This window comes from Sphaerisporangium perillae (assembly GCF_023276435.1).
Classification (GTDB): domain Bacteria; phylum Actinomycetota; class Actinomycetes; order Streptosporangiales; family Streptosporangiaceae; genus Sphaerisporangium; species Sphaerisporangium perillae.
In genome coordinates this window covers 1-55,348 of the sequence record NZ_JALLPO010000023.1, presented here as the reverse complement: position 1 = coordinate 55,348, position 55,348 = coordinate 1, and the positions used below count along the sequence as shown (strand labels likewise).

General features: G+C 70.1%; 52 protein-coding genes and 4 pseudogenes (1 of these 56 cut by a window edge). 23 read left to right on the top strand and 33 right to left on the bottom strand.

The features are described 5' to 3' along the window. The 6 genes from MYF83_RS22930 to MYF83_RS22905 form a co-directional block, all read left to right on the top strand. On the top strand, positions 1-553 hold the final stretch of the coding sequence (locus MYF83_RS22930) for an ADP-ribosylglycohydrolase family protein (protein WP_248962678.1). It extends 578 nt beyond the left edge of the window; only the last 553 of its 1,131 coding nucleotides appear in the window; its start codon lies beyond the left edge, outside the window; it ends in the stop codon at positions 551-553. Continuing rightward, positions 550-1,722: an ADP-ribosylglycohydrolase family protein gene (locus tag MYF83_RS22925; protein ID WP_248962677.1), complete on the top strand. Its 1,173-nt coding sequence runs from the start codon at positions 550-552 to the stop codon at positions 1,720-1,722. Before MYF83_RS22930 ends, MYF83_RS22925 begins: the two co-directional genes overlap by 4 nt. Beyond that, complete coding sequence (locus MYF83_RS22920; RefSeq protein ID WP_248962676.1) at positions 1,719-3,101, top strand: ADP-ribosylglycohydrolase family protein; 1,383 nt, start codon at positions 1,719-1,721, stop codon at positions 3,099-3,101. The genes MYF83_RS22925 and MYF83_RS22920 overlap by 4 nt, the downstream gene beginning before the upstream one ends. Positions 3,102-3,222: 121 nt before the next feature. Continuing rightward, the gene (rbsK, locus tag MYF83_RS22915; RefSeq protein ID WP_248962675.1) at positions 3,223-4,098 is read left to right on the top strand and encodes a ribokinase; all 876 of its coding nucleotides are present in this window, start codon (positions 3,223-3,225) and stop codon (positions 4,096-4,098) included. 252 nt (positions 4,099-4,350) lie between these two features. Beyond that, complete coding sequence (locus MYF83_RS22910; protein ID WP_248962674.1) at positions 4,351-5,523, top strand: CaiB/BaiF CoA transferase family protein; 1,173 nt, start codon at positions 4,351-4,353, stop codon at positions 5,521-5,523. Between the two features lie 67 nt (positions 5,524-5,590). Beyond that, complete coding sequence (locus tag MYF83_RS22905; protein ID WP_248962673.1) at positions 5,591-6,415, top strand: HpcH/HpaI aldolase/citrate lyase family protein; 825 nt, start codon at positions 5,591-5,593, stop codon at positions 6,413-6,415. A gap of 522 nt (positions 6,416-6,937) precedes the next feature. Here the strand turns inward: MYF83_RS22905 and MYF83_RS22900 are convergent. After that, on the bottom strand, positions 6,938-7,684 hold the full coding sequence (locus MYF83_RS22900) for an SDR family NAD(P)-dependent oxidoreductase (protein ID WP_248962672.1): 747 nt from the start codon (positions 7,682-7,684) through the stop codon (positions 6,938-6,940). A 251-nt stretch (positions 7,685-7,935) separates the two neighbouring features. Between MYF83_RS22900 and MYF83_RS22895 the strand changes: the two genes are divergently transcribed. Continuing rightward, positions 7,936-8,934: a phosphotransferase enzyme family protein gene (locus tag MYF83_RS22895; RefSeq protein ID WP_248962671.1), complete on the top strand. Its 999-nt coding sequence runs from the start codon at positions 7,936-7,938 to the stop codon at positions 8,932-8,934. 230 nt (positions 8,935-9,164) lie between these two features. Here MYF83_RS22895 and MYF83_RS22890 read toward each other — a convergent pair whose 3' ends face one another. Then, positions 9,165-9,434 (bottom strand): transposase family protein, encoded by a 270-nt coding sequence (locus MYF83_RS22890; protein ID WP_279339931.1) that lies wholly within the window; start codon positions 9,432-9,434, stop codon positions 9,165-9,167. Between the two features lie 34 nt (positions 9,435-9,468). Between MYF83_RS22890 and MYF83_RS22885 the strand changes: the two genes are divergently transcribed. Together MYF83_RS22885 and MYF83_RS22880 are read left to right on the top strand one after the other, a co-directional pair. Continuing rightward, positions 9,469-9,888 (top strand): hypothetical protein, encoded by a 420-nt coding sequence (locus MYF83_RS22885; protein ID WP_248962670.1) that lies wholly within the window; start codon positions 9,469-9,471, stop codon positions 9,886-9,888. A 199-nt stretch (positions 9,889-10,087) separates the two neighbouring features. After that, positions 10,088-10,783, top strand: a complete 696-nt coding sequence (locus MYF83_RS22880) for a class I SAM-dependent methyltransferase (protein ID WP_248962669.1) — start codon at positions 10,088-10,090, stop codon at positions 10,781-10,783. Positions 10,784-10,913: 130 nt separating this feature from the next. On the opposite strand, the gene MYF83_RS22875 is transcribed toward MYF83_RS22880, so the two are convergent. Beyond that, positions 10,914-11,153, bottom strand: a complete 240-nt coding sequence (locus MYF83_RS22875; protein WP_248962668.1) for a transposase — start codon at positions 11,151-11,153, stop codon at positions 10,914-10,916. A 302-nt stretch (positions 11,154-11,455) separates the two neighbouring features. Further along, positions 11,456-11,629: a hypothetical protein gene (locus MYF83_RS22870; protein ID WP_248962667.1), complete on the bottom strand. Its 174-nt coding sequence runs from the start codon at positions 11,627-11,629 to the stop codon at positions 11,456-11,458. 390 nt (positions 11,630-12,019) lie between these two features. On the opposite strand from MYF83_RS22870, the pseudogene MYF83_RS22865 reads away from it, so the two are divergent. Beyond that, positions 12,020-12,443: pseudogene (locus MYF83_RS22865) on the top strand (transposase); the annotation flags it as partial. A gap of 112 nt (positions 12,444-12,555) precedes the next feature. Here MYF83_RS22865 and MYF83_RS22860 read toward each other — a convergent pair. After that, positions 12,556-13,389: a class I SAM-dependent methyltransferase gene (locus MYF83_RS22860; RefSeq protein WP_248962666.1), complete on the bottom strand. Its 834-nt coding sequence runs from the start codon at positions 13,387-13,389 to the stop codon at positions 12,556-12,558. A gap of 95 nt (positions 13,390-13,484) precedes the next feature. On the opposite strand from MYF83_RS22860, the gene MYF83_RS22855 reads away from it, so the two are divergent. The 4 genes from MYF83_RS22855 (at position 13,485) to MYF83_RS22840 (ending at position 18,074) form a co-directional block, all read left to right on the top strand. Next, the gene (locus MYF83_RS22855) at positions 13,485-14,720 is read left to right on the top strand and encodes a PQQ-dependent sugar dehydrogenase (protein WP_248962665.1); all 1,236 of its coding nucleotides are present in this window, start codon (positions 13,485-13,487) and stop codon (positions 14,718-14,720) included. Between the two features lie 176 nt (positions 14,721-14,896). Beyond that, positions 14,897-15,664 carry a bestrophin-like domain gene (locus MYF83_RS22850; protein ID WP_248962664.1) on the top strand — a complete coding sequence of 256 codons (768 nt, stop codon included), beginning with the start codon at positions 14,897-14,899 and terminating at the stop codon, positions 15,662-15,664. Then, positions 15,664-16,227 (top strand): hypothetical protein, encoded by a 564-nt coding sequence (locus MYF83_RS22845; protein ID WP_248962663.1) that lies wholly within the window; start codon positions 15,664-15,666, stop codon positions 16,225-16,227. The genes MYF83_RS22850 and MYF83_RS22845 overlap by 1 nt, the downstream gene beginning before the upstream one ends. A gap of 533 nt (positions 16,228-16,760) precedes the next feature. Continuing rightward, a complete protein-coding gene (locus tag MYF83_RS22840) occupies positions 16,761-18,074 on the top strand; it encodes an extracellular catalytic domain type 1 short-chain-length polyhydroxyalkanoate depolymerase (RefSeq protein WP_248962662.1) in 1,314 nt (437 codons plus the stop codon). A 286-nt stretch (positions 18,075-18,360) separates the two neighbouring features. Here the strand turns inward: MYF83_RS22840 and MYF83_RS22835 are convergent, their stop codons facing one another. From MYF83_RS22835 to MYF83_RS22820, 4 genes are all read right to left on the bottom strand, one after another. Next, positions 18,361-19,551 (bottom strand): TIGR03118 family protein, encoded by a 1,191-nt coding sequence (locus MYF83_RS22835; RefSeq protein WP_248962661.1) that lies wholly within the window; start codon positions 19,549-19,551, stop codon positions 18,361-18,363. Positions 19,552-19,746: 195 nt separating this feature from the next. Further along, positions 19,747-20,607 carry a carbohydrate ABC transporter permease gene (locus MYF83_RS22830; protein WP_248962660.1) on the bottom strand — a complete coding sequence of 287 codons (861 nt, stop codon included), beginning with the start codon at positions 20,605-20,607 and terminating at the stop codon, positions 19,747-19,749. Continuing rightward, positions 20,604-21,542: a carbohydrate ABC transporter permease gene (locus MYF83_RS22825; protein ID WP_248962659.1), complete on the bottom strand. Its 939-nt coding sequence runs from the start codon at positions 21,540-21,542 to the stop codon at positions 20,604-20,606. Before MYF83_RS22825 ends, MYF83_RS22830 begins: the two co-directional genes overlap by 4 nt. A gap of 8 nt (positions 21,543-21,550) precedes the next feature. Further along, positions 21,551-22,846 (bottom strand): extracellular solute-binding protein, encoded by a 1,296-nt coding sequence (locus tag MYF83_RS22820; RefSeq protein ID WP_248962658.1) that lies wholly within the window; start codon positions 22,844-22,846, stop codon positions 21,551-21,553. 448 nt (positions 22,847-23,294) lie between these two features. Between MYF83_RS22820 and arfA the strand changes: the two genes are divergently transcribed. After that, positions 23,295-24,797: an arabinosylfuranosidase ArfA gene (arfA, locus tag MYF83_RS22815; protein WP_248962657.1), complete on the top strand. Its 1,503-nt coding sequence runs from the start codon at positions 23,295-23,297 to the stop codon at positions 24,795-24,797. On the opposite strand, the gene MYF83_RS22810 is transcribed toward arfA, so the two are convergent. Beyond that, a complete protein-coding gene (locus tag MYF83_RS22810) occupies positions 24,778-24,921 on the bottom strand; it encodes a hypothetical protein (RefSeq protein WP_248962656.1) in 144 nt (47 codons plus the stop codon). The two genes, arfA and MYF83_RS22810, sit on opposite strands and share 20 nt — an antisense overlap. A gap of 468 nt (positions 24,922-25,389) precedes the next feature. On the opposite strand from MYF83_RS22810, the gene MYF83_RS22805 reads away from it, so the two are divergent. After that, positions 25,390-26,295: a dihydrodipicolinate synthase family protein gene (locus MYF83_RS22805; RefSeq protein WP_248962655.1), complete on the top strand. Its 906-nt coding sequence runs from the start codon at positions 25,390-25,392 to the stop codon at positions 26,293-26,295. After that, on the top strand, positions 26,292-27,056 hold the full coding sequence (locus tag MYF83_RS22800) for a ribonuclease activity regulator RraA (RefSeq protein ID WP_248962654.1): 765 nt from the start codon (positions 26,292-26,294) through the stop codon (positions 27,054-27,056). Before MYF83_RS22805 ends, MYF83_RS22800 begins: the two co-directional genes overlap by 4 nt. A gap of 27 nt (positions 27,057-27,083) precedes the next feature. Here the strand turns inward: MYF83_RS22800 and MYF83_RS22795 are convergent, their stop codons facing one another. From MYF83_RS22795 to MYF83_RS22730, 14 genes are all read right to left on the bottom strand, one after another. Then, positions 27,084-27,767, bottom strand: a complete 684-nt coding sequence (locus MYF83_RS22795; RefSeq protein ID WP_248962653.1) for a GntR family transcriptional regulator — start codon at positions 27,765-27,767, stop codon at positions 27,084-27,086. An 88-nt stretch (positions 27,768-27,855) separates the two neighbouring features. Continuing rightward, positions 27,856-28,872, bottom strand: a complete 1,017-nt coding sequence (locus MYF83_RS22790) for an NAD-dependent epimerase/dehydratase family protein (protein ID WP_248962652.1) — start codon at positions 28,870-28,872, stop codon at positions 27,856-27,858. Between the two features lie 66 nt (positions 28,873-28,938). Next, positions 28,939-30,168: a hypothetical protein gene (locus MYF83_RS22785; RefSeq protein ID WP_248962651.1), complete on the bottom strand. Its 1,230-nt coding sequence runs from the start codon at positions 30,166-30,168 to the stop codon at positions 28,939-28,941. Continuing rightward, complete coding sequence (locus MYF83_RS22780) at positions 30,165-31,457, bottom strand: phenylacetate--CoA ligase family protein (RefSeq protein WP_248962650.1); 1,293 nt, start codon at positions 31,455-31,457, stop codon at positions 30,165-30,167. The genes MYF83_RS22785 and MYF83_RS22780 overlap by 4 nt, the downstream gene beginning before the upstream one ends. A 2-nt stretch (positions 31,458-31,459) precedes the next feature. Then, entirely contained in the window at positions 31,460-32,191 is a 732-nt protein-coding gene (locus MYF83_RS22775) for a hypothetical protein (RefSeq protein WP_248962649.1), read from the bottom strand. Beyond that, a complete protein-coding gene (locus tag MYF83_RS22770; RefSeq protein WP_248962648.1) occupies positions 32,188-33,396 on the bottom strand; it encodes an ATP-grasp domain-containing protein in 1,209 nt (402 codons plus the stop codon). The genes MYF83_RS22775 and MYF83_RS22770 overlap by 4 nt, the downstream gene beginning before the upstream one ends. Further along, complete coding sequence (locus MYF83_RS22765; protein WP_248962647.1) at positions 33,393-34,373, bottom strand: glycosyltransferase family 2 protein; 981 nt, start codon at positions 34,371-34,373, stop codon at positions 33,393-33,395. The genes MYF83_RS22770 and MYF83_RS22765 overlap by 4 nt, the downstream gene beginning before the upstream one ends. A gap of 53 nt (positions 34,374-34,426) precedes the next feature. Continuing rightward, positions 34,427-35,179, bottom strand: coding sequence for a HalD/BesD family halogenase (locus MYF83_RS22760; protein ID WP_248962646.1), 753 nt, complete (start codon positions 35,177-35,179; stop codon positions 34,427-34,429). After that, complete coding sequence (locus MYF83_RS22755; RefSeq protein ID WP_248962645.1) at positions 35,172-36,515, bottom strand: phenylacetate--CoA ligase family protein; 1,344 nt, start codon at positions 36,513-36,515, stop codon at positions 35,172-35,174. Before MYF83_RS22755 ends, MYF83_RS22760 begins: the two co-directional genes overlap by 8 nt. Beyond that, on the bottom strand, positions 36,512-37,330 hold the full coding sequence (locus tag MYF83_RS22750) for a hypothetical protein (protein ID WP_248962644.1): 819 nt from the start codon (positions 37,328-37,330) through the stop codon (positions 36,512-36,514). The genes MYF83_RS22755 and MYF83_RS22750 overlap by 4 nt, the downstream gene beginning before the upstream one ends. 1 nt (position 37,331) lies before the next feature. Continuing rightward, on the bottom strand, positions 37,332-37,694 hold the full coding sequence (locus MYF83_RS22745) for a YybH family protein (RefSeq protein WP_248962643.1): 363 nt from the start codon (positions 37,692-37,694) through the stop codon (positions 37,332-37,334). Between the two features lie 26 nt (positions 37,695-37,720). Next, positions 37,721-38,710, bottom strand: coding sequence for a GNAT family N-acetyltransferase (locus tag MYF83_RS22740; protein ID WP_248962642.1), 990 nt, complete (start codon positions 38,708-38,710; stop codon positions 37,721-37,723). Then, positions 38,700-40,253 (bottom strand): nucleotidyl transferase family protein, encoded by a 1,554-nt coding sequence (locus MYF83_RS22735; RefSeq protein WP_248962641.1) that lies wholly within the window; start codon positions 40,251-40,253, stop codon positions 38,700-38,702. The genes MYF83_RS22740 and MYF83_RS22735 overlap by 11 nt, the downstream gene beginning before the upstream one ends. An 8-nt stretch (positions 40,254-40,261) precedes the next feature. Next, positions 40,262-41,248, bottom strand: coding sequence for a UDP-glucuronic acid decarboxylase family protein (locus tag MYF83_RS22730; RefSeq protein WP_248962640.1), 987 nt, complete (start codon positions 41,246-41,248; stop codon positions 40,262-40,264). A 455-nt stretch (positions 41,249-41,703) separates the two neighbouring features. On the opposite strand from MYF83_RS22730, the gene MYF83_RS22725 reads away from it, so the two are divergent. Continuing rightward, complete coding sequence (locus MYF83_RS22725) at positions 41,704-41,934, top strand: hypothetical protein (protein WP_248962639.1); 231 nt, start codon at positions 41,704-41,706, stop codon at positions 41,932-41,934. Positions 41,935-42,026: 92 nt separating this feature from the next. Here MYF83_RS22725 and araD read toward each other — a convergent pair whose 3' ends face one another. The 5 genes from araD to MYF83_RS22700 all read right to left on the bottom strand — a co-directional run bounded on the left by araD (position 42,027) and on the right by MYF83_RS22700 (position 47,505). Continuing rightward, positions 42,027-43,751, bottom strand: coding sequence for an L-arabinonate dehydratase (gene araD, locus MYF83_RS22720; protein WP_248962638.1), 1,725 nt, complete (start codon positions 43,749-43,751; stop codon positions 42,027-42,029). A 76-nt stretch (positions 43,752-43,827) separates the two neighbouring features. Then, positions 43,828-44,580 carry a Clp protease N-terminal domain-containing protein gene (locus MYF83_RS22715; RefSeq protein ID WP_248962637.1) on the bottom strand — a complete coding sequence of 251 codons (753 nt, stop codon included), beginning with the start codon at positions 44,578-44,580 and terminating at the stop codon, positions 43,828-43,830. 176 nt (positions 44,581-44,756) lie between these two features. After that, complete coding sequence (locus tag MYF83_RS22710; protein ID WP_248962757.1) at positions 44,757-45,983, bottom strand: RNA polymerase sigma factor; 1,227 nt, start codon at positions 45,981-45,983, stop codon at positions 44,757-44,759. A gap of 2 nt (positions 45,984-45,985) precedes the next feature. Next, on the bottom strand, positions 45,986-46,309 hold the full coding sequence (locus MYF83_RS22705) for a YciI family protein (RefSeq protein ID WP_248962636.1): 324 nt from the start codon (positions 46,307-46,309) through the stop codon (positions 45,986-45,988). Positions 46,310-46,593: 284 nt separating this feature from the next. Next, a complete protein-coding gene (locus MYF83_RS22700) occupies positions 46,594-47,505 on the bottom strand; it encodes a helix-turn-helix transcriptional regulator (protein ID WP_248962635.1) in 912 nt (303 codons plus the stop codon). Positions 47,506-47,613: 108 nt separating this feature from the next. On the opposite strand from MYF83_RS22700, the pseudogene MYF83_RS44395 reads away from it, so the two are divergent. The 3 genes and pseudogenes from MYF83_RS44395 to MYF83_RS44390 all read left to right on the top strand — a co-directional run. Beyond that, a pseudogene (locus MYF83_RS44395) lies at positions 47,614-48,691 on the top strand (aldo/keto reductase). A gap of 219 nt (positions 48,692-48,910) precedes the next feature. Continuing rightward, positions 48,911-49,762, top strand: a complete 852-nt coding sequence (locus MYF83_RS22685; protein WP_248962632.1) for an aldo/keto reductase — start codon at positions 48,911-48,913, stop codon at positions 49,760-49,762. A 408-nt stretch (positions 49,763-50,170) separates the two neighbouring features. Continuing rightward, positions 50,171-50,659 (top strand): annotated as a pseudogene (locus tag MYF83_RS44390) (transposase); the annotation flags it as partial. Positions 50,660-50,679: 20 nt separating this feature from the next. Here MYF83_RS44390 and MYF83_RS22680 read toward each other — a convergent pair. Beyond that, the gene (locus MYF83_RS22680) at positions 50,680-51,789 is read right to left on the bottom strand and encodes a threonine aldolase family protein (RefSeq protein ID WP_248962631.1); all 1,110 of its coding nucleotides are present in this window, start codon (positions 51,787-51,789) and stop codon (positions 50,680-50,682) included. A gap of 274 nt (positions 51,790-52,063) precedes the next feature. After that, the gene (locus MYF83_RS22675) at positions 52,064-52,711 is read right to left on the bottom strand and encodes a TetR/AcrR family transcriptional regulator (RefSeq protein WP_248962630.1); all 648 of its coding nucleotides are present in this window, start codon (positions 52,709-52,711) and stop codon (positions 52,064-52,066) included. Between the two features lie 147 nt (positions 52,712-52,858). On the opposite strand from MYF83_RS22675, the gene MYF83_RS22670 reads away from it, so the two are divergent. Then, positions 52,859-53,887 carry an SDR family NAD(P)-dependent oxidoreductase gene (locus MYF83_RS22670; RefSeq protein ID WP_248962629.1) on the top strand — a complete coding sequence of 343 codons (1,029 nt, stop codon included), beginning with the start codon at positions 52,859-52,861 and terminating at the stop codon, positions 53,885-53,887. A 141-nt stretch (positions 53,888-54,028) separates the two neighbouring features. Then, positions 54,029-54,397, top strand: coding sequence for a DUF427 domain-containing protein (locus MYF83_RS22665; RefSeq protein WP_248962628.1), 369 nt, complete (start codon positions 54,029-54,031; stop codon positions 54,395-54,397). Positions 54,398-54,503: 106 nt separating this feature from the next. Here MYF83_RS22665 and MYF83_RS43860 read toward each other — a convergent pair whose 3' ends face one another. Then, positions 54,504-54,806 (bottom strand): DUF1905 domain-containing protein, encoded by a 303-nt coding sequence (locus tag MYF83_RS43860; RefSeq protein ID WP_248962627.1) that lies wholly within the window; start codon positions 54,804-54,806, stop codon positions 54,504-54,506. A 324-nt stretch (positions 54,807-55,130) separates the two neighbouring features. Next, positions 55,131-55,348, bottom strand: a pseudogene (locus MYF83_RS22655) (RNA polymerase subunit sigma-24); the annotation flags it as partial.

Sequence of the window (55,348 nt, the reverse complement as noted above, 5' to 3'; positions counted from 1 at the left end):
GGCCACTGCGGAAGCCGGCCTGCGGGCCGTCGTGCGGGCCGACGCGTCGGTCACCAACGCGGGGGACGGCGTCCATGCCGCCCTCGCGATGGCCGTCGCGATCGCCGTCCTCGTCGCGGGCGGGACGATGGCCGCGGCCGTCGAGGCGGCCCTCGCCGAACTGCCCGAGGACACCGCGATCGGCCACGCGAGCAGGACGGCCCTCGTGGTGGCCCGGCGGGCCGGCGACCCCTTCGCGGCGGTCCCCGCCCTGGACGCCGCCCTGCTCGACCACGTCTACAGCTACGGCGTCGCGGCGGCCCATACGGTCCCCGTCGCGCTCGCGCTCGCGGAGGTGTCCGGCGGCTCGCTGAGCGCCGCCGTCCCCGCCGCCGCGTGCCTGCCGTCGCTCGCCGACTCCGCCCCCGCTCTGACCGGCGCGCTCACCGGGGCCTTCACCGGCTACCGGGCGCTGCCGGAGGGCTGGCGCGCCGCGGCACGTACGCTCACCGGCTGCGGCCTGCCCGAGCTGGCCGGAACCGATCTCATCGACATCGCTGGAGGACTGGCATGACGCCGCTCGAGGACCTGCTGACCGACAAGGCCGTCGGATGCGTGACGGGCGCGGCGGTCGGCGACGCCATCGGCGGCGCCACCGAGGGCTGGACGCCCGAGCAGATCCAGGAACGTTACAACGGGTACGTGACGGGCATCGTCCCGCCGTACTTCGAGGACTGGCGCAACGCCCGCCCCATCGCGCCGTACCACAAGGGCGACGGCCACGTCACCGACGACACCCTCATGACGCACGCGCTCATCCGGGTGTACGAGAAGGTCGGCGGGCACCTGGACGCCTACGCGGCGGCCGACCACCTGGTGCCCGAGATGATGGGCGAGAAGCGCTGGATCCCCGAGCTGGAGGCCGAGGCGCTTCCCCTGCAACGGGTCTTCCTCGCCGAGAAGTGGCTGGTCCTGCGCCTGCACTACGGCCACGTCGACCCGCGCGAAGCCGGCGTGGGCAACATCGTCAACTGCGGCGCCGCGATGTACATGGCGCCGGTCGGCATCGTCAACGCGGCCAACCCCGACGGCGCCTACGCCGAGGCCGTGGACCTCGCGGGCGCCCACCAGTCCAGCTACGGCCGGGAGGCCGCCGGCGTGCTCGCCGCGGCCGTCGCCGAGGCGATGCGGCCCGGCGCGACCGCCGACACCGTGGTCGGCACCTGCCTGCGGCTCGCGCGGGACGGCACGCGCGCCGCCATCGAGGCCGTCTGCGAGCGGGCGCTCGGCCTCGACCACTGGGAGGGATCCTTCGCCGCCCTGCGCCAGGCCGTCGCGCCGTACGACACGGTCGCCGACACCTACCGCGACCAGGGCCTCGGGGCCCGCAGGCCGAGCCGCCTGCACAGCATCGAGGAGCTGCCGCTGGCGCTCGCCTTCCTGCTCATCGCCAAGGGCGACTACCGCGACACCATCCTCGGAGGCGTCAACTACGGGCGCGACGCCGACTCGATCGCCAGCATGGGCGGCGCGATCGCCGGGGCCCTCGCCGGCGCCAAGGCGGTGCCCTCCGAGTGGCTCGAACCGATCACGGAGGCCAGCAGGATCGACCTGGTCGCCCCGGGCCTGTCCATCGCGGAGGTGGCCCGCCGCGTCCACACCGCCGACCTCGCCACCCGCCGCGCCCACGAGACCGCCTTCACCGCCCTCACCTGGGACAACTCCGCAGGAGACCCGGCATGACCTCCCGGTTGATCCGGCTGACCTGGGTGCAGCCCGAGGATCTGGTGGGTCACGAGTTGCGGCAGGCCGCCGAGGACGGGCGATCCGCCGAGGCGGCCCCCATCGCGGCACGGTGGCATGCCGCCGGCGGGCACGACGCGCCGCCGCGCGCCGGGGCCTCGCCCGAGCCGCCTGCCCCGGAGCTGCGCGCGCTGGCGGCCCAGCTGCTCGACGAGCTGGCGGCGATCCCGTCCCCGCTTCCCGAGCCGTCCGGTCTCACCGAGATCCAGGCGAGCGCCCCCGGAGGCATGAGGAGCGCCACTGACGTCGACCTCGACGGGCTGCGCGAGCGGCTGCTCGGGGCCTGGCTCGGGCGGGCGGCCGGGTGCGTGCTCGGCAAACCGGTCGAGAAGATCCCCCGCGAGGGCATCCGGGAGATCGCCGAGGCGACCGGCAACTGGCCCATCCGCGGCTGGTTCACCGCCGCCGGCCTGCCGCAGGACGTGGCGGCCCGCTGGCCGTGGAACAGGCGCAGCGCGGTCAACTCGCTGGCCGAGAACATCGACGGCGTGCCGGAGGACGACGACCTGAACTTCCCGCTCCTCGCGCTGTCCCTGCTGGAGCGCTTCGGCCGCGGCTTCACCACCGGCGACGTGGCGGCGATGTGGCTCGACGAGCTACCCGCCGGCCGCGTCTTCACCGCCGAGCGGGTCGCCTACCGCAACCTGCTCGGCGGCGCCGAACCACCGGCCACCGCCACCTTTCGCAACCCGTTCAGGGAGTGGATAGGCGCGCTCATCAGGGCCGACGTGTACGGCTGGGCCAACCCCGGAGACCCGCGCACGGCGGCCGAATTCGCCTGGCGGGACGCCCGGCTGAGCCACACGGCCAACGGCGTCTACGGCGCGATGATGGTCGCCGCCATGTGCGCCCGGTCCCTGGTGGTCCCCGCAGGCGACCCGGCCTCGGCGGTCGACGAGGTCGTCGCCGCGGGCCTGTCCGTCGTGCCCGCCGGATCCCGGCTGGCGCGAGCCGTACGGGAAGCGGTCGCGGACGCGCGCGCCGAGCCGGACTTCGAGCGGGTCGTGGACCGGCTGTACGAGCGGCACGGCGACCTGCACTGGGTGCACACCATCAACAACGCGGCGCTGGTCGCGGCGGCCCTGACGCACGCGCGCGGCGACTTCACCGCCTCCATAGCGGGCGCCGTCGCCGCAGGCTGGGACACCGACTCGGCCGGGGCCACGGTGGGATCGATCGCCGGCGGCCTGCTCGGCGCCTCCGGCATCCCGGCCCGCTGGGCGCTGAAGAACCGGCTCTCCAGCAGCATGAGAGGCTTCGACGGCATCGGGTTCGACGAGCTCACCCGCCGCACCCTCGCGGTGGGGATCCCTCGATGAGGTCCCGAACCCCTGGATGCGAGCCGGTGCGGGCCGCCCCCGCGCCGGAGGCCGGTCGTGCCGAGGTGAGGAGCGACCGGCCGGGAACGCCAAGGCCGTCAGGCAGGGAAGAGGACAGAAGATGATCTCGGTTTTCGGCAGCGCCAACATGGACCTGGTGGCCTATACCTCGGTCGTCCCCGGGCGCGGCGAGACCGTGACCGGCCGGGCGTTCAGCACGGTCCCCGGTGGCAAGGGCGCCAACCAGGCCATCGCCGCGGCCCGTGCCGGCGCCGCCGTCGCCTTCGTCGGCGCCGTGGGAGACGACGCCTTCGGGCCGGTCATGCGCGACACCCTGGCCTCGGCCGGCGTCGACGTGAGCCGCCTGCGCGTCGTGCCGGGATCCTCGGGCATCGCCCACATCGTCGTCGACGACGAAGGCGGCAACTCGATCATCGTCATCCCCGGTGCGAACGGCACCCTCACCGGCCCCTCCGAGGAGGACCTCGCCGTCATCGGCCGATCGGACGCCCTGCTCCTGCAGCTGGAGCTGCCCATGGAGGCCGTGGTGGCGGCGGCCCGCCAGGCGAGCGTCCCCGTCGTCCTCACCCCGGCCCCAGCCAGGGACCTGCCGTACGAGCTGCTCGAGGCCGTCGACCTGATCGTGCCCAACGAGCACGAGGCCGCGGCGATCACCGGCCTCACCGACCCCGGCGCGGCGCTCAAGGCGCTGCTCGACCTGGTGCCCGAAGCGGTCATCACCCTCGGGTCCAAGGGCGCGCTGTACGGCTCGCGGTCCGGCGAGCGGCTGCGCGTGCCCGCCGTACCGGTGAAGGCGGTCGACACCACGGCCGCGGGCGACACCTTCGTCGGCGCGCTCGCCGTCGCCAGAGCCGAGGGCCGGCCCCAGGAGGAGGCCCTGCGTTTCGCGGCGACGGCGGCGGCCCTCTCGGTCCAGCGCAAGGGCGCCACCACCTCCATGCCCACCCGCCCCCAAATAGACGCCGCCCTACAATGACCTCCCTTGCCCTTCGCCCCGTGATGCCCGCTTTCACCCCACGGTCCGTGATGCCCTTCACCCCACGGTCCGTGATGCCCGCTTTCACCCCACGGTCCGTGATGCCCTTCACCCCACGGTCCGTGATGCCCTTCGCCCCGATGCCGTCTCTTCCTCGTCGGGAGTGTGCTCGGAGCGACGGCGCCGGGTCGGTGGGTCGTGGTACGGCGAAGCCGGCGCCGCCTGACCCGCAGTCACCCTGGAGGAACAGCGATGAAAGCCCTGGAAGGCGTCCGCGTCCTCGACCTAGCGACGCTGTTCGCGGGGCCGATGGCGGCCATGCTGCTCGGCGACTTCGGCGCCGAGGTGGTCAAGGTCGAGCATCCGGCCAAGCCCGACCCGTCGCGCGGGCACGGGCCCGGTGGCCTGTGGTGGAAGATGCTAGGCCGCAACAAGCGCACCATGACCCTGAACCTCTCGACGGCAGAAGGCCAAGACCTGCTCGTCGCGCTCGCGCGTGACGCCGACGTCGTCATCGAGAACTTCAGGCCGGGAACACTGGAGCGCTGGAACCTCTCCTACGACCGGCTCCGCGAGGCCAACCCGCGCCTGGTGCTCGCCCGCGTCACCGGATTCGGCCAGTTCGGCCCGTACGCGAAGCGTCCCGGGTTCGGCACCCTCGCCGAGGCGATGAGCGGCTTCGCCGCGATGACCGGCGAGCCCGACGGACCGCCGACCCTGCCCCCGTTCGGGCTCGCGGACGGCATCTGCGCCCTCGCGACCGCCTACGCCGTCATGGCCGCGCTCCGTGCGCGTGAAACGACCGGAGAGGGGCAGGTGGTCGACATGTCGATCATCGAGCCCCTCCTGACCGTGCTCGGCGCACAGCCGACGATCTACGACCGGCTCGGCGTCGTGCCCCCGCGCACCGGCAACCGCTCGGTCAACAACGCGCCGCGCAACACCTACCGGTGCGCGGACGGCTCCTGGGTCGCCGTCTCCACCTCCGCGCAGAACATCGCCGAGCGGGTCATGCGCCTGGTCGGCCGGCCGGAGTTCATCGACGAGCCCTGGTTCGCCACCGGTGCGGGACGGGTCGAGCACGCCGACGAACTGGACGAGGCCGTCGCCGCGTGGGTCGCCGCGCGCACCCGGGAGCAGGTGCTCGCCGCGTTCGAAGAGGCGCAGGCCGCGGTGGCACCGATCTACGACGTGCGCGACGTGCTGGCCGACCCCCAACTCACCGCCCTGGACGCCGTGACCACCGTCGAGGACCCCGAACTCGGCGCCTTGCGCATGCAGAACGTCATGTTCCGTCTCTCGGAGACGCCCGGCGAGATCCGCTGGACCGGGCGGTCCCACGGTGCCGACACGGCCGCCGTCCTCACCGAACTCGGCCTGTCCGCCACGGACGTCGAGGCGCTGCGCGACAAGGGAGTGATCTGATGCCGGCCGGTCATGGCGACGAAGTCACGCCGCGCTTCCCCTCCATGTCCGCCAAGGGAGTGATCTGATGCTCACCTGGCTGTACGCGCCCGCCGACCGGCCCGCGCTCGTGGCCAAGGCGCTCGCCGGTCCCGCCGACGTCGTGATCGTCGACCTGGAGGACGCCGTCGCGCCCGAGCACAAGGGTCAGGCCAGGGCCGAGGTCGTCGCGCTGCTCGCCACCCCGCAGCCTCGCGTGCAGATCCGGATCAACGACGTGCGCACCCCGTACGGCCAGGCCGACCTGCACGCCATCGGCGCCCTGTGCGTGAGCACGGCCGGGATCCGGGTGCCGAAGGCCGAGTCCGCCGACGAGATACGCGACATCGCGCGGGCCGTCCCCGGCGTCGCCCTGCACCCCCTCATCGAGTCCGCCCTCGGCCTGGAACGGGCGTACGAGATCGCCTCGGCCGACCCGGCCGTGGCGAGCGTCGGCCTTGGGGAGGCCGACCTGCGGGCCGACCTTGGCGTGAGCGACGAGGCCGGCCTTGCCTGGGCGCGGTCCCGCGTCGTGGTCGCCGCCCGCGCCGCAGGGCTGCCCGCCCCCGCCCAGTCCGTCTACACCGACTTCCGTGACCTGGAGGGGCTGGCCGAGTCCTGCCGCGCCGGTCGAGCCATGGGCTTTCGCGGCCGGGCGGCGATCCACCCGGCCCAGCTCGCGGTCATCGAAGCCGCGTACCGTCCCACCGAGGAGGAGGTCGCGGCGGCCAACGAGGTCGTGGCCGCCGCCGGAGTCGGCGCGGTCGCCCTCCCTGACGGCCGCTTCGTCGACGAGGCCGTCGTCCGCCAAGCCAGAAGCGTCCTCACCGACGCCGTCCGCGCCCCTGGCGTCGCTTCCACGCCGGCCGTTTAGCGGACGGTGCCCACGCAGAATCAAGAGGACGGGTAGGAATCGACGACCGAGCCGCAGGCACCATTAACGCGGTACCCCCTGCTTCACCGCTGGGCTTCTCGTCCCGCCCGTGGTGATGGACGTATATCCGGCGCCGAGGCGGCGAGAAGAGGTACGGCGAAGCCGGCGCCGGGGTATGGCGGGAAACCGGTGCACGTTCTTGGGCGGCGCGATTCTCAAGCTCTGCCCTGATGTAGAGAACGGTAGGCCGTCGAGGAACGGCTCAATGGCCCACCCGGCATGCACCTGGGTGGGCGAGCAAGGCGACCCACCCAGGTTGTGACCATCCACAGAACGTCGAGCAATCGATACCCGCCGAACAGCAAGCGATCGATACCCGGCGAACAGGCATGGCCGCCCGCACGCATGTCGAACCATGGAAGCGACGAGCCCGCCCCGGCAGCGCGGTGGCCGCCCACGGTCGTCAGCTCTGCAGGCAGAAGCGCTGTTCGGGTCGACGTTGGTGCCGCTCGCCCACGGTCGTCAGCTGCGCAGGTAGGAGGCGCCGTTAAGGTCGATGATGGTGCCGCTGGCCCATTCGGCTCCCGGTGAGGCGAGGTAGAGGACGGCGGTGGCGATCTCCTCGGGCCGGGCGACCCTGCCGAAGGGGCTCTGGGCGCGGATCGCGTCGCCGCGTGGTGGCTTGAGGTGCTCGTTGGTCATGTCGGTCTCGACGAAGCCCGGCGCCACGGTGCCCACGGCGATGCCATGCGGGGCCAGGGCGATGGCGAGCGACTGGCCGAGGGCGTTCAGGCCCGCCTTGCTCGCCCCGTACGCGGGGCCTTCCGGTTCGCCGCGGAACGCGCCTCGCGAGGACACGTTGACGATCCGGCCGCCGGGCGACATGTGCCGTACGGCGCACCAGGTGACGTTGGCCGCGCCGACCAGGTTCAGATCGAGTGTCCGCTTCCAGGCCGCCTGCCACTCCTCGTATGTGATCTCCGTGATGGGGTGGTGGAAGAAGACCCCGGCGTTGTTGACCAGCACGTCGATGCCGCCCAGCGCCTCAGCCGCCTCGTCGACCATGCGCCGCACCTGCTCGGGGTCGGCGATGTCGGCCTGGACGACGACGTGGCCGTCTCCGGGCAGTTCGGCGCGCACCTGCTCGGCTAGTTCGGCGGAGCCCCGATGGTGGATCGCGACCCGGTCTCCCTCGGCCGCGAACGCGGCGGCCACCGCCCGCCCGATCCCCCGCGACGCCCCGGTGATAAGTACCTTTCGTCCGTTCATTTCGCAGAGGCTAACAAGCCCGCCGGGCAGCCTTGGCAGGAGGGAGGCCGCTATGTGGAGGGCTTCTTGCCGGCGGTCCGGCCACCCCTCTCGGGTCGGCGCCGCCACGGGCGCCGGCCCGAGGCGGCTTCCGCGCCGGTGGCCGTCGCGGCGCAGGGCTCTTGGCGCATCCCGCTCGGGGACGTCCTTAGGATCGGATCCGCCGCCCGCCCTACCCCGGCGGCCGGAGGCCGCGACCGCAAGGAGAACGCATGGAGGTCCACGACCTGTCGGGCGGGGACGAGGTGCTCGCGCGCGTCGAGCGGGCCGCCCGGCGGGCCCTGCGGCACTACGACCTGCCGCCCGAGGCCGGCCTGAAGCTCATCAACGTGTCGGAGAACGCCACCTTCCTCGTCACCGATGACGACAGGCGCACGATCCTGCGCGTACACCGGCTCGGTTACCACTCGCGCGAGGCCATCGTCTCCGAGCTGGACTGGCTGGCGGCGCTGCGTGAGGAGGCCGGCGTGCCGACCCCGGCGGTGATCCCCGCGCGGGACGGCTCGAGGGTGCTCACCGTCGCCGATCCCGGCTCGGCGCCGCGCGACTGCGTGATGTTCGCCTACGTCCCCGGAACCGAGCCGGCCGAGGACCGCCTGGACGAGCACTTCGAGCGGCTCGGCGCGATCACCGCCCGCATGCACCGGCACGCCCGGAACTGGACGCGGCCGGCCGCCTTCACCCGGTTCCACTGGGACGAGGACGCCGCGTTCGGCCCGGCGCCCCGCTGGGGCAGGTGGCGGGACGGCGCCGGCGTCGACCGCGAGGCGCGCGCCGTGCTGTCCAGGCTGGAGCGCGCGCTGCGCGACCGGCTGGCCGCGTTCGGCAAGGGGCCCGGGCGGTACGGGCTGATCCACGCCGACCTGCGCCTCGCCAACCTGCTCGTCGACGGCGCGGGCGGCACCACGGTGATCGACTTCGACGACTGCGGCCTCGGCTGGTACCTCTACGACCTCGCCGCCGCCGTCAGCTTCATCGAGCATCATCCCCGGGTCCCTGAGCTGATCGACTCCTGGCTGCGCGGCTACCGCACCGTGCTCGGCCTGCCGGGGGACGACGAGAAGGAGATCTGGACCTTCATCATGATGCGCCGGCTCCTGCTCGTCGCCTGGGTCGGCTCCCACCCCGCCGTCGACATCGCCAGAGAGCTGGGCGCCGGCTACACCGAGGGAAGCTGCGAGCTGGCCGAGCGCTATCTCGGCTCGATGTAGGAGGAACACCCCCGAGCCCGCCGGGACGCGCCGAGCCCGCCGGGACGCCTCGCGCCCGCCGGGACGCGCCCGCACAGACCGGGGGGACCCGCGTCCGCCCAGCGTCCATCGATGTTGATTTGCATGCTTTAGTTCCGGCGGTTGGGCGTGTCGAGCCGCTGCCCATTACTTCGTGCTCTCGGCGGGGACCCACTGAGCCTTTCCGCGTAACGATCTGTGGCGTTGGGTGATCAGGTGGTGCGGTCGTGCTCGAAGTGCAAAAGCACGAGAGCGGCTGCGGCGATCTTGCCGATCTTCCATGGGCAGAGGCTGACGTTGCGTAGGGCCTTGAAGGTGGTCTTGAGCAGGGAGTTGCCGCGTTCGCCGATGGCGCGGACGCCGTTGTGGGCCTTGTTGAAGGTCTTCTGGACGTCGGTGAGTTCGCCACCCTTGGGCTTTTTGAACGCCACCGTGATGGTGTCGGCCTCACCCTCGTAGCCCAGATCACCCAGCACCCGCAGGTGATCTTCAGTCCCTGAACTGTACGAGCGCGTTTTGCGCGCACACCCGGCCCATCCGGCGGCGCGCGCCGGCCTCGCCGCGCTGTGGGGCGAGTTCGATCCGACGCTGGCGGACGGATTCAGCTTCTACCTGATCGAGGCAGAGCATTGGGGCGGCTCTGCTGGCACACTTGAGCAGTTGATCGTGACCGATCCCGGCGAACTACGGTGGGCCTGCGAGGGCTCCTACCGGATGTTCGGTCATCTCAGTGGCTACCTGCTGACCACCTGCGCCTCGGGCGAGCGTTTGGGCGCCGCCGACCTGGCTCCTGTGGTCGAGGGTGGTGACGGTCTGCTGAACTGGGACAGCGTGCCGATCCCGCCATTGCCGAACGCGGCTCTCCCGGTCGGTCATCCCGCGCAGGTCGACGGCAACGTCGTCCACTATGGATGGGGCGGCGTCGAGATCGGATGATCAGGCTGTCCGCTCGAGCCGTCGTACCCGAGCTGATCATCACCCGCGCCGGAGAACAACTTCATCGCGCCTAACTGGCAGCTAATCTAATGAGAGCTAGCGGGTCGCCGTCCGGCAGACTTGAGGCACATAACTGATGTTCACCGGCTTTCGTGGAGTCGCTGAGGAATAGTCAAGACCTGTGGATCGGCGTGCCACGATGAGGTGGCAAGATCGGTTGAAGGAAGGGGACGAGTTGTCGGAGCGACCAGGAACCCTCGCTGACGATCCGTTCAGTGGTCGGCACCCAACCAGTCACGAACGGCTGACGGGACTGCCCTGGGACGCGTCGTACCACGACGGCCCTGCGCCTTGGGATATTGGCCGGCCGCAGCCAGCGATAGTGCGTTTGGCATCCGAAGGCGGATTCGCCGGAGCGGTGCTCGATGCGGGCTGCGGGACCGGCGAGAACGCTCTTCACGTCGCCTCGCTGGGATTGTCGGTTCTGGGCGTTGACGTGGCTGAGACGGCACTGGTGATCGCCCGAGCGAAGGCCGGCGACCGTGGGATCGAGGTTGAGTTCGCTGCGGCTGACGCGTTCCAGCTGGAGCGTTTGGGGCGCAGGTTTGAGACAGTGCTGGACTGTGGACTGTTCCACACCTTCGACGGCGACGAGCGACCAGGATACGTGGCGAGTCTAGCGTCGGTGACCGAGCACGATGGAACCCTGTATGTGTTGTGCTTCAGTGACGATGGTCCCGATACTGGCCCGCACCCCATCAGTCAGGAAGAGCTGAGAGCGGCGTTCAACCCCAGCAATGGATGGAATGTCGCCGCCATCGAACCAGACCGGGTTCAGACGAGATACCACGACGACGGGGCACCGGCCTGGTTCGCGACAATCAAACGGATCTAGACTGCGGGACTGGTCGGCCCGGTGAGCGATTCCGTGCCGTCACTCATGACTCATTGGCGAGAAATAGTCAACACGTGTGGATCAGCGTGTCACGCGACTATGCCGCCGACCCACAGGTACACATAGTGGCTCATGGCAATCGAGGGTGTAGGTGGGGCCTGAATCCGCCTGCCGCCAGCAGCGACCGGCCCACCGTCAGCGCATGTTTGCCGGCGTCGAGGAACTCGTTTCGCCACTTCGAGATCGAGACCTCCGCGACGCCCTCGTTGCGGGCCGCCTCCGCGATTGTCACCTCCCCGGCGAGCACGGACAGCACGATCCTGATCTTCTTCTCCGGCGCGATCTGCGGCGGTCTCGGCACGATGGCCACCTCCCTGGCTCAGCCGATCACGCCTCTCCTAACCGGCATGCCAGAAACCGTGACACGGGACAGAGGGCGCCACCCCCCAGGTTCAGGCGGCAGTGCTCAGGACCGCAGAGGAACAGTCGCGGTCCTACCCGGCGCTCGGCCTTGAAGTCCTGTAGGTCGAGAGCACCGGGAGGACCTCAGACGAGGTGGCCGCTGACGTGGCCAGAACGGCTCGAGTGAAGCCTGTCGAGGCACACCGAGCTCGAGACGCTCACTGGTCCAGTCCAACCGGAGAGCCCACGTGGCTGACGGTCGGCGCTCACTCAGCCTTCCTCGTCGCCGCGCTGACGGAGCGCTCGCTTGGCAATCCCGCTGGAGAGCTTGCCCGTCACCGATCTGGCCCGGTCGAGGGTCTCGTTACCGAGGTGCCTGGCGGCATCGACGCCCTCTGCTCCTGTCTCGAGCACCTTGTCCCTCATCTCCGCGGCCGCGTCCACCCATCGTCTCGCCTCCAATGACTGTCGACCGCGCTCGATCCCGAGCCGTCCGTGGAAGTCAACGACGGCGATCGCGACATGGTTGCTCGAATGCACCAAAGCCCGGGACGTGGTCGGGTGCAGCTATCCATCGTCGGCTCCTGAAGTGTGGGGCAGGGAAAGCGGCTCTTCGCAGTTGAGGGTGGAGTCGGGGTGCGCGCGGCGATCGCGGGGTGGGTGTCGAGGTCTTCCAGGTTCCTACGCTCATCGTCCGACGGAGGACCTCGACGTCCCCCACGCTACCTTCGACGCCCCTGACCTGACCGCGTTCTGCCGCCTCGAGGAGCTCGGATTGGAGGCCGTCGGGCAGCGGCTGGAGCCGGGCCGGGCGGTGATCGAGTGCCGCGTCGCGGAGAGAGCCTGCTCACCGACAAGCAGCGCGCCCGGCTGGAGGCGCTGTTCGCCGACGAGGACCATGTCGAGGTCGAGGCGACCTGGGGCGTCTACCAGCGCGCCATCGCCGCCTACCGCGAACCCGGCAAGAAGAGGGGCAAGCAGATGATGCGGGCCGTGATCGACTCCGTCGCCAGCGGCGTCCCGGCCGCTCTGAAGGAGATCCGCAAGCTCGGCCCGGACGCTGAAGCTGCGCGCCGCCGACGTGCTCGCGTTCTTCGACCACCCCGGCATCGGCAACGGCCCGACCGAGGCGATAAACGGCCGGCTCGAGCACCTCCGCGGCTCCGCCCTCGGGTTCCGCAACCTGACGAACTACGTCGCCAGATCGCTGCTCGAAGCCGGAGGCTTCAGACCCCAACTACACCCCCAAATGCGATGAGCCCACATAGTCGACGTCCTTCAGCCTCTCGGGCGGCGTCCGAAATCCGGTGTAAATCGATAGGCGCGGTTCATGGTCAGGTTATGCGATGGTGCTGACAGTTTTCGGTTGATCAACTGACTGGGCGCGGTTGTGTTCCCTCTCGGTGGCGATGAGCGGTGATGATCCAGGCGCGGGAGTTGAACCAGACACCGTCGTCGCTCAGGTGCGCGGCGAGCGCCACGCGCAGACGCTCGACGGCGCGCGTCGCGGCGGCGGGATCCAGCCGCTTCAGGACTTCGCTGGTGCACGTGAAGCCGCGGATCCAGTCGAGGGCGGCGGCCACGTCCGGACCGTAGTAGACCGGTTCGTGGACGTCGCTGAAGGCGACGCCGGCGAACCCTGCGGCCTGCAGGATCTCCTTCACGGTCGGCGGGTCGGCGAGCGAGAACGGATCCGGTCCGTCGCAAGCGGCGGCTACTGGCCCTTCGGCTGCTTCGAGGGATTGGTGGATGGCGACGTCCCACTCGTTGCGCTCGTGGGCCTGCCAAACCATCATCACCAGGCGCCCGGCCGGGCGCAGCGCCCGCCCGATGTTGGCGAACGCGGCGACGGGGTCGTCGAAGAACATCGTGCCGAACCTGCTGATCGCCAGGTCGAAGCGCTCCTGCGGAAAGCGGTGGACCTGCGCGTCGGCATGCTCGAAGGTGACGTTGCGGAGTCCTTCCGGCCGGGCCAGCTCGCGGGCGCGCTCGATCGCGGGCGCCGAGACGTCGACCCCGAGCGCACTGCCCGCCCGGGCCGTACGCGCGGCCTGTCGGGTCGTCTGCCCGGTCCCACAGCCGATGTCGAGGACGCGGTCGTGGAACTGGACGCCAACAGCCCGGCGCAGTACCTCGTTGTGCCGCCGTAGTTCGGCGTCGTAGCCGCTGGTGCCGGGCGTGTGTTCGCCTGTGGCGTGTCGCATCGCGGTCCCTTCACGGCGGCCCGGGGCCGCCTGGGCGCTGTTGGTCACCGGCATCTATTCTGACAGCGATCCTTACTTTGCGTAGGGAGCACGTTATGTCTGTCATGCGTAAGCGCTTCGCCTCCGCCCTGGTCGTCGCCCTCTCCGCGGTCGCCGTGGCGGCGGCGCTCGTCGTGACCAGACCGCCCGCCGCCGGAGCCCAGGCGACCGGCGGCTTCGACTTCACCCGGGCGGAGGTCGCCGCCACCGGGCTGCAGGTGCCCTGGGGGCTGGCGTTCCTGCCCGACGGCAGCGCGCTGGTCTCCGAACGCGACACCGCCCGGATCATGCAGGTGCGCCCGGGCGCCTCGCCGGTGCAGGTGGCGACCGTGCCGGGCGTCTCGCCGTCCGGCGAGGCCGGGCTGCTCGGCATCGCCGTCTCGCCCACCTACGCTCAGGACCAGTGGGTCTACGCCTACTTCACCGGCGGCTCGGACAACCGCGTGGTCCGGTTCCGCCTCGGCTCGCCGGGCACGCAGCAGGTCATCGTGTCCGGCATCCCCAAGGCGAGCTTCCACAACGGCGGGCGCATCGCCTTCGGCCCCGACGGCATGCTGTACGTCACCACGGGTGACGGCGGGACCTCCTCCAATGCCCAGAGCCTGAGCAGCCTGGGCGGCAAGGTACTGCGCATGACGCCCACCGGCGGCGTGCCGTCGGGCAACCCGTTCTCCAACTCGCTGGTCTACAGCTACGGCCACCGCAACGTCCAGGGGCTCGCCTGGGACGAGCAGGGGCGGCTGTACGCCACCGAGTTCGGCCAGAACACCTACGACGAGATCAACCTCATCGTCGCCGGCGCCAACTACGGCTGGCCGACGTGCGAGGGCAGGTGCGGCAACTCCTCCTTCCGCGATCCGCTCGTGGTCTGGACGACGGCCGAGGCGTCGCCGAGCGGCCTGGCGTACGCCAACGGCACGCTGTTCGCCGCCGCGCTGCGCGGGACGCGGCTGTGGACGGTGGCGGTGAGCGGCGGGGCGCCCGCGTCCGCCCCGGTCGCCGAGTTCCAGGGGACGTACGGGCGGCTGCGCGCCGTCGCGGCCGGGCCGGACGGCTGGCTCTGGGTCACGACGAGCAACCGTGACGGCAGGGGCACCCCCGCCGCCACCGACGACCGCATCATCCGCGTCCCCCGGACGGGGACCACCACCTCCCCGACGCCCACCGTCAGCGTGACCCCCACGGTCAGTGTCACGCCCACCGTCGGCCCGTCGCCCTCGGGCGGCCCTCGAAGCTGCGCCGCCGCCTACCGGGTCGCCCCTGTGCCCGGCGAACCTGCGGACATCTCCTGATTGACCTCCTCCCCACGGCTGAAGCCCGGGGACTCCACACTCAAGGAGATTCGATGACCGTCCGTGGGTTCCCTGAATGACCGCCCATGGTCGTTACTTCATGTGATAGCTATGTGACGGCATGCGATCGGTAACGGGCGGTGCGCGGCTGCCCACATACAGCTATGGAGATGGTAATGCTCGTCTGCGTACTCGCGGTTGCCGCGGCGGTCGGTGTGGTGGCCACGGCCGCCTTTCTGTTCCGCAGGCTCGATCACGGCACCGACGACGTGGTCCCGGACGGCCCCACCGCCGGCCATGCCGGATCCATGCTGTCGTCGCTGTTCCTGCTGGTGTTCGCCATCGCGATCATCGTGCCCTGGACCACGGCCGACTCCGCCCGCCAGAACACCTACGCCGAGAGCCGCGCGGCCGTGGAGACCTACTGGTCCGCGGCGCGGCTGCCCGCCCCCGCGGGCGCCCAGGTGCAGCAGCAGGTCCGCGACTACGTCCAGTACGTCCTGCAGAAGGAGTGGCCGCTCATGGCGGACGGCCGGCTCAGCCTGGAGGGGGCCTCTCGCCTGGACGCGCTGCGCACTCAGGTGGCAGGCCTGATCGTGACCGGCGACGAGGCCAAGAGCGCCAAGAGCGAGACCCTGGAGGACATGAAGGACCTATCGGCGGCCCGGCGCCAGAGGGCGGCGGACGCGCAGGCCGCGCCGCCCGCGGGAGTGCTCCCTCTGACGATCCTGACCGGTGCGATCGTCATCCTCTTCCCGTTCCTGGCGGGTGCCCGGCCCCGCGGCAGGACGCTGGTGCCGCTGTTCGTGATGGCCGCGATGCTCGGGTTCGGCGTCTTTCTCACCTGGCAGATCTCCCACGTGTTCGCCAGCGGCCTGTCCGTTGGGCCGGAGGCGTTCCGCGCGGCGCTGACGGAGTTCCAGCGCATCCCGTGGAGCGGATGATGCCGGCCGCTCCACGCGCCACGGCGTTCCTGGCCGTGCCCTTCGCGTCCCTGTCGCTGGCCGGTGCGATGATCCAGCCGGCCGATCCCGAGCCTCAGCGGTTGTCCGTCGCGCCCGGTGTCGCCCTCTGTCTCGACGTGGACGTGGTGGTGAGCCTGCGGGTCGGCATCACGATCGGGGGGCCGCCGATCTGCCGGCACCCGGCGTATCCGCCGAAGCCCGTGCCGGTTCCCACGCCGTCCCCGCCGCCCACGCCGACGGCTCCTCCGTCCCCGTCGCCCACCGTGTCGCGGCCCGCCTCCCCGGCCCCGCCTGTGGCGCAAGGCCCGGCCCGTCCTCAGGCCGCACCCCGTACGGCGCCGCCTCCGGCGCGGCCGACGCCGCCTCCGGTGGAGCACCGGCCGACGCCGCCGGCGGTGACGCCGTCCGCCGGCGTCCACGCGCTCCGGGCGGACGTCCCGCCTCCCCGCCGCCGCAATCCCCTGGCGACGGTGATGGTCCTGGTGGTCCTGTCGCTGGTCGTGGCCCTGGTCGCGGGCCTGGCGTTCGGCACCATCCGCTGACGCGCCGCCCGCCTCGCCTGACGCGCCGCCCGCCTCGCCACCTGGCCGCCGTCCCCCCGCCGGCCGGTGGCGGGACGTGGCCGCCGGGCGGCGAGATCGCGAAGCCGGCGGGCGTGTCCGCGCCGACCGTGTCCAGGGTGATGACACTGGTCGTCCGCGAGAGCACCGCGCCGCCGTCCCGCGCCTGAACCGGGCGCCCTTCCGACCGGCCCACCGAGCCGCCATCGGCCTCGCTCCCCGGGGCCGCCTTTCCGGGCGCCTTCCGCCTGGCCCCCCGGGCCGCCTTCCGCCATGCCTTTCCGACTGGACTCACGCCACGCGTTTGCGGTGGTCGCGGGCGGGCCGGCGTGGAAAGTTTCAGGGGCCCGCCGGGCCGATGCCCGGGACTCACCTGGTCGACGCACTGGCCCGCGACCGGCGGACCGGCCGCCTTGTTTGCCGAAATATATCGGCCGATACTCCGGAATGTTTCAGAAGCGCCCGCGATCTGCGCTACGGGCCGGAGGACAGGACAACACATGAGGATAAGGACAATGTTCGGCGCCGTGGCGGCCGCCGCGGCGCTCATCGTCGCGGGGCTCGTCACGGCGTCCCCGGCGTCGCCGGCCTCGCTCACCGAGGTCACCAACTTCGGGAACAATCCCAGCAACCTGCGGATGCACCTGTACGTGCCGAACTCGGTGTCCTCGCGCCCGCCGATCCTGGTCGCCGTGCACTACTGCACGGGCTCGGGTCCGGCGTTCTACTCAGGGACGCAGTTCGCCTCCCTCGCCGACCGGTACGGGTACATCGTGATCTACCCGTCCGCGACGCGGAGCGGCAGCTGCTTCGACGTCTCCTCGCCGCAGGCGCTGAAGCACGACGGGGGCAGCGACCCGGTCGGCATCATCTCCATGGTCAAGTACGTGCAGCAGCACAACAACGGCGATCCCGACCGGGTCTATGTCACCGGCGCGTCCTCGGGCGGCATGATGACCAACGTCCTGCTCGGCGACTATCCGGACGTCTTCAAGGCGGGCGCGGCGTTCATGGGCGTGCCGTTCGGGTGCTTCGCCACCACCGACGGGTCCAGCTGGAACAGCGCCTGCGCCAACGGCCAGGTCACCAAGACCCCGCAGCAGTGGGGCGACCTGGTGCGCGCGGCGTACCCGGGCTACAGCGGCGCCCGCCCCCGCATGCAGGTGTGGCACGGCACCGAGGACGGCACGCTGCGCTACCCGAACTTCCAGGAAGAGATCAAGCAGTGGACCAACGTCCTCGGGGTCTCGCAGACCGCCGTGCTCACCGACCGCCCGCAGTCGAACTGGACGCGCACCCGTTACGGCAACACCGGCACCCAGCCGCCGGTGGAGGCGATCAGCGTGCAGGGCGTCGGGCATGACCTCCCGCAGAGCGGCATGGCCGAAGCGGCAATCCAGTTCTTCGGCCTCGCGGGCGGGACGCCCACCCCGCCGGTGACGCCGACGCCGCCGGTCACGCCCACCCCGCCGGTCACCCCGACTCCGCCGACCTCGCCGAGCCCGCCGGCCGGCGGCTGCCGGGTCACCTACACGATGCAGTCGTGGAACACCGGCTTCACCGCCTCGGTGACGATCGCCAACACCGGCACCACCACGATCGGCAACTGGTCGCTGGCGTTCGGCCTGCCGAGCGGGCAGACGATCACCTCTGCGTGGAACGCGACCATCTCGCCCTCCAGCGGCCAGGTGACCGCCAAGAACGTGAGCTACAACGGAACGATCGCTCCGGGGAGCTCGCAGAACTTCGGCTTCCAGGCCACCCACACCGGCGGAACCGGCAAGCCGGCCTCGTTCAGCCTCAACGGGACGGCCTGCTCCGTCGCCTGACGGGCGGACGCTCTCCTCACCTGGGGGTCCCGGCACCCGCTGACGGGCGGCGTGACCGGGGCTTCCCGGTGGCGGAGCGGACCTCCCCGCCTCCTGGCGCACGCCGTGGGGGGAAGGGGCGGGGATGTCCGAACAACCGAAAGCCGGCTGCGGGGCGCGCCACCCCGCAGCCGACTTCCGCTCATTCGGGCGGGTCGTGCTGGTCTTCAGGAAAGATGGTGAATCCTCGGTTGGCAGGAGCCCGTTACCATCGCCGGGCTCGGTGGTCGTCCACCTCCCTACTGTTCTAGTAGCCGGAGTTGTTGTTGGAATTGGAGGAGGAAGTCGGTGAGGCGGTCGGGCTCGCCGACGCGCTCGGCTGGGCCGTGGTGCTGGCCGCGTCGGCCGGCATGATCAGGCCGACCAGGCCGTGCTGGGCCTTCTGGATGCCGGCGGAGAACCACAGGGCGTTCTCGCCGCCGCTCGCGGCGGTTCCCTGCTCCAGGTCCCACAGACCCTCGATGGCGATCGCCTTGCCGTCCGCCTTGCGCAGCGGGCCGAGGTAGCGGCCGTTCCGCGGGTTGTAGGCGTTGATCCAGCCGTCGCCGAAGTTGCCGACGAGGAGCGCTCCGGCGTAGGCGCCGAAGCCCTGCGGAGCGGCGATCATCGCCCACGGCGCGTTGAGGGCGCCTCGGGCCGCGACCCGCCCGGCGAACCGGCCGGAGGCGGTGAACCGGCTGATGAAGCCGAAGCCCTTGCCGGCGATCGACTTGCCGGTCTCGGAGTCGCGCTTGGCGTAGGCGACGTAGACGGCGTTGCCGACGATCTCGACGTTGTAGGCGGAGTAGTCACGGGGCAGCCCGCCGTCCTGGTAGGCCCCCTTCGCCAGGCGCACCCGGCGGAAGTCGTCGTCGAAGACGTCGATCCGGTTGTGGGCGAAGTCGGCCGCGAGGAGGAACGACCCGCGGTTGGTCCGCATCATCGCGAGGCCCTTGTAGTCCGCGCGCCGGGTGAACGCCGCGATGATCGCGTTGCCGGGGCTGACCTCCGCGTTCCAGCCGCTGATGGCGCCGCTGGGGCTGGCGAAGATGAACGTCGCCGGCCCCGTCACGCCCTTGCTGGAGACCTCGAACCCTTCCTCACCGTTGAAGACCTGGCCGGTCGGCGTGCCGCCGGGGATGGCGACCTCGGTCTTCTCCTTGGTGAGCAGTCCCGCGCCGCCCGAGTAGACGGTCGCCGATCCGGTGCCGGCGTTGGAGACCCACAGCGTCTTGCCCATGGCGAGACCCCAGGGGTTGACCAGCTTGGGGTCGGTGACGTCCGCCTTGCCTGCCACGTCCGAGATGAGGGGGATCTCGGCGAACCGGTTCTTGGTGTAAGTGGTGGTGGACCTGGTGGACTCCTTGGACTGCGTGGACTCAGCGTGCGCCGGGATCGTGCCGGTGGAAATGCCCAGGACGAGTGCCGCAGCGCAGAGCGTGACGATGCGTGACCGCATCAGGCCTCCTATGTCGTCTGCATGTGCGTACGGACGGAGGTACGCGGCGCCCTGAGAGCCGGTTCAAACCATTTTTTCATCCGTCACGCGGGGGACACGGGCACGGTGGCCGTCCCACCGCGCGAACACGGCGCCGTGCGGTCTCCCGAGGGGAGGGCACGGCGCCGTGGGCGCAGGTCCGGGGCGCGCTGGCGGTCAGGTGCCGCTCAGGCCGGTGTGGGCGACGCTGCGGATGATGTCGCGCTGGAAGAAGACGTAGGCGACCAGGAGGGGCAGGCCGCCGAGCACGGCCGACGCCATGATCTGCGCGTAGCGCAGGCCGTAGGAGCTCTGGACCGTCGCGAGCCCCACCGGGATCGTCATGAGGTCGGGATCGGAGACGGCGAGGAACGGCCAGAAGAAGTTGTTCCAGGTGAAGATGAACGTGAAGATGCCGACGGCGGCCAGCACGGGGCGGGACAGCGGCAGCACGATCTGCCAGTAGAGCCGCCACGGCGAGGCCCCGTCCACCCGCGCGGCCTCCTCAAGTTCGCGCGGCAGCCCGTCGAAGAACTTCTTCAGGATGAACACCATCGCCGGGGCCGCCACCTGGGGCAGGATCATCGCCCAGTAGGTGTCGACCAGGCCGAGGCCGAGCATCTCGCGGAACAGCGGCACGACCAGGACCTGCGGGGGCACCATGATGCCGGCGACGACGACCGCGAGCAGCACCTTCCTGCCGCGGAACTCGGTCCTGGCGAAGCCGTACGCCGCCATGCTGGCGGTGACGAGCACCAGCACGGTGACGCCGGCGGCGACCACGGTGCTGTTGAGGAACCACCGCACCAGGTCGCTCTCGGTGAAGACCTTGCGGAACGCCTCGAAGCCGAGGTTGTCCGACCACCACGTCACCGGGATCTTCGTGGTCTCGCCCTCGGGTTTGAGCGCGGTGTCCACCGCCCACAGCAGGGGGACGAGCCACAGCAGCGCGATGATCGCCGTCACGATCAGCCCGGCGACGTTCCATGCGCGCGCCGTCGCCCGGGGCGATCTGTCCGGTGTGGCTACGGCGGTCATCGCTCGTCCTCTCGGCGGGAAGGGAACAGCTTGAGCTGGGTGACCGACACCACGACGATCAGCACGAAGAAGAACGACGAGATGGCCGAGGCGTACCCGAAGCGGAAGCTCGTGAAGGCGGTGTCGTAGACGTACTCCAGGACCGGGCGCGCCGAGAAGGCGGGACCGCCCGACCCTTGGTAGATGAGGTAGGCCTGGTCGAACAGCCGCAGGCTGGCGAGCAGCTGCAGCACGATGACCAGGCCGGTCGTGCGGCCGAGCATGGGCAGGGTGATGGACCACAGGCGCTGCCACCAGCCCGCGCCGTCGATCGACGCCGCCTCGTAGAGCTGCTCGGGGATCTGCTGCAGCGCGGCCAGGTAGAGCAGGAAGTTGAAGCCCACCGTCCACCAGAGCGTCGCGATGACCACCGAGATCATGGCCAGCGAGGGGTCGCTGAGCCAGCCGACCTCCGAGATCCCGAGGCTGGTGAGCGCCCCGTTGAGCAGGCCGAAGCCGGGCTGGTAGAGCCAGAGCCAGATGAGGGACATCACGCTGGCGGGGAGCAGGAACGGCATGAAGAACGACAGCCGCCACAGCCAGCGGAGCGGCATGACGCGGTTGGTGAGCAGCGCCATGACCAGCCCGAGCAGCACCAGCGGAGGCGTGCTGAGCACCGTGAAGTACAGGGTGTTGCCGAGCGCGCTCCACATCGCGGCGTCGCCGAGCATCTCGGTCCAGTTGCGCAGGCCGACCAGCTCGCCGCGGGTGCCGGTGAGGCTCTCGTTGAAGAAGCTGAGGCCGAACGCCGAGATGGTCGGCCAGATGAGGAAGGCGGCGTAGAACAGCAAGAACGGCAGGGTGAACAGCACGCCGGTCGGGACGCGGCGCCACAGCGCGGGCCTGGCCTCGGTCACGGGGACGGCCGCGGGCGCCTGGGTGGTGATCGTCGCCATCGGGTCTCCTATACGGGGCTGGGGGTGGACAGCAGCTTGTCGACGGCCGCCTTGAACTGGGCGAGCGCTTGCTCGGGGGTGAGCGACCCGGCGAGCACCCTCTGGAACGCCGAGCCCGCCTGGTTCTCGAAGTCGGAGCCGGACCCGCTGAACCAGGCGGGCGGGTCGAGTTGCACATCGGGTGTCACGTCGCGGTACTCCGACTGCGGCTTGAGCGCGAGGTACGCCGGCTCGGCGACGACCGGCTGGTAGGCGGGCACGTGCCCTGCCCTGCCCCAGGTGACGCTGGACTTCAGCAGTTCGGTGATGAACCGGTAGGACGCCCTGGTGGTGATGGGGTCACGGGCGCGCTGGTGGGGCAGGACGAACGAGTGCGCGTCGCCGGAGGTGCGGGCGTTGCCGAAGATGTTGGGCAGGCGGGTCATGCTGTAGGGCATCTTGGCGGTGGTGAAGGTGGCGGTCTCCCAGCCGCCGTTCCAGTGGAAGCCGGCCTTGCCGCCGGCGAACGTCGCGACCGCGCCCGGGTAGTCGACGTTCCGGGTGGCCAGGCCCTCGGCGGTCAGCTGTCCCATGAAGTTCAGCACCTTGAGCGCCTTGACGTCGTCGATGCCGACGCTGCCGCCGGCGGGCAGGGTGATGTCGCCGTCCTGCTGGCGGTAGAGCGCCCAGAACAGCCGCCAGGGCATCACGTCGAGGTTGTCGAGCGCCAGCCCGTAGGCCCCGGTGACCTGCTTGGCCTTGGTGAGCGCGTCGATGAGCGCGTCCGGCCCGCTGATCGGGGCGAGCTTGCCGTCGGGGCCGAGGAGCCCGGCCTTCTGGGCGATGTCGGTGTTGTAGTACATGACGAACGGGTGGGTGTCGAGCGGCAGCGCGTACAGCCTGCCGTCCACCGTGGCGCGCTCGATGAGCCCGGGCGGGAACTGGTCCCTGGTGACGCCGAACTCGGCGAGCAGCTTCTCGTCGAACGGGTCGAGCAGGTGGCCGGGGGCGTAGCCGGTGAGCCGGGACAGGTGCAGGACGGCGACGTCGGGCGCCCGCCCGCCGGCGGCGGCCATGGCGAGCTTGGTGTAGTACGGGGCGCCCCAGGCGAGCGTCACCGCCTCCAGCGCGATACCGGGGTTGTTGTTCCTGAATTCGTCCTGCATCGTCAGCATCAGCGCGCCGTCGCCGCCGCCGAACAGGTTCCAGTAGCGCACCTTGGTGGTGCCGCCTTCGCCGCCGCATCCGGCGAGTGTGAGTGTCCCAAGGGCGAGTGCCGCGCCGAGCACGGCTCGCCGGGACGGTCGCGGGGGGCCGTCGGCCATGTGTCCTCCAGGAGGAGCGGGGGCTGCCAGTACAGGTGGAGGCTGTCGAAGCGCTTCGTTGTGAGCGCTAACAGGGCGACCGGGCCGGCGGAGGGCGAGGTCGTCACGGTGGCGGGGGAGGTGGGGGAGGGGGCGATCCAGGGTTCTCGCCGGCGCCGGCCGCCGCACCGTCTCGGGTGTCCGGGCGGGTGTCGCCTGGCCGATGCGTTGTGATCACGTGCGACGCCCTCGGTTGTGTTTCGCGGAGGTTTCCCGAGTGTTTGCGATAACACCATCAGTGTCAAGGCCCGACTTTCGCGGCTTGCCGGTCCGTGCGCCGAGGCGGGCAGCCGCTGATGAGATCGAAACGTTACCGTCGTGAGTCCTTGACGGCATGGTTGATAACGCTAACAATCGGCGCAATCAGGTCGACCGTTATAGACCTTCGCGAAGGCGGGCAGGAGCACTCGTGTACCAGGCGTCCCTCACGATCGATCCGGCGTTCCGCGTCGCCTCCGTACGGCGGCGCACTTTCGGCACCTTCGTCGAGCACCTCGGCCGCTGCGTCTACACCGGGATCCACGAGCCCTGCCATCCCACCGCCGACGAGGACGGTTTCCGCCGCGACGTCCTGGACCTGACCCGCGAGCTGGGGGCCACCACCGTGCGCTACCCGGGCGGCAACTTCGTCTCCGGCTACCGCTGGGAGGACGGCATCGGCCCGCTCGCCTCCCGCCCCGCGCGGCTCGACCTGGCCTGGCACTGCACCGAGCCCAACCAGGTCGGCGTCGACGAGTTCGTCCGCTGGGCCCGCAAGGCCGGCGTCGAGCCCATGATGGCGGTCAACCTCGGCACCCGCGGTGTGCAGGAGGCTCTCGACCTCCTCGAATACTGCAACCTCGAGTCCGGCACCCACTGGTCGGACCTGCGGATCGCCAACGGGTCCAAGGAGCCGCACGCCATCAGGATGTGGTGCCTGGGCAACGAGATGGACGGTCCCTGGCAGATCGGCCACAAGACCGCCCGCGAGTACGGCAGGCTCGCCGCCGAGACCGCCAGGGCGATGCGCATGATCGACCCGGGCCTGGAGCTGGTGGCGTGCGGCAGTTCGGGCTCCTCCATGCCGACGTTCGGCTCCTGGGAGGCCACCGTCCTGGAGGAGACCTACGACCACGTCGACCACATCTCCTGCCACGCCTACTACGAGGAGAAGGACGGCGACCTCGCGAGTTTCCTCGCCTGCTCCACCGACATGGAGAACTTTATCGCCTCGGTCGTCGCGACCGCCGACCACGTCCGCGCCAAGGTCCGGGCCACCAAGCGGATCAACGTGTCCTTCGACGAGTGGAACGTCTGGTACCTGAGCCGCTTCCAGGCGCGGCAGTCGCAGGAGCCGCCGAGGGGCTGGCCGGTGGCGCCTCCGCTGCTGGAGGACCGCTACCACCTGGCCGATGCCGTGGCCGTCGGCGGGCTGCTCATCACCCTGCTGCGCAACAGCGACCGGGTCACCGCCGCCTGCCAGGCCCAGCTCGTCAACGTCATCGCGCCGATCATGACCGAGCCAGGCGGGCGCGCGTGGCGGCAGACGATCTTCCATCCGTTCGCCCAGGCGGCCCGGTACGCCTCCGGCGACGTGCTGCGCGTCGAGCCCGTCTCCCCGGTGCACGAGACGGCCGAGTACGGCGAGGTGCCGCTGCTGCACGCGGTCGCCACCCGCGACGAGGACGTCACCACCGTCTTCGCGGTGAACCGCTCCACCGACGGGCCCCTGGAGCTGACCCTGGAAGCCCGCGCCCTCGGCGACGTCCGCGTCGTCGAGGCCACCACGCTCACCGACCTCGACGTCTACGCCACCAACACCGCCGACGACCCGGGCCGGGTCACCCCCCGGCCCAACCCCGACGTCCAGGCAGGCCCGCTCAGGGTCCTCCTGCCCCCGGTCTCCTGGAACGTCATCCGCCTCGCCCGCTGAGCGCACCTCGCCGGGGTCGGTCCGGCGTGACCTCCTTCACCTGCGCGACGATCTGCGTGGGGTTGACGAACATGAGGGCGAGGACGAGCAGGGCCGAGGAGAGCAGGGTGTAGACGACGGCCATCGCGTCGATCGCCTGGGCGGCGCGGTGCCCGCTTGCCGGCGAAGTCGCGCCGCGCCAGCGCGTAGGCCGCCGGCACGCCGAGGAGCAGCGCGAGCCCGACCACGGCGAGCGCGACCAGCAGCGTCACCTGCAGCACGTCGGCCAGCCCGAACTCCCGCCAGGCGTCCGCGTACCAGGCAAGGGGTCAGCGCGGTCATGTTCGGTCGCCCTCCGCCGATGGCGGTCCGGAGCGGTGTGCGGCGAGTACGGTCACGCGCCCTTGCCATCAGCGCGCGTGAGACCGTCGAGGGTGACACCCCGGCCAGAGCCGCGACCGCGTGGATCGTGGTGGGGCGGGGAGCGTCGGGGGTCTCGGAAGCGATGTCCATGGCGCACACCAGAATGAAAACGTGTGTGATATGTCAATAGGTCAGCACGACGATGTACCGATATACCAGAATCAGGATTCGCCGTGGAGGGAAGATCGTGATGTTGGATGACGTGAGGCGGGCGCTTTCGTCGGTGGTGTCCATACCGGTGACGCCGTTCGACGGGTTCGGGCGGATCGACGAGCCGGCCTACACCGCCGTGGTGTCGCGGGTGGTCGCGGCGGGGATCACGGCGGTCACGCCCAACGGCAACACCGGAGAGTTCTACTCGCTGTCCGTCGCCGAGCTGAACCACGTGGTCGCGCTCGCCCTGGAGTCGGCCGGCGAGGCCACCGTCATCGCCGGCGTCGGGCATGACACCGGCTCGGCCGTCCGGCTCGCCACCGAGGCCGCGAACCTCGGCGCGCACGCCGTCATGGTCCACCAGCCCGTGCATCCCTACCAGTCGGAGGAAGGCTGGGTCGACTACCACAGGGACGTCGCCGAGGCCGTCCCCGGGCTCGGCGTGGTGTGCTACCTCCGGTCCCCGCTGATCATCCCCAGGACGGTGAAGGCCCTGGTGGACGCGTGCCCGAACGTGGTCGGGGTCAAGTACGCGCTGCCCGACCCGGTGCGGTTCGCCGAGATGGCGGCCGAGGTCCCCGAGGTCACCTGGGTGTGCGGGCTCGCCGAGAGCTGGGCGCCGTTCTACTGGATGGGCGGCGCGCGCGGGTTCACCTCCGGCCTGGTCGCCATCGTGCCCGAGTTGTCGCTCGAACTGCACGGCCTGCTCCAGGCCGGCGACGCCGGCGGGGCGATGCGGCTGTGGCGGCGGCTCAAGCCCATCGAGGACCTGCGCGCCAGGCGCGGCAACGCCAACAACGTCTCGGTGCTCAAGGAGGCACTGGCCCAGCTCGGCCTGTGCCGCCGCGACGTGCGCCCCCCGATCTCCGTCCTCCCCGACGGCGAACGCGACGAGGTCACCGCCATCCTCCGTTCCCTGCGCCTCCCGGTCGGTGCCGCATGAGCGGGCGGGAAGACGTGAGCGGGTGGGAAGGCGTGAACGGGCAGGCGGGGGAGGACGCGCTCGGGCCGGAGGTCTTCGACGCCTTGCGCCGGGTCTCCACGGCGACGGTCACCACGCAGCTGTTCTCCCGCGGGCTGCGCAACACCTTCCTGGCCGGGCTGCGCCCGCTCAACCCCGCCCGCACCCGCATGGTGGGGGAGGCGTTCACGCTGCGGCACATCCCCGCCCGCGAGGACCTCGACGTGCTGTCGGTGTTCAAGGACTACGACCACCCGCAGCGGCTCGCGGTCGAGTCGGTCGGGCCCGGGCAGGTGCTCGTCATGGACTGCCGGGGCCAGACGCGGGCGGCCTCGATCGGCGGCATCCTCGCGACCCGCCTGCTGCGCCGCGGCGCCGCCGGGCTGGTCACCGACGGCGCGGTCCGCGACTCGCCGTTCTTCGCCGAGCTGGAGCTGCCCGCCTTCGCCGCCGGCGTCTGCGCGACCACCAACCTCGCGCGCCACCACGCGATCGACCTGCAGGTGCCCATCGGCTGCGCGGAGGTTCCGGTGTACCCGGGCGACGTCATCGTCGCCGACGCCGAGGGCGTCGTCTGCGTGCCGCGCCACCTCGCGGCCGAGGTGGCCCGCGACGCCCTCGAGCAGGAGCGGCTGGAGGAGTTCATCCAGTCGGAGATCGAAGCGGGCGCCCCGCTCCGCGGCACCTACCCTCCGGACGAGGAGACCCTGCGCCGCTACCGCTCCGGTCCCCCGGGCGCCTAGCGGGGAGCCGCGCGCGGCTCCCCGCGCTCAGGCTTTGCGGGGGCGGCTGAGGTGGGTGACGCTGCGCTTGACGTGCGATCTGATCAGGCGTTCGGCGAGGGTGGCGTTGCCCTGTTCAACGGCGGCGAGGATGTCCTCGTGCTCGGCGAACTCCTCGCGCCAGGTCGGCCAGTGCCGCCACAGCACGGTCACCGTGCCGAGCGCGGTGAGGTCCTGCAGGTTGTCCAGCTGGGTGGTGACAAGCTCGTTGTCGCAGCCGGAGTAGAGCGCTCGGTGGAAGCGGCGGTTGGCCAGGCTGAGGGCCGTCGGGTCCTCTCCCGACAGCAGCTCGCGGGCCTCGCCGAGCGCCTGCCGGGCGTCCGCCACGGTGGCCGGGCGGCCCATGCGCGTGGAGGACGCCACCGCCCACGGCTCGAGCAGGAGACGGAGCTCCTGGGCCTTGCGCAGGTCGGCGGCGTCCAGCACGCGGACGCTGACGCCCCGGTTGGGGCTGATGACCACCAGCCCGGTCGAGGCGAGCCCGATCAGCGCCTCGCGCACGGGGGTCTTGGAGACCCCGAGTTGCTCGGCGAGCCGGCGCTCGACCAGCGTCTCGCCCGGCTTGATCCGGCCGGACAGGATCGCGGTCCTGATCGAGTCGGCGACGAGGTCGGTGCGGGTGATCGACCGTGCCACGGGCCGCAGAACCGGTTCCTCTGAGATGTTGTACACCGGTATATCGTCCCGCACCTCCGCGGGTGCGCGTTAACGGCGCACTGCGAGAGGCGGAGGCGGACGCCCGCGGCCGATGGCGAACCGGTCAGGAGGGGACGATCAGGGCCTGCCACGAGGGGGGCATGTTGCGGGCCACCTCGATCCCGGAGAAGACCGACGGCTCCTGCGGTCCGTGCTTCTTGGCCCAGGCGGCCATCTGCGCGAGCCCGCCGGCGAGCGGCATCGCGTCGGCCCCGACGCCGAGGAGGTCGCGCGCCTTCTGGTGGGAGGAGTAGGCGTGGACCACCTCGTGGCGGGCCGGCAGGTGCCGCACCCGCAGGGGCGCGCCCATGGCCGAGGCGACCGCGGCGGCCAGCTCGTTGACCGTGTACGGAGTGTCGCCGCCGATGTTGAAGGTCTCCCCGTACGCCCGCGGGTTGCCGATCGACCGGGCGATCGGGAGCGCGACGTCGTCGATGTGGCTGAACGCCCTGGTCTGCTCGCCGTCCCCGAAGATGGTGCACTCCTCGTCGCGCAGGATCTGGTTCATGAAGATGCCGATGACATTGCGGTAGCGGTCGCCGATGTTCTGCCGCTCGCCGTAGACGTTGTGCGGGCGGAAGATGATGTACGGAAGGCCGAACATCTCGTGGGTGACCTTCAGCTCCTGCTCGACCGCGTACTTGGCGATCCCGTACGGGTCGACGGGCGCCGGCACGAGGTCCTCGGTCATCGGCGGCTCGGCGTGCCCGTAGACGGCGATGGAGGAGGTGAAGACGAAGCACCGTACCGTCTCGGCGTTCACCGACGCGTTGATGAGGTTGATGCTGCCGATCACGTTGTTGGTGTAGTTGTAGCGCTTGATGAAATGGCTCAGCCCCTCGGCGGCGTACGCGGCCAGGTGGAAGACGTAGTCGAACCTCCACTCGGCGAACAGCGCGTCGACCACCTCGGCGTCGCAGACGCTGCCCTGGTGGAAGTGGGCGCCGCCTGGCACGTTGGCCGCGTCCCCTCCGGACAGGTCGTCCAGCACGACGACCCGGTGGCCGGCCCGGACCAGGTCGGCCGCGACGTGCGAGCCGATGAACCCGGCGCCGCCGGTGACCAGTGAGGTGGGGGTCATCACAGAAACTCCTATCCACCAGCCGTGACGGCGTGGTGCGCTGAGGTGGGGGCGGGCATGTGCCGCTCAGACCCCGGGGATCGGTTGATGGGAGAGCGCGCGCCGTGGTCCCAGCCAGCGCAGGACGGCCGCCGCGTGCACGAGTTCGCCCGCGGCGAGCACGGCCACCGCGCCGAGGGCTCCGGCCCAGGGCACGACGAGGAAGGCCAGCGCCCCGACCGCCACCAGCGAGATCGCCGCGCCCGTGGCGGTGGCGGCCAGCGCCTCGGGGGTGGCGTTCTCCATCAGGTAGTTCGCGCTGCCCATCGCGAAGATGATCGGGACACAGGCGGCGTAGAGGATGACGACCCCCACGCCGCCGAGCGGGCGCAGCGACAGCAGCGCCGCGCCGAGGACGACCAGCAGGTACGGCGTCCCGGTCAGCATGAGCAGGCGCAGCCAGCGGGCCAGCCGGTCGTGCACGCCGGTCAGGTCACGCTGGTGCAACGCCCGGGAGACGTCGGGTTGCACGATGCGGAGCAGGTAGCCGAAGGCGTTCAGGAACGTCGAGGAGGCGACGAAGGCCATGTACAGCCCGCTGCTCTCCGCGTCCGCGCCGCTCACCGAGAGCGCCAGGAAGAGCAGGCTCGTCGACAGGCCGCCGACCACATCGGGGACCGCCATCAGCAGGGATGTCCCGACCGCGGCGCGCACCAGAGTGCGGCGGCGCAGGCCGCCGAAGCGGGGCCGCAGGCCGGCCAGCAACACCGCGTTGAGCACGGCCAGGGTCGCGACGCACAGGGCCAGGAACACCATCGGCGCGGCGTACAGCACCGCCACCCCTGTCCAGCAGGCCAGGGCCGCGGCCAGCACGAGATGGTTGGCGACGTCCCTGCCCGGCCTGCCGACCGCCCGGCACAGGCCGACCAGTACCTGGTTGCCGCCCAGGAAGATCGCGTAGAGCCCGGCCAGGGCGGCCGGCGGGCCGGGGCCGTCCTGGCGGAAGAACAGGACGGCCGCCAGCACGGCGAGCGCCACCAGCAGGAGCGCCCCGGCCAGCGCCACGTAGATGCCGACCAGCAGGGGGCCGGTGTGCCGGACCCGCGGGATCAGCTTCAGGGCGCATTTCTCGATCCCGATCGAGGCGAGGGGAGTGAGGAACGTGGCGGCCCCCATCGCCTGGGCGTATTCGGAGTACCCCGCGGAGCCCCAGGCCGCGAGCAGCGCGATGTTGACCAGCAGGGTGGTCCCCCGGAAGGCGGCGCGCCCGCCGACCAGCGCCGCCATGAGCTTCGGCGCCGGGGCCCGCACTCTCATGCGGGCGGCGCGGCGTAGTCGGAGGTGACGAACCTGCCCTTGCCTCCCGGGGTGATCTCCACCGATTCGACGGCCACGACCTCCAGCGGGAACTCGCCGTCGGCCAGGGCGAAGAGCTTGTCGCGAACGGTCGCGAAGACCTTGCTCTCCTCCTCGCCGCCGGAGAGGCCGCCGCTGGGGACGACGTGCACGCGCACCAGCCCCTCGGCGTCCTGGTGCACGAAGCATTCGCTGATCCCCGGATGGGTGGCGGCCAGGTGCAGGAAGGCGTCGGGGTAGAGCCGCTCGCCGGACGGGAGCGTGACGAAGTCGTTGCTGCGCCCCGTGGTGAGCCGCAGGGTGCGGAACCGGCGCCCGCAACGGCACCGGCCGGGTTCGATGAGCCCGATGTCCCCGAGGCTGTAGCGCAGGAGTGGCATGGCCCGCTCCAGGAAGGCGGTGACGACCACCTGCCCGGGCTCCCCGTCCGGGACGGGCTTGCCGTGCTCGTCCACGATCTCGCAGTAGATACGGTCCTCGCCCAGGTGCGCGCGGCCGTACCGGCAGTCGTAGGCGACGTTGAGCACCTCGAACGCCGAGTACTCGTCGAAGACCGGCGCGCCGAAACGCTCGGCGAACATCGCCCGATGCTCGGGAAGCAGCAGCTCCGATTCGGTCATGACGATCCGGAGCGTCCGCTTCAGGAGCGCGAGCTCCGCGGGAGTGAGCTCGCGCAGCAGCGCCCGCAGGTGCACGGGGTAGCCGATGAGGACCTTGGGCCGGTTGGCCAGCAGCTCCGCCTTGATCTCCCGCATCGGCCGATGCGAGAGGATCACGTGCCGCCGGAACAGCTTGAACCGCTCGAACAGCCTGGCGGGCGGGGCGAACGGGCGGATGTGGCTGAGCCGGTCGGTCGGCAGGTAGCGGGCGGTGGCCAGGAACCGGCGCACGCAGGCCGCCATGTGGTAGTCGTGGCTGTCCTGGTCGTGCATGATCCGGACCCGTCGCCCCGTACTGCCGCTGGTCTGGAAGGACAGGCAGCGGCCGGGATCGACGCCGTCGGCGAGCATGCGGTCCAGTGGCTGCTCGCGCAGCACCTGCTTGTCGACCAGGGGCAGCTCGGCCAGCTCGGCGAGGCCGCCGAGCTGGCCGCGGGCGTAGCGGGGGTCGTCGCGGTAGTACGGCACCCGGGTGCGGGCCAGCTCAAGCATCTTGTTGATCTCGCGGAGCTGACGGCGCCGCAGTCCCGCGACGCCGCCGTACTGGCGCGCGATGGTGAGCGGGACGTAGGCCGCCTCGCGGATCAGCATCGCTAGACGCTCTCGTGCTGGACCGGGCGGGCGTCCCTGCTGTCAGGGGTCTCGCCGGCCTCGGGCGGCCTCGAGGGGACCACCTTGCGGGCCAGCGCGTCCCACCAGCGCTGCGGGCTGAGGAAGACGGCGAGCGCCAGCAGCACGTGGACCGTGATGAAGGCGTACGCCTCGTACTTGGTGGGCGGGTGGCCGATGAACACGGTCATGTGCGAGGCCCACTCCCACACGGCCGGGATGGTGCTGTAGGCCGGGTCGGTGTGGTGGTTGACGGTGAGGAAGGCCAGGTCCTCAAGGCCCGAGAGCATCAGCAGCAGCATCCCGTAGGCGAGCCTGCGGACCGTCGCCGCGTCCCCGCGGCCCAGCCGGTAGGCCAGGACCAGCGACAGGATGATCAGCGGCGTCAGCGTCAGGACGTTGTAGTACAGGTTGTAGTAGGCGTCCCTGGTCCCGGACTCCACGGCCCCATAGAAGAAGATCTTGGGGACGAAGTAGAGGAAGTAGACCAGGAAGGCCGCCGGGACGAGCAACAGGGGAAGCCGGAGCCGCCTGGCCAGGTCCACGTCGAGCCGGGCCACGGCCTCGGTCGCGAAGACGAAGGGCAGCAGCTTCACCAGGAAGATCCACAGCGACTTCACCTCCCGATCGTGCGGCAGGCCGAACCAGACGAACGCGGCGGCGGCCACCGCCAGCGCCACGAAAACCAGGAAGCCGAGGTGTCGTCGGAGGGTCATTCGGAACCTTTCGTATCCGGCTCGATCACGAAACGGAGCGTGCGCAGGGCTTCGTCGAGAGCGCTTTCCAGCAGCCGCCTGGTGTCGGCGACCATCACCAGGTAGCCGAGCTTGTGGCCCGCCTGTGTGTAGGCGCGCACCCGGTCGCCCGCCGACTTGAACACCTGCACCTCGACGACCTCGGGCATCCGCTTGAGGTCGTCCAGCCCCTCGATGGCGGTGAGCACGCCGTCGACGTCGGCGGTCAGGATCCGCAGGGCCGCGGTGCGCCGATGCGAGGTGGTGATCCGCAGAGGCTCGCCCAGGGCCAGCCGGATGGCCGCCTCGACGGTGTTCAGCCCGAAGGCGTGCCGGACCATCAGCGGCATGCCGTTGCCGCCCAGCCGCGCGCCCATCTCGATGAAGAGGATCTCGCCCGCGGCCGTGAGCACGAAGTCGAAGTTGACCGGCCCCCGCTGGTGGCCGACCTCCGCGCAGATCGCGGTGACCGCTTCTCCGAGCCGCGCGTAGACGGCCTCGTCGAGGTCGGCGGGCACCACGTGCGAGATGCTGATCATCGACGGCGGTCCGGTGATGGTGCGGTCGGTGACCGCCATGAAGGCGAGCCGGCCGTCGGCGAAGAAGGACTCCACGGCGCAGTGCCGGCCGGCCACCAGCTCCTCGATGATCACCTGGCGGGAGAAGGAGTACTTCCAGGCATGCTCGATCGCGCCCGGCAGCTCGGCGGGACCGTCGATCACGGTGATCCCTTTGCTGCCGGAGGAGTCGGCCGGCTTGACGATCAGGGGGTAGTCCATGCCCGCCGCCGCCTTGACGAGCTCTTCGGCGCTGTCGCACTGGGCGTAGCGGTAGGCGGGCAGCCCCAGCCGATCGATCACCTCGCGGAAGAACCCCTTGTCCACCGAGCACCGCAGGGCGCCGGGCGCGGGCTGATGAGCGGTCCGGTAGATCCTGCTCAGCTCGGCGACCGACTCCTGGGCCGCGTCGCTGGCCGGCGAGATGACCGCGGCGACGTCGATCGGCCCCAGCGCGTGGGCGATCCCCTCGGGATCTCTGCTCGTCATGCAGAGAAACTGATCGGCCTCGGCGGCCCCGAGGGCGTCGGGCCGCTGATCCACGCCGATCACCCGGTAACCGAGCCTGCGGCCCTCGCGGTAAGCGGGGATCTGGTCCTCGCCTCCGCCGAGCACGATGAGGTTCCTCAACTTGCGTTCTCCCAGATGTCGGCGATGGCGTAGGGCGTCTCGTGGCCGTACAGGGCCTCGTCCGCGCGGATCGGGATGTTGGCCTCCCGGATCTGGTAGCGGGGGACGCCGATCGCCTGCACGCGCATCACCCGTACGAGATAGCGGGCGGCCACCGCGAGCAGGGTCAGCGTGACCAGGCCGGTCACCAGGCTCGCGGCGGCCACCTCGGCCGGGCCGAGCCGTCCCGCCGAGGCGAGTCCCAAGATCACGATTCCGGCCGTGACCATGGCGGCGGCGAGGCCGTTCAGCCAGACCAGCGGCCGGAACGAGAATCCGACGAAGAGCTCGAGGGCGTGCCCGAACAGCTTGCGCAGGTTCCATTTGCCCTGACCGTCGACGCGCGGACGGTGCGAGGTGGGCAGCGTCGTGTACCGGGCGCCGAGCAGCGGCGCGGTGGCGATGAAGTACGGCGTGGAGAGCCGGCTGTCCACCACCTTGCGCGCCACGCTGGTCCTGACGATCCGGAACACCGACGCCCCGAGCGGCAGCTCGATGCCGAGCCAGCGGCTCGCGATCATCTGGTGCCCGCGGGTGCCGAGCCGCCGGTACCAGGGATCCCGCCGGTCCTCGCGGACCGCGAAGACGACGTCGTAGCCTTCGAGCACCTTCTGCACCAGGCGGTGCATCTCGTGCGGCGGAGACTGCAGATCGGCGTCGAACTGCACCGTCCACGGCTTGGAGGCGTATTTGAAGCCGGCCGAGAACGCGGCCTCCAGGCCGAAGTTGCGGGCGAAGGAGATGTACTTCACCAGCGGGTCCTCGGCCGCGAAGCCTTTGATGGCCTCAAGGGTGCCGTCGGTGCTGCCGTCGTCGATGAAGAGCAGTTCGACGTCGTCGTAGCTCACCAGCTCCGACCGGATCTCCCGGTACGCCCGCTCGACGCAGTCGGCCTCGTTGTAGCACGGGATCATCGCGGTGATGCCGGGCCGCGGCATGCGGGCATCCTTGCTGCCCGCATGCGCGACCGTCGTATGCGTGCTCGACATCGTCAGTCGAACATCGCGTGCATGGTCTCGTGGGACGGCGCCTTCTTGGCGTCCGTCTCACTGCCCCAGCAGGTGTTGAGGATGATGCGGGTCCTGTCGGCGTTCAGCGGGATGGTGCGGTGCAGGGTGGTGTCGGAGCGAAGGAAGTAGAGGTCCCCGGTCGCGTGCCCGTAGGTCTTGATCGGGTGCGCCTGGAGGTACTCCTCGACCCGCGGATCCTGCTTGTTCCAGTCGGTGTGCGGGATGCACTGGAGCTGGCCGCCGAACTCCGCCGCCGGCGCCTCGATGATCCAGATCACGGTGAAGCTGAAGTCGCCCCAGTGCCAGCCGTGCGTGTCGCCCTTCTTGTGCTGGCGGATGGCGATGTACTTCTCCTCCTCCCAGGGGCACTGGACGACCGGCTGCGCCGCGAGCCGCGACAAGAAGCCCATCATCGCCTGGGATTCGTAGATGGCGGGGATGAGCTCGCTGTCCTTGGCGATCGCCTGCTGGCTGATGGTGCTCATGTACCGGGGTGAGTTGCCGGTCTCGGCGAGGTGGATGTCGATGCGCCGTTCGTGCAGGTCAAGCAGCCGGTGGACCTCGTCGCTGACCTCCTTGAACAGGTCGTCGGGTACCAGTCCGCGCAGCTTCACGTATCCCTCGCGGCGGTAGTGCTGGGAGAGCTTGCGGACGACGTGCTCGTCCGCGTACGCGGTCTCCAGATGCGCGGCGAGCCGCTGGTCGATCTTTTCCTTCAGGGGGGAGTCAGACATCTGCCACATGACCCTTCTCAGTTGACGGTGTGTCGGCGGAAGGCGCCCCGGAAGGAGCGAGCACCTTCACGATCTTGATCTTTCCGTTGGCCTCGGGGGTGATCTCCCGGACCTGGCGGACGGCGACGTCCAGGCCGGGCGCCTTACGCCGGACGGCGCGCTCGATGTCGGCCGGCACGCCGAGGCGGGCGCCCTCGGTCAGCACCACCAGGACCTCGATCGCCCCAGGCCGCCGCTGGATCAGCTGCATCCGGTTCACTTCGGGAAAGTCCTGCACGGCATAGGTGATGAAGTCGCCGTAGTAGCGCCTGCCGTCGGCGCCGGAGATGCGGTCCTGGTCCCGGCCGACCACCTCCCGCAGGATGGGAGTCCGCGCCACCCCGCACGGGCAGTCGTTGGGGCTGATCCGCACCCGGTCGCCGAGCCGATAGCGGATCAGGGGCATCGCCTCGCTGTGCAGCCGGGTGACGAGGATGTCGCCCTCGCCGTCCTCGACGGAGACGGTCCCGTCCGCGTGCTCGACCTCCACCACCAGATCGGCCGACCGCAGATGCATCGTCCCCTCCGGGCAGGTGCGGGCGATGGTGAAGACCTCGACGGAGGCGTACACCTCACGATGGGCCGCGCCGAAGTACGCGAGGAGGTGCGCACGCGCGGTCGGGGTCAGCCGCTCGCCGCCGAACAGCACGGTGCGGACGCCCTGGTACCTGATGCCGCGCCGCTGCAGTTCCTCGACGATGCTGCTGATGACGTTGGGGAACCCGACCAGGAAGGTGGGCCGGGCCGAGAGGAACGCCGCCACCTGCTCGTCCAGCGGCCGGCCGGTCGGGATGTGGAAGTTGCGCAGCACACCCAGCCGCTCCAGTGGATGGCGCAGGAACGGGTTGACCCGGAAGTAGGCGATCCGGTCGGTGGGGCGCAGCCCGCTGGTGAGGATGTCCTGCAGATACGTCGCCCGCAGGTAGCCCAGGTCCCGTTCGGAGTTGCGGATCGTGATCGGGATGCCCGAGGAACCGCTGGTCGTGGCCGCGCGGGTGTTCCCGGCGGTGAACCCCGAGGCGAGCAGTTCGCCGCCGGCCGAGGCGTTGTGCAGGTCCACCCGGTCGAGCACGGGGAATCCGGCCAGATCGTGCGCGGTCCGCAGCCCCCCGACCAGTGCCGGGGTGAGGACCCGCCGGTAGTGGGGCACGTTGTCGTAGGCGTGCCGGACCAGGCCGCGCAGCAGGAGGGACTGGAGCCGCAGCTGCTCGGCATGGCCCAGGCGCTCGCGCCGCCGGATCCGGGCCAGGTGGTAGGCGACCGGCGCCAGGTTGATCGTTGAGCGCAGGCGGCTCACGGGGCCTCCTCGCGGGCGGCCAGGATGGGCGTGCCGTGCAGCCGGCAACGGCCGGCCGAAAGGTGCGCGGTGCCCGGCAGGCTGACGTGCGCGAGGACCGGCCTGCGCCGCAGGCTCGTGAACAGCGGCCCGGCCGGCCCCTGGTGGACGTGGACGCGCCGCCAGTTCACGTGGACCTGGCCGCAGTCCCGGTGCCGGGCGCCCAGATAGCCGAGGTGGGCGTCATGCAGCACCTCCGCCGCCGGAACCGCCGTCGCCGGCTCGCCGCCTCCGGCCGGCGTCCTGGTGAGTTCGGCCGGGGAACGCCGCAGGAAGACGCGCACCCGGCCGGGGTGACCGGCCAGTTCCGTGACCTGCTCGCCGTCTCCGAGCAGATCCGGTTCGTGAGCGGCACGGAAGGCCCGTACGCTCGCGGCGCGCAGGGCCGGGTCGGCGACTTCGGCGCGCCCGCTGAGCACGACGTGGTACCGGGCCTTGCGTGGGGCGATCCGATCCCAGTCCAGCAGCGCCTCCCGCACTTCGAACAGAGGGCGGTCGCCCCGGTAGCCTCCGGTCAGCAGGAGCGCCTCGAAGAGCTCACCGGGCTCGCCGAGCCACGCCGGCGGCTCCCGCCGCGGCTCGTGCGGGTCGGCCACCGGGTAGAGCCTGCCCAGCAGGCGGTCGAGTCGCGACGCCTCGGTGGTCACCGGCTCCTCGAGCCTGGCGCCCGCGTCGGCCCACATCTCCCGGTAGTACGGCACGGTCGCGAACGCGTGCGAGAGCACGGCCCGGTACGCCCGCTCCCAGGCCCGCTGCGAATAGCCCCGTACCGTCATGTCAGGCGTAGGTGTTCTGGTCGTGGACGAGCAGCCAGCGCTCGCCGTCACGGGTGAAGAGCAACGTGAGGTAGTAGGTCTTCTGGTAGGGCCGCCCGTCGGGGTCCAGGTCGTCGTAGACGACCGACAGCACCGCGAACGCGGAGTCGCCCGCGGTCTGGACCCGGACGGTCTCCGCCCGCAGCGACCAGTCCGGGTCGTCGAACCAGGCGGTGTGGAACCGCGCGATCGCGTCCTTCCCCTCGAGCAGGGTGCCGCTCGGCAGGATCACCGACGCGTCCGGATGGACGGTGGCCAAAAACCCGTCCAGGTCGCGCGCGTCGATCGCCTTCAGATGCGCGGCGAGCGCCTGCGAGAACTCCATTGCCGGTCCCTTCGGATGTCGGGTGTTCACCACGCGGCGACGACCAGCGCCTGCGGAATGAGCTCGCAGCCGAAACGCTGCTTCAGCTCGGCCATCCCCTTGCCGAACTCGCAGGCCGCACGACCGCGCGCGATCATGTGCTCGATCTCCTGGAGATACAGGTCGAAGTAGAGGTTCCGGCGGCCGCCGTCCCGCACGTCCAGCGAGCCGGTGACGGTGGTGACCAGCCGGCGGCCGTCGTCGAAGGCCAGGTCGAAGGCCAGCAGCCGCTCCTGGTCGCGATGCCCGAAGTACCGCACCCCGTCCTCCCCGTTGAGGGACCGGAAATAGCGCGGCGGAATGGGCGGGACGCGGTCGCCGTGTTTGAGCCGGGTGAGGTGCGCGAGCAGGCTCGCCTGCTCGGGGTCGATCGCGTCGCCGTCCCGCAGTACCTGGGTCTGCTCGGCCGCCTCGGCATGGATGCGCCGCAGCCTTCGCCGGCGGTCCCGCGGCAGGCCCGCGAAGTACTCCTCCAGATCCGACCAGCGATTCGGCAGGAGCGTGTTGGGCGCGGTCGCGATCCTCGGCCGGAAACGGCGGCCCACCATCGGCAGCATGTCGGCCGTGACCTGCCGGTAGAGGATGCCCAGGCAGTGCCGGCCCAGCCTGCGGCGGAGCGCCTTCTCGAACGCGGCCAGCACGGCGATCCTGTCCTTCGCGTCAAGCCGCGACGCGAACGCGAAACCGCTGGTGAAGCCGAGGAGCAGCCGGCATTCGAACCAGCCCGTCAGGGGCGGCGATCCGGGCTCGCAGTACCCGCCATGGCGTCGCGGCGGCCCGGCCAGATCACCGGCGAAGATGCCCGCGACCTGCCCGCCGTCCCGCACGAGCCCGAGAAAGACCGGGCGGGGGGCGCACCAGGCGACGGCGGTCAGGGCGGCGGCCTGCCAGGCGGCGAGGAGACCCTCTTGCTTGCGGAACAGGTCCCAGTCGGCGGGCACCGACTCCGCGGTCGGGTCGATGATCTCAGCCTGCATCGCGATCACCCGGCCTGAGCAGGGCGAGCACCCGCTCGCGCAACGGGCGTTCGGCGTGGTCGAGGTACGCCCGGATCGCGGCGACGAGTTCCGCGGTGCCGAAGATCTCCTCCAGCCGCCTCAGCGGCGGCCCGTCCTCGGTGCCGAACAGGGTCAGGTAGAGCCGGCGGTAGGACACGCGGCTCCACCGCTCGGGCAACCTCCCGCCGGCCAGCAGCGTGCCGGCCTCCGGCTCGGCCTCCCTGACCTGGTCGATCCAGCATCGCCCGTGCGCGGCGAGCCACGCGCGGCCCCGCGCGACCCGCGCCGCGGCGGCCGGGCCGAGGATGGCGGTCACTCGCGCGGCGTCGTAGCAGTTGCCGTGCAGCAGGCCGAGGACGGCGCGCATCCGGGGCGGCGGTGCGGCGGGCGGCCGATCACCTTCACCGCGTTCGCCGCGGATGAGCTCGTAGAGCGCCGTCGCGCGGCGGTCACCGGCCGCCACCCTGGCCAGGAACCGGTCGTATTCGTCGTAGTACCCGAGGAACGCGGAGCGCTCCAGGCTGATCCGGAAGTCGGAGAGGCAGTTGGGCCGGCCGTAGAGCCAGAGGATCATCTGGGGTGACATCACCGCCATCAGATCGCTGAGCGTCATCCCGCCGCCCCGCGAGCCCGACACCTTTCCGAGGTCGCCGAACTGGCGGACGAGTCCGTAGGGCACGATGACCGGCTGCGGCGCGCGCAGGAACCCGTGGTAGATGGCCCGGGTGCGGTCCATGGTGCTGCCGGCGCTGCAGTGGTCCTGGCCCGCGGGCTCGCAGCAGATCCCCTCGTGGGTCACCCGCAGAGTCCAGTCCAGCGCCCACGACGGCTTCACCGGTTCGACGCGGTCGGTGGTCGTGACCGCGCCGCATGACTCACAGGCGTAGCGCACCCGCTTCCGCCCGAGCTTCAGGTTGCGCGTGGTGCCCCGGCCGCATTGCTCGCAGTAGACGCTGAACAGGTTCTCGGGCCTTCGCACGCCGAGGAGCCTGGCGAGCTTTCCCGAGGCGCGAAGGTACCGGCGCTGCAGGGAGCGGTAGGAACCGGCCAGGTACCGCTCGTGCTGATAGTGGGTCTGCCAGAGGGACTCCGGCGCGGTGCGGCCGTCGGCGTCCGCGTCGGCGGGGCAGATGCCCATCCGCTTGAGTTCGGCGATGTACCGCCGGCAGATCCGGGTGCTGCGTCCGGTGGCGGCCCCGAGCGGTCGGGCGCCGTAACCGGCCAGGTCCGGCTGCTCCGCCGCCTGGCTGGGACGGATCGGGTCGTAGTCGTCGAAGCTGAGCAGGATCACCGAATCGCGGCCGCGCCGCAGCAGCGCCCGGTGCACCAGGTAGGCGCAGGCGGTGTCACGGAAGTTCCCGACGTGGAACCGGCCGCTCGGCGACATGCTGGTCTGGATCACCACCTGCCGGTCCGGTCCATGGCGCCGGACCAGCCGCTCGGCGTAGTCGTAGGCCCAGTGCGGATGACTCGGGTCTTGTCTGAACAGGTCGGCATAGCCGGCCCGTGCCAGCGTGTCCACGGGGCGGCCTAGAGGGCCGTGGTGGCGAGGTCGGCCTGGTCCTGAGCGCTCCACAGCGGAGAATGCTCCTCGAACCAGGCGATGGTGCGCCGCAGCCCTTCCTCGATGGGGACGCGCGGCTCCCATCCGAGCCGGGTCCTGGCCAGCGTGATGTCGGGACGGCGCACCGTGGGGTCGTCCTGCGGCCGCGGGATGAACGCGATCTCCGAGGAGGACCCGGTGAGCTCCTTGATCCACTCCGCCAGGGCGAGCATGGAGACCTCGTGCGGATTGCCGATGTTGATCGGGCCGTCCAGGTTGGAGTTGAACAGCCGGACGATCCCCTCGACCAGGTCGTCCACATAGCAGATGGACCTGGTCTGGCTGCCGTCTCCGGACACCGTGATCGGCTCGCCGAGCAGCGCCTGCCGGACGAACGTCGGGATCGCCCGTCCGTCGAAGGGCCGCATCCGGGGGCCGAACGTGTTGAAGATCCGCAGGATCGCCGTATCGACGTCGTGGGCGCGGCGATAGGCCATGGTCATCGCCTCGGCGAACCGCTTGGCCTCGTCGTACACCCCGCGGGGACCGATGGGGTTCACATTGCCCCAGTAGCTCTCCGGCTGCGGGTGGACCAGCGGGTCGCCGTAGGTCTCGGAGGTCGAGGCGAGCACGAATCGTGCCCCCTTTTCCCGGGCGAGTTCGAGCGCGTTGAACGTCCCGTTGGAACCGACCCGCAGCGTGTCGATCGGCAACCGGAGATAGTCCGACGGCGATGCCGGCGACGCGAAGTGCAGGACGGCCTCCAGGCCGCCGGGAACGGAGAGGTGCTGCGACACGTCGGCGCGCATCAGCCGGAAGCCGTCCTCGGCCATCAGATGTTCGACGTTGGCGACCGAGCCGGTGAGGAAGTTGTCAACGCAGATGACCCGATATCCCTCGAGCAGGAATCGTTCGCAGAGATGCGATCCGAGGAATCCGGCGCCGCCGGTAATGGCCATGGTCGGGCGGCTCATAGGCACTTCTCATAACGTCGCCCGGTCAGGGCGCGTGCTAAAGACAACCCAATCCCCCTGTTATGCCGGCCCGATGGAGTCGGACCGCTCCCACGTCCCCCTGCGACCTCACTCCGAAGAGCGCGGCTGAGTGAGGCAACTCGCATTTCCCGTCAAAGCCTCAGATTGACGTCACCGTAAGGCACGCGCAACGGCAGCGTCAATCAACCTTTACAACGACAAACCGCCCTAACTAGGATCGTTAGTCACATACCGGACGTCATGTAAACGCCCCCATACCTGATTTAAATTTCAATAGTTCAACGTCATCGCGCACTTTGCGACCGGCCGAAACCGCGTATCCGGAAATTACCCGACAATGGGCATGAAGGGCTCTTGAGTGGTTGTCACCATGACAAACGCTCGGCATCCCTAAAGTTGCGTCATGCGGTGGAACAGGATGAAGGGGCGGTACTGTGGCGACACCAGAGGGATTCGGCTATGCGGAGTTCGGTGACGGAACCGTCCGAATCACCCATCGAGGCCGTCCTGCGGCCACACTGAGGGGCAGCCGGGCGGCCGAGTTCCTCGAGGAGGTGGCGAGCGGCGACCCGCAGCAGGTCATGGCCCGCTGGACCGGCAACTACCGCCGCGGCAACGAGCGCACCGCCAAACGCCACCCCCGCAATGCCCCGGGCCGCCCCTGACCCCTGCCTCCCGCCTCCATGCTTGTGATCTACAATGTAAAGGCGGCCGCCCGGTGGCGGCCGCCCGTACGTCCGAGGGGAGGAGCACGGCGTCAGCCCATGTCGGGTTCGGGAGCGCCGCCGGCGCCGAGGAGGAAGTCGAAGTCGCAGCCCTCGTCCGCCTGGAGGATGTGGGCGTCGAAGAGGGTTCCGTAGCCGCGCTGGAACACCGGCGCGGGGGGCTGCCAGGCGGCCCGGCGCCGTTCCAGCTCGTCCTCGGGGACGTCGAGGGACAGGCGGCGGGCCTCGACGTCGAGGGTGATCGGGTCGCCGTCCCTGACCAGGGCGAGGGGCCCGCCGACGTGGGACTCCGGCGCGACGTGCAGCACGCAGGCGCCGTAGCTCGTGCCGCTCATCCGCGCGTCGGAGATGCGCACCATGTCGCGGACTCCCATCTTCAGGAGCCGGTTCGGGATGGGGAGCATGCCGTGCTCGGGCATCCCGGGGCCTCCGCGCGGGCCGGCGCCGCGCAGCACCAGCACCGAGTCGGCCGTGATCGGCAGGCTCTCGTCGTTGATGCGCCGCATCAGGTCGCGGTGCCCCTCGAACACCACCGCGGGCCCGGTGTGCTTGAGCAGCCGGGGCTCGGCGGCGACATGCTTGATCACCGCCCCGGCCGGCGCCAGGTTGCCGCGCAGGACGGCCAGGCCGCCCTCCTCCGACAGGGCGTTGTCGCGGGTGCGGATGACCTTGTTGTCGTACACGCCGGCGCCCTCGATCACCTCGCCCAAGGCGTGCCCGGTGACGGTGGGCCGGTCGAGGTGGAGCAGGTCGGAGATCCGGTGGAGCAGGCCGGGGAGGCCGCCCGCCAGGTAGAAGTCCTCCATGACGTACGTGCCGCTCGGGCGCAGGTCGGCGAGCACCGGGACGCGCCGGGAGGCCTCGTCGAAGTGGTCGAGCGTCAGCTCGACGCCGCTGCGGCGGGCCATGGCGATGAGGTGGATGACGGCGTTGGTGGACCCGCCGAGGGCGAGGACGGTGGTGACCGCGTCCGCGTAGGCCTCGGCGTTGAGGATCGTGGCGGGCCGCAGGTCCTCCCAGGCCATCTCGACGACGCGCCGGCCGGTGGCGGCGGCCATCCGGTTGTGGGCGGAGGCCACGGCGGGGATGGACGCGGCGCCCGGCAGGGTCATGCCGAGCACCTCGGCGACCGAGGTCATCGTGGAGGCGGTGCCCATCGTCATGCAGTGGCCGGGGGAGCGGGCGATGCCCTCCTCGACGCCGGTCATCTCGGCCTCGCCGACGAGCCCGGCCTGCTTGTCGGCCCAGTAGCGCCACACGTCGCTGCCGCTGCCGAGCACCTCGCCGCGATAGTTGCCGGGGATCATCGGCCCCGACGGTACGAAGATCGCAGGTATGTCCATGCTGATGGCGCCCATGAGGAGGGCGGGCGTGGTCTTGTCACACCCGCCCATGAGCACGGTCGCGTCCACGGGGTGGGAGCGCAGGAGCTCCTCGGTCTCCATGGCCAGCAGGTTGCGGTAGAGCATGGTGGTCGGCTTCTGGAAGGACTCCGACAGCGACATCACCGGGAGCTCCACCGGGTAGCCGCCCGCCTGCCACACCCCGCGCTTGACGTCCTGCGCGCGCTCGCGCAGGTGGATGTGGCAGGGGTTCAGCTCGCTCCAGGTGTTCAGGATGCCGATGACCGGCCTGCCCATGTGCTCCTCGGCGGACAGGCCGAGCTGGCGGGTCCTCGAACGGTGGCCGAAGGACCGGAGCCCTTCGGCGCCGTACCAGCGGTGGCTTCTCAGTTGATCAGGGGTCAGGCGCTGCACGAGTCCTCCTCGATATCCTGATATATCACGATATCGGCAAGGGATGCTCCGCCGGCGCCAGGTGCCCCGGTCGCCCTCACGCCTCCGCGGGGTTCGCCTCCCTGGCCCGCACGATGTCCGCGAGGATCTCGAGGGTCCACGCCTCGACGCCCTCCTTGGTGACGCCCAGCGAGGTCAGCACCTGGGCCGCGGCGACGTCCTCGGTGCTGAGCAGGGCCAGCAGCAGATGCTCGGTGCCGATGTAGTTGTGCCCGAGGCGCAGCGCCTCCCGCACGCTCAGCGCGAACACCTTCCTGCTGTCGGCCGTGAACGCGACCTCTTCCGCGGCCTGCCCGCTCACGGCCGGCGCGACGACCGGGCCGAGGGCCGCGACGGCCGCCTGGCGCACCCTGTCCAGCGGCGCGCCGAGCACCTCCATCGCGCGGGCGGCCAGGCCCTCCGGCTCGTGCAGCAGGCCGAGCAGGAGATGCTCGGTGCCGATGTAGCCATGCCCGCTGTCGAGGGCCTCCTGCCGCGAGGCCACGACGACGTGGCGCGCCCGGTCGGTGTAGCGGGCGAAGGTGGTGAGGTCGAACGGCTCGCCGGACTTGGGGACGAACCGTTTCTGCGCGGCCTGCTTGGTCACGCCCATGCTCTGGCCGATCTCGGTCCAGGACGCGCCGGCCTTGCGGGCCTGGTCGACGAAGTGGCCGATGAGGTGGTCGGCGACCTCGCCGAGATGTTCGGAGAGCAGGACGGCCCCCGAAAGCTGCTGGAGTGCGCCGCCTTCGGCGTGCTGGCTCCTGATGTAGTTGATCAGATCGTCCAGGCGGACGGGTTGTGGCTGCATGCGTCAACGGTAGGTTGACGATCTGGCTTTCGTCAACCCTGGGTTGACGATTGAGACTCCCAGAGATGGTTGTCACCTGCCAGAAATAACCGTCACCAAGATCAACTTTGCGGGTCTCGGTAGTGTGGCTCCCCGTTTCAGCCGGCGGTTCCCAGCTTTAGGTGGCGGCTGGGTCACTACCTCAGTTGGTCGCGGCGGCGTGTCAGGTAGGCGGTCTCGGCGGTGTTGCCTGCGAGCTCGATGGCTTTGTCGTATGCCGCGCGTGCGTTCTGACTGCGGCCCAGCCGGCGCAGCAGGTCGGCGCGGGTCGCGTGGTAGGCGTGATAGCCGGCCAACTTGTCGTCAAGACGGTCGACGGCTGCCAGTGCCACCTCCGGGCCGTCGAGCTCGGCGACCGCGATGGCCCGGTTGAGGGCGATGATCGGCGAGGGGTCGAGGTGGACGAGCTGGTCGTAGAGGGCGACGACCTGCGACCAGTCGGTGTCGCGTACGTCGGGGGCTGAGGTGTGCACGGCGTTGATCGCTGCGAGGATCTGGTAGCGACCCGGGGCCACCCCGGAGGCCAGGCGCCCGCGCACCAGCCGGTGACCCTCGGCGATCAGCGCCGCGTCCCAGGCCCCACGGTCCTGCTCGTCGAGGGTGACCAGTTCGCCGCTGCCCGAAACCCGGGCGGTGCGGCGGGCCTCGGTCAGGAGCATCAGCGCCAGCAGCCCGGCCACTTCACCGTCCTGTGGCATGAGGGCACGGATCAGGCGAGTGAGCCGGATCGCCTCGGCGGTCAGGTCGTGGCGTACGGGATCGGTGTCGGGGCCGGTGGCCAGGTAGCCCTCGTTGAAGACGAGGCAGAGGACGGCGAGTACGCCGGAGACGCGCGCCGGGAGATCCTCCCCGGACGGCACGCGATAGGGGATGCGCGCCGCCTTGATCTTGGCCTTCGCGCGGGTGATCCGCTGCCCCATGGTGCTCTCCTGCACCAGGAAGGCACGGGCGATCTCGGGCATGGTCAGGCCGGCGACCATGCGCAGCGTCAGCGCCACGCGGGCCTCCATCGCCAGCGCCGGGTGACAGCAGGTGAAGATCAGCCGGAGCCGTTCGTCGTCGATGGCGCCGAGAGGCTCGGGCGGGTCGTCGTCGTACAACAGCTGAGCCTCCCTGTGCTTGTCGTCGCGTTTGTTCTCGCGCCGGATCCGGTCGATGGCCCTGCGGGTGGCGGTGGTGGTCAGCCAGGCGCCGGGGTTGGGCGGTACGCCGTCGGCCGACCACCGCTGGACGGCGGTCGCGAACGCTTCGCCCGCCGCCTCCTCGGCGATGTCGAGGTCACCGAAACGCCTGGTCAGGGCAGCGACCACCCGTGCCCACTCCTCGTGGTGGGCCTGGGTGACCGCCTCGCGGACGTCGATCATGTTCACCGGAACGGCCGCACCTCGATCTTCCGATTGCAGGCCTTCGACCCCTCGGCGGCCAGCTTGAGCGCCACGTCGAGGTCCGCGGCCTCGATGATCCAGAAGCCGCCGAGGAACTCCTTCGACTCCAGGAAGGGCCCATCGGTGAACATCGCCTCCCCACCCCGGTTGTCGATCACAGTGGCCGTGGTGGGCGCCCCGAGACCGCCGGCGAAGACCCAGTGGCCTTCGGCCACGAGCCGGTCGTTGAACACGTCGATCGCAGCCTGCTCGTCCGGGGTGGCCATGCCGGCCTTGTCAAAGATCACGGAAACCATGTACTGCATCTCGGATCATCTCCTGTGTTTCGGGGCACCCTCGTGGGCGGCCGCTCACCCCTACTACGAACACCTCTGCCCCGATCCGACACCGACTCCGAGATTTCTTTCGAGGATCTTCTGGTACGCCTCGAGCAGAAGCGCGCGGGTTCGCACAATCCGGGACGGCTTCGTGGGCGAACGCAGACGCCGATGGCCGCAGTGTGGCGCTTCGGCGTCGGGTTCGCCTCTATGGCCGCCCAACAGGTGCGTGCACCAGATGCTGCATCCGCTGATCGAGCCGGGTGCTTCGCTTACGGCCGCTGGCGGTGCTGTTCCGCGTCCGACCGCGCCGAGCGCTGTTCAGCTTGGGGAGCGGTCATGTCGAGCAGGAGCAGGGCGTCGTGGTCGGGGGTGCCGGGTTCGGCGGTGTAGACGCCGATGCGCTGGCCGGGGGTGCCTTCCAGCTGCATGGACTGGGAGGTGAGCGTGACCGTGCCGACGCGGGGGTGGTGGAAGGTCTTCTGCGCGGGCTTGCGGCCGGTGACCTCGTAGCGCTCCCACAGCCGGGCGAAGTCGGGGCTCTTGAGGAGGAGCTCACCGACCAGGTTGGTCAGGTCGGGAGCGTCGGGGGCGGTGCCGGCGACGGCGCGCAGCCGGGCGACGCAGCCGGTGATCTGGCGGTCCCAGTCCGGGAACAGATCACGCGCGGCCGGGTGGAGGAAGAGGTATCGGGCGAGGTTGCGGTGCTTGGCCGGCCAGTCTTCCAGGCCCGCGTATAGGGCGAGGCCGCCGGGGTTCCAGGCCAGCATGTCCATGCTGCGGCTGATTACGTAGGCGGGGTTCGGGCGCAGCGACTCCAGCAGCAGCTTCAGGTGGGGGCGCACGGTGCGGCTTGGCGCCGGGGGCGGTTCGGGCGCGTAGCGGGCCGCACGGGCGGCGAGCTCGCGCAGGTGCTGGTGTTCCTGATCGTCCATGTGCAGGGCGCGGGCGAGGGAGTCGAGGACGGCAGGGCTGGGGCGGGTCTCCTTGCCGCGTTCCAGGCGCACGTAGTAGTCGATGCTGATCCCGGCGAGGGTGGCCAGCTCCTCGCGGCGCAGACCGGGGGTACGGCGAATGCCGGCGCCGACGGTGAGGCCGACGTGTTCGGGGCTGGTCTGGGTGCGGCGGGCGCGCAGGTAGCGGCCCAGCTCGGCGCCCTCGCTGTGCGCGCTCTCGGATGCCATGACTCCAGTCTCACCCGCTGGGCACCCGCTGCCCGGGCGGGAGGGGGGCCCTGTCATTACCCCTGAAGAGCCCGCCCTGCCACACCGGAGCAATCCGGGCGAAGGTGAATGAGGGAGACGCCGACCCCTCGCCGTCGCCCAGGCTCTACCCGGCGCGACCTGCCGGACCGGGCGAGAGTGAAGAATCGAGCAACGCCACCAACCGGAGAAGGCGAGATGCGGTACATCAAGCTGCGTGACCTGGAGGTTTCCCGGATCGGTCTGGGCGCCATGGGCATGTCCCACGGCTACACCGGCTCTGGCACCGATGAGGCGGAGTCGATCAGGACCGTGCACCGGGCGCTGGAGCTGGGCGTCACGTTCATCGACACCGCCGAGATCTACGGCCCCTACACCAACGAGGAACTGCTGGGCCGGGCGCTGAAGGGGCGCCGGGAGAAGGTGGTGCTGGCCACCAAGTTCGGCCTGGTCTCTCACGGCGGCGACGGCGCGTGGAATCTGGACTCCAGCCCGGCCAACATCCGCACCGCCGTCGAAGGCTCCCTGAAGCGGCTGGGCACCGACCACATCGACCTGTACTACCAGCACCGTGTGGACCCGAACAAAGGAGACCGCCGGCGCCGTCAAGGAGCTGATCACTGAGGGCAAGGTGCGCGCCTTCGGTCTCTCGGAGGCAGGCCCCGATACGATTCGCCGTGCCCATGCCGTGCAGCCGGTCACCGCGCTGCAGTCGGAGTACTCCCTGTGGACGCGGGGCATCGAGGAGCGCGTCCTGCCAGTCCTGCGGGAGCTGAATGTCGGCCTGGTGCCGTTCTCCCCGCTCGGGCGCGGCTTCCTGACGGGCACCGTCCGCTCCACCGACCAGTTCGACGAGAACGACTTCCGGCGCGACAACCCGCGCTTCACCGGCGAGAACTTCCAGCGCAACCTCGCCCTCGCCGACGAGGTCAAGGCCCTGGCCACCCAGGTTGGCGCCACGCCCGCGCAGGTGGCGCTGGCCTGGCTGCTCGCCCAGGGCAACGACATCGCCCCGATCCCCGGGACCAAGCGCGTGGCCCGCGTCGAGGAGAACACCGCCGCCGACGCCGTCACCCTGACCGCCGAGCAGCTCGCACAGCTCAGCGGCCTGCCGCCCGCCGCCGGCGACACCCACACCGAGGCCCAGGCGCAGATGCTCGAACGCTGACCTCCCGCACCCCCAGACTCTCCTGTTTGGAGTAGTACCGACCACCGGCCACCACGGCGCCGTCACCGCCGGCGTCGGCCGCGGCGACGCGGTGCTCGTCGTCGGCGACGGCGCGGTCGGCCTGTGCGCCTACCGGGCCATGGCCGACCGCCAGGTCCTCAAGGCCCTCATCCGCCCCTGACCTCCCCTCCCACGAGCACAGCGAAGGACATACCGCTCATGCAGACCGTCACCCTCAACAACGGCGTCGAGATGCCGCTCCTCGGCTTCGGCGTCTACCAGATCCCCGCCGAGGGCACCGAACGCGCCGTCTCCGACGCGCTCGCCGCCGGCTACCGACTGCTGGACACCGCCGCCGCCTACGGCAACGAAGAAGCCGTCGGCCGCGCCATCGAGTCCAGCGGCATCGCCCGCGAGGACCTGTTCGTCACCACCAAGCTGTGGGTCCAGGACGCCCCCGCCGAGGACAACACCAAGCGAGCGTTCGAGACCTCCCTGAACAAGCTGGGACTGGACTACCTCGACCTCTACCTGATGCACCAGCCCTTCGGCGACGTCTACGGCCAGTGGCGCGCCATGGAGGCGCTGAACCGCGAGGGGACGGCCAAAGCGATCGGCGTCGCCAATTTCTACCCCGACCGCCTGATCGACCTGATCGTCAACAACGAGATCACCCCGCAGGTCAATCAGATCGAGACCCATCCCTTCTTCCAGCGCGCCGACTACCAGGACCTCATGCGCGAGCACGGCGTGCAGATCCAGTCCTGGGGCGGCTTCGCCGAGGGCAAGAACGACCTGTTCACCAACCCGCTGCTGGCCGAGATCGGCAAGGAGTACGGGAAGTCGGTCGCGCAGGTCGTGCTGCGCTGGCTGACCCAGCGCGGCGTCGTCGCCATCCCCAAGTCGGTGCGCGCCGAGCGCATGGCGGAGAACCTCGACGTCTTCGACTTCCAGCTCACCGACGAGCAGATGGCCCAGATCGCCACCCTCGACACCGGCAGCTCCCTGTTCTTCGACCACCACGACCCCGAGATCGTCACCTGGCTTGCTAAGCGTCGCCTGGACGCCTGACCCGAACCCGCCACCCCAAGGGGCGAGCAGCCGCATCGCCGGCCGCTCGCCGTCCCGCTGCCAGATCCCTGAGAGAAGGGCCTATCTGTGTACCAGCAGGACCGCACTTCACCCCGGCGCCGCACGATCCTGCGCGCCGCCCTGCTGACCGGAATCACCGCCATGACCCCCGCAAGATCCGCGACCTCATCATCTGCGACGTGTACCGCATCGAGGCCACCGACCCCTACCCGGAAAGCTATGACGGGGGTATCTCTCCAGGTGTGTAAGGAGTGATCTTCAGGGAAGCAAGTGACCTGTGGGAACACCCACTTCTTCGGGGGGAGAACAATCATCGTGTCAGTGATCGAGAGTGTCGACGATCCAGCATCGACTACCGGCAGTGATCGTTCGTCTACGCTGACGCGCATGGTCAAGCGTCCGCTGCGTGAGCTGATCGACGACCGGCTACTGGACGAGCTGCTGGCACGATCCCGCGACGAGGCCGGCGGGCTACGCCTGACCGGCGAGGGCAGCATGCTGGGCGACCTGGTCAAAGCCGTGCTGGAGCGGGCGCTGGAAGCCGAGATGGCCGCGCACCTGGGCTATGACCGGCACAGCCCGGCCGGCTACAACTCTGGTAACTCCCGCAACGGCACGATCCGCAAGCGGGTCCAGACCGGCGTCGGGCCGATCGAATTGGCGGTGCCGCGTGACCGGGCCGCCACCTTCGAGCCGGTGCTGGTGCCCAAACGCGCCGGCCGGGTCGCCGGCGGGCTGGACGACATGGTCATCAGCCTGTACGCCCACGGCATGACGGTCCGCGACATCGTCCACCACCTGGCCCAGGTGTACGGCACCGAACTGTCGGCCGAGACGGTCTCCCGGATCACCGAACAGGTGATGGACGAGGTCAAACCCCCGAGATTAATGGCGCGTCAGGGCGTCCGAGCGCTGGCGTACAAGGTGCTCAGGGCCGCGAGCTGTTCTTTCACGTCCCAGTCGAGCGTCGCGTCGCCGACGGTGAGCTCGGTCATCGCCCACCCCGGCACGTCGGCTTCGCGCCACCAGGACGCCAGGGCGACTCTGTCGGTCTCCATCATGCGTACCGTCGCCTCCTCAAGGCGATCGGCCGGGAGGTCTACGAAGACGCGGAACGCGTTGGTGTGCGGTGGCTGCGGTAGCACGCGCACGCCGTCGAGCGTGTCTAGGCCGACGGCGAGCTCGCGAGCGCGGACTACGTACGAGCCCATACGCGGTAACCGCTTCGCGAGCCCGTCGCGTGCCGCAACGGCATACGGCAGCAGGGTGAAGAGCGTGCCGCCGTGCCGCAAGCGCCAGCGACGAGCCTGCGCCACGAGGTCGGCGGGACCTGCCAATGCCGCGCCGGCCATCCCGCCAAGCCCCTTGTAGAACGAGACGTAAACGGAGTCGGCGAGAGCGGCGATCTCTGCATGCGGCCGGCCGTAAAACGGCCGGCTCTCCCACAGCCGCGCCCCGTCGAGATGCACAGGCACGCCACGCTCGCGGGCCCTGCTGCTGAACGTGACGAGATCCTCCCAGGTCGGGAGCAAATAGCCGGCGTCGCGCAGCGGCAGTTCGATGCTCACCGCAGCAAGGGGTCCGGCGACGTGGTCGAGGTCGGCAGCGGTGACCGGGCGTGAGTCGCGCGTCAGGTGCTGGACGCGCAGGTGGTGCAACTCGGACAGCGCATCGAGCTGGCGCAGAGCAAGGTGCGAGAGCCCATGCACGGCCACCGCGTCGGTGCAGGAGCGCTCGACCCAGGAACGCAGGGCGGCCTGCTGTGCCATCACACCGCTGGGCATGAACGCCGCGTCTTCCTTGCCGAGCAGCTCGGCCACCTCGCGCTCGAGCAGCTCGACCTCACCCCCGCCCCCGTAACGGTCAAGGTCGGGCTCGGTCGCCGCGTCGGCGAGCTCCTGCAGCCAGGCCCGGGGAGTGACGTCACCGTGCCCGACGAGCCACCTCGTGCAGCCGCGTCGTGCGGCTGCACGGCGATCGGCCGCTGCCCCTGCCTCCGATGTCACTCCACTACCGTAGGCGGTCAGACCATGCCTCGGCTTAACCGGGTAGCGCAACGACCACCCGTGGACCGCGGCACAGCTCCTAAGCGGGCAAGGTTCTACGCACGGTAACGCTCACTCATACCGCTGAACCGCGCGTACGGGAGCACCACATTGCCGAATTGAGTGCATGACGGCCATGGGCGAGTGTGCCTGACGGGACCTGCGGAAGGTGGTGGCCAATACGTCGGGTCGAGCCTGCCCACCAGCCGCTGCCAGCTTCCGGCTGGCGTAAATGTCAGGCTCCTGGATTACCGCCTTCAGAAGGAGTATGCCGTGCGCTGCAATTGAGGGCTGACATGAAAAGGTCGACGCCGATGGTCATTCGCGCGACAAACTCTTCTCGAGTGGTCGCTTCGTGCTTGACGCCGCCGGCAGTGCTCAGCAACGTCCGGGCCACGTCCTCTGCCATACCCGCGCTCCGAGGAGGCAGGTCGGCGGCGACGGCATCCGTGACCATCTCGACAAAACGCTTGGGGTAGTCAGTGACAATAGGACCCAGTAGCTCCGGATTGGTCTCCATCAAGATGGCGACCTCTTTCGCCAGAGGACCGACGTAACGCCCGGTCCATAAGTCGAACGCCTCGATCAGACGATCGCGGAGTGGGCGCTGAGTGTCGGCCAGAGACCGCTTCGCGGCATCGACATCGTCGTCAAGGGCATGGGTGACGGCGGCCCGGAACAGGTTCTGCTTCGAAGTGAAGAGGAAGTACAGACCCGGACGAGAGATGTCCGCAGCCCGGGCGACATCCTCCATCGACGTCTTCTTGTACCCGTAGCGGGCAAAGGTGACGAGCGCGGCCCCCAGGACCTGCTCCCGCCGACCACTCTCAGTCGCGCTCTCTTCGCCGATCGCGGGCTCGGGGTCGCTCACGAGCGACAGCATACCATCAACTAAACGTACTATATAGAATAAGCAGTTCGCGTATAGTTAGTCTTGAGTGCTGGGTGCTGGGTGCTGCCGGTCGAGTGTCACGCGGATAGGACCCGGCCTGCCTCATCGCTCTGACCATCCGTCCTTCAGGAGGCTTCCATGCCAACACCCCATCGCTTGATCACCACTCGATTCGACGTCAGCAGCACCGCTGACGACGTCGTGGAGGGGCTCGACCTCACCGGCGTCCGCGCCATCGTCACCGGCGCATCGTCGGGGATCGGCGTGGAGACAGCCCGCTCCCTCGCGCGCGCCGGTGCTGAAGTCACCCTTGCGGTCCGCAACACCGACGCCGGCATCAAAACAGCCGAGGACATCGCACAGTCGACCGGCAACGGCAACATTCACGTCAGCGCACTCGATCTCGTCGACAGGTCCTCCATCGCCGAGTTCTCCAACCGGTGGACCGAACCGCTGCACGTCCTGATCAACAACGCCGGCGTCATCGTCAGCAACCTGATCCGAACCCCAGAGGGCTGGGAACTTCAATTCGCCACCAATCATCTCGGCCACTTCGCCCTGAGCCTCGGCTTGCACGAAGCCCTCGCCGCAGGCGCCCGCGAACGGGGCGGGGCCCGTATCGTCTCGCTCAGCTCCACGGCACATATGAGGTCGCCGGTCGTATTCGACGACATCCACTTCGAGCGGCGCGAATACGACCCTCAGGCCGCGTACGCGCAGTCCAAGACCGCCAACTCGCTCTTCGCGGTCGAAGCCTCGCGCCGCTGGGCCACCGACGGCATCGTCGCGAACGCAGTCAACCCCGGCGGCGTCTCTACGGGACTGCAAAGGGACTTCACACAAAAGCAAAAAGACTATCTGGCCGCGGCCGAGGCTTCCGGGGCCTTCGTCTACAAAACTGTCCAGCAGGGCGCCGCCACCACGCTCGTCGCGGCGGTCGCCCCCGAATTTGCCCACACCGGCGGCCACTACCTTGACGACGGACGCGAGGCCTACACGGCAGCCGACGATGCGGATCTGTTCGACCACAGCCACGGCGTCAAGGAATGGGCACTCGACCCCGGCGCCGCCCGGAAGCTATGGACGGTCTCAATGAACCTCATCGGGGACCCCGCAACACGCGAGACGCCCACGGCAGAGGGAACCACAGAAGACTGGCTCCGTTGAATCTCTCGATACGATCCGTCCAGGAGCGCTTCCCGCAACGCGACCACCGATGATCAGTCCCCATAAAACAATGCCGCTTCACTCACATGCCGTGAAGCGTTCCGCTCGTTGCCGCAGGGAAACGTCTGATGGAATCGGTCTATGAAGACACGAGGACATGACATAGAGGTCACGCCTATATCGGATCAGGTCGTGGTGCGGGTCAAGGACGTGGTTGTCGCGACCTCCTCCCGGCCGGTCGTGCTCACCGAGACGGGTTGTCCATCGCGGTACTACCTGCCGCCGGCGGACGTACATACGGATTTGCTCAGATCATCGACCACGACGTCGCACTGTCCGTTCAAGGGCGACGCCGTCTACTGGTCGGTTCAGACCGGTGACGGTGTGGCCGAGGACGTGGTCTGGTCTTACCCGGCGCCGTTCCCGAGGGTCGCGGAGATAGCCGGCCTGCTCGCCTTCTGGGCCGAGAAGGCAGGCGTCACCCTCGAGGTGAACGGGCAGGCCGGGTAGCGTCGCGGATTGTGATCGTCGCCACGCGCAACGGACTGCCCGCCCTGACGGCGCTGAACATCCGCTTCCATCGCAGATCGTGCGCTGATCCTGACTTGTCCCGAGGTCAAAAGTCGACCAGTTCGACGGTCACGGTCGCGATGTCGCCGACCTGGAGGGCTTCGGCCGTGCGGACGGCGCGCTTGATGGGCAGCGCGTAGCTGCCCTGCGCGGTGTCCGGGAAGATCGAGGTCGTCCATGTGGTGGCGCCGATCGTGACTCGCACCCGCAACGAACCGAAGCCGCGTCGCGGCCCGCGGGCCAAGTCCTGGATCTCCTCGGACGCCTCGGCCGGCAGACTGACGAACGTCCAACTGTCATCGCGCCGGGCATCCCATATCCACAGCTCGGCATCGAATACGACCACCACGAGCTCAGCATGACACGCGGGGCCGACAGTCCCTGGTCGTCCCGTCACCGCCGGGAGGCAGTCGACGACGCTGACCTGCCGCCGTTCCCGCCTGGCCAGGCGGTTGACCGCCCGTTGGCCTGAGGCTGCTGACAGCGCACTCTTCTGCCGCAGGTCGCGCGGCTGCCCAAGGTCCACGTGCCCGTGCGCCGTTGATCCTTTGAGAATCGCCAACTTCGATGAGACGGAGTTGTTTCCCAAACGGACAGACCGGTCAGCATCTGCCCCCGGTCCGAAATCGGCCAGCTGAACTGAAGGATCGAACCGTCTGGGACTGTGGAGAAGTCAGCCCAGCGCGGCCGCCTTGCGCAGCAGTACTGAGCGTTCGCGCTGGTTGGCGCACAGCCGGGCCGCTAGCTCCAGCTCGGCGCGCGCTTCCGGTCGCCGGCCGAGGCGGGCCAGCAGCTCCCCGCGTACGGTCGGAACCAAATGCGAACCGGGGAGCCGGTCCAAGGCGATCAGCTCGTCCACCATGGCCAGGGCTTGCGCCGGACCCGAGGCCA

Bases quoted from the DNA above. Each gene is read 5' to 3' on its own strand.
- MYF83_RS22775 (WP_248962649.1), bottom strand. From the start codon at position 32,191: ATGACCCTCCGACGACACCTCGGCTTCCTGGTTTTCGTGGCGCTGGCG.
- MYF83_RS22910 (WP_248962674.1), top strand. From the start codon at position 4,351: ATGAAAGCCCTGGAAGGCGTCCGCGTCCTCGACCTAGCGACGCTGTTC.
- MYF83_RS22760 (WP_248962646.1), bottom strand. From the start codon at position 35,179: ATGTCTGACTCCCCCCTGAAGGAAAAGATCGACCAGCGGCTCGCCGCG.
- MYF83_RS22830 (WP_248962660.1), bottom strand. From the start codon at position 20,607: ATGACCGCCGTAGCCACACCGGACAGATCGCCCCGGGCGACGGCGCGC.
- rbsK (WP_248962675.1), top strand. From the start codon at position 3,223: ATGATCTCGGTTTTCGGCAGCGCCAACATGGACCTGGTGGCCTATACC.
- MYF83_RS22740 (WP_248962642.1), bottom strand. From the start codon at position 38,710: ATGCAGGCTGAGATCATCGACCCGACCGCGGAGTCGGTGCCCGCCGAC.
- MYF83_RS22920 (WP_248962676.1), top strand. From the start codon at position 1,719: ATGACCTCCCGGTTGATCCGGCTGACCTGGGTGCAGCCCGAGGATCTG.
- MYF83_RS22855 (WP_248962665.1), top strand. From the start codon at position 13,485: ATGTCTGTCATGCGTAAGCGCTTCGCCTCCGCCCTGGTCGTCGCCCTC.
- MYF83_RS22900 (WP_248962672.1), bottom strand. From the start codon at position 7,684: ATGAACGGACGAAAGGTACTTATCACCGGGGCGTCGCGGGGGATCGGG.
- MYF83_RS22820 (WP_248962658.1), bottom strand. From the start codon at position 22,846: ATGGCCGACGGCCCCCCGCGACCGTCCCGGCGAGCCGTGCTCGGCGCG.
- MYF83_RS22675 (WP_248962630.1), bottom strand. From the start codon at position 52,711: ATGCTGTCGCTCGTGAGCGACCCCGAGCCCGCGATCGGCGAAGAGAGC.
- MYF83_RS22880 (WP_248962669.1), top strand. From the start codon at position 10,088: ATGAGGTGGCAAGATCGGTTGAAGGAAGGGGACGAGTTGTCGGAGCGA.
- MYF83_RS22705 (WP_248962636.1), bottom strand. From the start codon at position 46,309: ATGCAGTACATGGTTTCCGTGATCTTTGACAAGGCCGGCATGGCCACC.
- MYF83_RS22715 (WP_248962637.1), bottom strand. From the start codon at position 44,580: ATGCAGCCACAACCCGTCCGCCTGGACGATCTGATCAACTACATCAGG.
- MYF83_RS22835 (WP_248962661.1), bottom strand. From the start codon at position 19,551: ATGCGGTCACGCATCGTCACGCTCTGCGCTGCGGCACTCGTCCTGGGC.
- MYF83_RS22790 (WP_248962652.1), bottom strand. From the start codon at position 28,872: ATGACCCCCACCTCACTGGTCACCGGCGGCGCCGGGTTCATCGGCTCG.
- MYF83_RS22700 (WP_248962635.1), bottom strand. From the start codon at position 47,505: ATGGCATCCGAGAGCGCGCACAGCGAGGGCGCCGAGCTGGGCCGCTAC.
- MYF83_RS22840 (WP_248962662.1), top strand. From the start codon at position 16,761: ATGTTCGGCGCCGTGGCGGCCGCCGCGGCGCTCATCGTCGCGGGGCTC.
- MYF83_RS22730 (WP_248962640.1), bottom strand. From the start codon at position 41,248: ATGAGCCGCCCGACCATGGCCATTACCGGCGGCGCCGGATTCCTCGGA.
- MYF83_RS22685 (WP_248962632.1), top strand. From the start codon at position 48,911: ATGCAGACCGTCACCCTCAACAACGGCGTCGAGATGCCGCTCCTCGGC.
- MYF83_RS22805 (WP_248962655.1), top strand. From the start codon at position 25,390: ATGTTGGATGACGTGAGGCGGGCGCTTTCGTCGGTGGTGTCCATACCG.
- MYF83_RS22895 (WP_248962671.1), top strand. From the start codon at position 7,936: ATGGAGGTCCACGACCTGTCGGGCGGGGACGAGGTGCTCGCGCGCGTC.
- MYF83_RS22810 (WP_248962656.1), bottom strand. From the start codon at position 24,921: ATGGCCGTCGTCTACACCCTGCTCTCCTCGGCCCTGCTCGTCCTCGCC.
- MYF83_RS22845 (WP_248962663.1), top strand. From the start codon at position 15,664: ATGCCGGCCGCTCCACGCGCCACGGCGTTCCTGGCCGTGCCCTTCGCG.
- MYF83_RS22905 (WP_248962673.1), top strand. From the start codon at position 5,591: ATGCTCACCTGGCTGTACGCGCCCGCCGACCGGCCCGCGCTCGTGGCC.
- MYF83_RS22850 (WP_248962664.1), top strand. From the start codon at position 14,897: ATGCTCGTCTGCGTACTCGCGGTTGCCGCGGCGGTCGGTGTGGTGGCC.
- MYF83_RS22765 (WP_248962647.1), bottom strand. From the start codon at position 34,373: ATGCCGCGGCCCGGCATCACCGCGATGATCCCGTGCTACAACGAGGCC.
- MYF83_RS22745 (WP_248962643.1), bottom strand. From the start codon at position 37,694: ATGGAGTTCTCGCAGGCGCTCGCCGCGCATCTGAAGGCGATCGACGCG.
- MYF83_RS22780 (WP_248962650.1), bottom strand. From the start codon at position 31,457: ATGCTGATCCGCGAGGCGGCCTACGTCCCGCTCACCATCGCGCGCCAG.
- MYF83_RS22785 (WP_248962651.1), bottom strand. From the start codon at position 30,168: ATGAGAGTGCGGGCCCCGGCGCCGAAGCTCATGGCGGCGCTGGTCGGC.
- MYF83_RS22860 (WP_248962666.1), bottom strand. From the start codon at position 13,389: ATGCGACACGCCACAGGCGAACACACGCCCGGCACCAGCGGCTACGAC.
- MYF83_RS22925 (WP_248962677.1), top strand. From the start codon at position 550: ATGACGCCGCTCGAGGACCTGCTGACCGACAAGGCCGTCGGATGCGTG.
- MYF83_RS22670 (WP_248962629.1), top strand. From the start codon at position 52,859: ATGCCAACACCCCATCGCTTGATCACCACTCGATTCGACGTCAGCAGC.
- MYF83_RS22800 (WP_248962654.1), top strand. From the start codon at position 26,292: ATGAGCGGGCGGGAAGACGTGAGCGGGTGGGAAGGCGTGAACGGGCAG.
- MYF83_RS22750 (WP_248962644.1), bottom strand. From the start codon at position 37,330: ATGACGGTACGGGGCTATTCGCAGCGGGCCTGGGAGCGGGCGTACCGG.
- MYF83_RS22825 (WP_248962659.1), bottom strand. From the start codon at position 21,542: ATGGCGACGATCACCACCCAGGCGCCCGCGGCCGTCCCCGTGACCGAG.
- MYF83_RS22710 (WP_248962757.1), bottom strand. From the start codon at position 45,983: ATGATCGACGTCCGCGAGGCGGTCACCCAGGCCCACCACGAGGAGTGG.
- MYF83_RS22665 (WP_248962628.1), top strand. From the start codon at position 54,029: ATGAAGACACGAGGACATGACATAGAGGTCACGCCTATATCGGATCAG.